The organism is Paraplanobispora siamensis (assembly GCF_016863175.1).
GTDB lineage: Bacteria > Actinomycetota > Actinomycetes > Streptosporangiales > Streptosporangiaceae > Planobispora > Planobispora siamensis.
Window position 1 is genome coordinate 1 of sequence record NZ_BOOJ01000082.1, and the last position, 41,361, is coordinate 41,361.

The following is a 41,361-nucleotide window of genomic DNA, read 5'->3' on the forward strand; positions in this document are numbered from 1 at the left end:
AGCGCTTCACCGTCTGAGCGGGTGCTTCACCGTCTGAGCGGGCGCTTCACCGTCTGAGCGGGCGCTTCACCGTCTGAGCGGGCGCTTCACCGTCTGAGCGGGCGCTTCACCGTCTGAGTGAGCGCTTCACCCTCCGGGCCGGCGACCGTCCGGACGAGGAGAGGAAGGCGGCGGGCCCGCACCCCGGGAAGGGGCGCGGGCCCGCCGTCATCTCATATGTCCTCCGGATCCGGGCCGGGCGTCCTGCCGTCCGGATCGGGGTGTACGGGATCAGCCTCCCGCCGCGCGCGGCCGTCCCGGGACGGGCCGTGCGGGTCTTTCGCCTATCTCCTGTCGGCGGGCTCGGCGAAGGGGTCTTCGGTCTCGTCGACCGGCGCCGGGTTGTCGCCGGCGCCGAGCTCCCTGCGCAGCCGCTCGAGATCCATGTCGTGGGTGCCGTACTTCAGCTGGCGTGCGACCTTCGTCTGCTTCGCCTTGGCTCGACCCCGTCCCATTGGCTGCACTCCCTTGTATAGGCCGCACTGGGCCTCTCGTCGCTATCGCATCGCCCGCATCTTACCCAAGACGCTTACGAGTTGAAGAACTCTGCAATTTGCTAGTTTGTAAGCGGGTCGCGCCCGCGGCCCGACGGGACCGGAGAACGGACGGGACGCACGGAAGGCGGGGATCATGAGCGGGCCTGCGGCGGATTCATCGGCGACCACCGGCGGGACCGGCGCGCTCCCCGGCGGAACGATCTGACCATGACCGTGCCGCTGTACCAGGCCAAGGCGGAGTTCTTCCGCACGCTCGGTCACCCGGTCCGCATCCAGGTGCTGGAGCTGCTGCAGAACGGTCCCCTGCCGGTCCGCGACCTGCTGGCCGAGATCGACATCGAGGCCTCCAGCCTGTCCCAGCAGCTGGCGGTGCTGCGCAAGGCCGGGATCGTGACCGCCACCCGCGAGAGCGGCAGCGTCGTCTACGCCCTGTCGGCCCCCGACGTGGCCGGCCTGCTGGCCTCGGCGCGCTGGATCCTGACCGAGGTGCTGGCCGGTCAGGGCGAGCTGCTGGCCGAGCTGCGCGCCGAGGCCGGCCGGGAGTCAGGCACCCCGGCGCGCCGCGGAGGTGCGAAGGTCCGCCAGGAGCTCCGCGCGCTCTGACAGCACGTCGGCGAGGATCGAGCGCGTCACGGTGAGAAGCTTGGCGATGTCCGGGCTGGTCAGCGAGTAGTGGACGGTCGATCCTTCCTTGCGGGAGAGCACGAGGTTCGCGCGTCGCAGGACGGCCAGCTGCTGTGACAGGTGCGAGGGCTCGATCCCCACCTCGGGGAGCAGCTCGGCGACCGAATGATCCCGCTCGCTGAGCAGTTCCAGCACCCGGATGCGTGAGGGATGCCCGAGCGTTTTGAAGAACTCCGCCTTCAGCTGGTACAGCGGCATGCTCATCGCGCCACTCTACCCACCGCGCGCGCCGGTGCCGGAGGCGTTCGGGCCGCCACCCGGACCTCCTGTCACCCGTAGATGGGATCATGGCGGAATGTCCCAGGCTGAGCATCGGCGGCGTGCACCGTCCGGCGGGCGCCGTACAGGCAAAATTGGGGCGTGGGCAGGATCGGGACGGTAGAGATGGACGATTGCGGGCGTGGGCGGCTGTCGCCGGTGCTGGGCCAGTTGTTCACCGACGGCGGTGAGGGGCGGACGCTCGGGGTCGAGCTGCCGGCCGGAGACGTGGTCTGGCCGGACCCCGGCTACGCGCGGCTCCTGACCTACGGCCGGCCCGCGTTCTGGCTCAGCGACACGACGGTCTCCGGCGAGCTGTGGGCCGCCCTGCGGGCCGAGCATCCGCGTTCGGGGCTGTGGCCCGTCCTGCTGGAGGACTCCGTCCAGCCCTGGTCGGCGGGGCAGGTCGCGCCCGACGCCGCGACCGAGATCGACAACTACCACACCGCCGCGTTCATGGCCGAGGTGTGGGCGGACTGGATCGAGAAGGCCCACCCCGACCAGGTGGAGATCCTCGACCCCTTCGGGCCCCGGTGCCCCGGCCCGGCCGCGCCCGGGCAGCCGGGCGCCGACCCCGACGCGGTCGCCGACTGGTACGCCGGGATCGTGGCCGAGCGGCGGACCCCGCTCGGGCTGGTGGCCGTGGACCGGGGGGCCGACGCCCTGGCGGTGATGGGCTGGCAGGGGGCGCTGAACCACAACGAGTGGATGGTCCCGCTGGCGGCCGTGGTGCGCAGCTGGGAGGACCGGTTCGGCGCCCGCCTGGTCGGCATGGGGTTCAACACGCTCGACCTGAGCGTCGCGGCGCCTCCCCTCACCATGGAGCACGCCCTGCACGTGGCCGCCGAGCACTGGACCTTCTGCCCCGACAGCGTGGTGTACGGGGCCGGATCGCTGATCGACTACGCCGAGCAGATCGTGGGCAGGAACGCCTGGTCGTTCTGGTGGGACTGAGCCGTCGGCCGGGCGGGCCCCGCTGACCACCAGCTCCCGCCGGTCACCGCCCGCTCCCGCCGCTCCCACCGGTCACGGCGTGGCCGGTGCGCGGCGCCTTACCAGGTGATCGTCACCGCGCGGGCTCTTGTCGCGCCGGTCCCCGAATGAGATTCTGTTTTCCCCAGAACGAGATTCTGTTCCGGTGGACCCCGGCGGACGGACCAGCACGGTAGGAGTGCCATGACCTCGCGCGCCTCGGCGAACGGCATCGAGATCGCCTACGACACCTTCGGCTCGCCCTCGGGCCGCCCCCTCCTCCTGGTCATGGGGCTCGCCTCCCAGATGATCCACTGGGACGAGGAGTTCTGCGGGCTGCTCGCCGACCACGGCCACCATGTCGTCCGCTTCGACAACCGGGACGTGGGGGAGTCCACCCACCTGCACGACGCCGGAGCCCCGGCCCCCGGTACGGACGCGCCGTACCTGATCGGGGACATGGCCGACGACGCGGCCGGGCTGCTCGACGCGCTCGGGCTGGAGGCGGCCCACGTGGTCGGCGTCTCGATGGGCGGCATGATCGCCCAGTCGATGGCCATCCGTCACCCGGGCCGGGTGCTCAGCCTCACCTCGATCATGTCCACGCCGAGCCCTCAGGCGGCCCCGCCCACCGACGCGGCCATGGCGGCGCTGATGTCGCCGCCCTCGCCGGACCGGGAGACGGCGATCGCGCGGGCGCTGGAGACCTGGAAGGTCATCGGATCGCCGGGCTATCCCCTCGACGAGGAGCGGATCGCCAGGATCGCCGGGCTGAGCTACGACCGCGCCTACGACCCGGCCGGGGTGGCCCGGCAGTTCACCGCGATCATCTCCTCGGGCGACCGCGCGCCCCAGCTCAAGGAACTGTCGGTGCCGGCTCTGGTGCTGCACGGGGAGCAGGACCAGCTGGTGCCGCTGCCCGGCGGGATCGCCACGGCGGACGCGATCCCGGGAGCCAGACTGGTCACCTATCCCGGGATGGGCCACGACCTGCCGCGTGCCCTGTGGGGTGATTTCGTCGCGGAGATCAGCGCTCTGACCTCCGCGGTTCGCTGACCGTTCCGCGGGGCGGCACGGCCCCGCGGCCCGGTACGGCCCACGCAGGGGCGCGGGCCGTACCGGTGAATCAGACCTCGAGCTTCTCCTCGATGCCGCGTAGAGTGTGCCGCGCCATAGCCAGGTTGGCCCGGGCGCGGTCGAGCGCGAGATAGAGGAAGAGTCCCTTGCCGCTGCGGCCGGTCACCGGCCGGATCACGTGGTAGGCACCGCTGAGTGTGATGAGGATGTCCTCGATGGAGTCCTTGAGTCCCAAGGAATCCATCGTGCGGAGCTTGGCCTTGACCACCTCGGTGTTGCCCGCCGCCGCTACCTGGAGATCCAGATCCTTGGAGCCACCGAGCGAGCCCAGCGCCATCCCGCTGTTGTAGTCCACGACCACCGCGCCGACGGCGCCGTCGATCGCCATCATCTCCTTGAGAGAGATGTCCATGTTCGCCATTACTTTTCTCCGATCACTGAGTAAGTGACATTCGGGTGGTGATGGCGGCCAGATTCGCCGCCGTTCTGCGGCCCTCCAGTCGCAGCAGCCCGAGGTTGGCCCCCGGGCGGGCGAGGACTGTGAGGACGATCTTGGGGCCGGCGGCGTAGAAGGCCGCGTAGCCGTTGGAACCGGAGATCAAGGTCTCTTCGAAAGTGCCCTTGTCGACCATGCCCGCCATCCGGCGGCTGAGGGCCAGCAGCGCGGAGGAGAGGGCACCGGCCTGCTCGATGTCCCCGGCCATGTCACTGGCTATCGGCAGGCCGTCCACGCTGCACGCGATGCTCCCGTTCACCTCGGGCATGCGCTGTCGCAGCAGGATCATCTCCTGGTGCACCTCGTCCCTCAGTTCCACTGGCATCCTCCTTCCGATCCACTTCAGGGCCCGCAGCCTCAGCGGCATGAGGACTGCCTCACGCGAGTGCCTCCAATGCGTTCCTGAGCCGGATGAGCAGGTTCACGTCACCCGGGTCCGCCGTCGCCGCCGGAAGACCCGCGGGGAACGGGGAGGCGGGGGAGGCACCGGGCTCGCGGTCCCGGGTCTCCCGGCCACCGCCCCGCCGGGGCAGCACCGGGCTCCCCTCCGAGACATCACCTCGCCGGGGCAGCACCGGGCTCTTCTCCGGGTCCGAGACGTCACCTCGCCGGGGCAGCACCGGACTCTTCTCCGGGGACTCGCCCCGCCGATCCGGGACCGGGGCCTTGTCCGGGGGGTCGCCCCGCCGGGGCGGCGCCGGGCTCTTCTCCGACGAGGCGCTCCGCAGGGCCGGGGCCGCCCGTGCCTGCGCCGCGTCTCCGGCCGCGGCCTCGGGCTTGCACAGCAGTCCCGCCGCGGCGAGCTGCCGTACCGCCAGCAGCACCGAGTAGGCGGGCCGTCCCAGTTTGCGGGCCAGGTCGGCGGGGGTCGCCGTGCAGTCCGCGCCGACCAGGACCTCCCACTGGAGCGAGGTCAGCACGATCCTCTGGGCGGGGATGCGCGCCACCGGGACGACGGGCAGCGTGTCCAGATCCGTGGACGGCCAGGCCTGGTCCAACTGCACTCTCCTTCGGTTGCACTCCCTGACCAGTCCGGTCGCGTCGAAATACCACTGGGGCCCGAGCCAGTGCCGCTCTCCCGGACGGAAGCGCGACCGGGACCCGGTCACCTGGAGCAGGAAGAACACGGCGTCCATCACCGCCCCCAGCACACAGAACTCCAGCTCGCCCCGGGTGAGCACACCCCGGTCGACCAGCCGGTCGCCGCCCCACCGCTCCTCGCCCGCCGCCTGCCTGGCCTGCCGTACCGCGTAGGCGGAGACCCGGCCGCTGGCGGTCAGCAGGTCCTCCACCCGGGGGCAGGAAGGGGTCTCCGCGTAGGTGACCCGGCCACCGGTGAGGTACAGCACCCCGGCCTTGCCCAGACGCAGGGCGCCGGTCGCCCGGTCTCCGGCGAGGCCGGTGAGGATGCTCTCGACGGTCGGCATGGCGCTCAGGTGGTGATGAGCCGGTCGGAGAGCGCCTGAAGCCGATGTCGGGCGAGGGCCAGATTCGACCGCTCCAGATCGAGCCGTACGTATATCGCCAGCGGCCCGTCGAAAACCGTCTCTAACGATCTCAATAAGTGATATCCGCTGTCCGTGCTTATGATCATGTCGCTGACCCGGACCGCTCCGGTGGGCGACATCATGGCGAGCCCGTCCAGCGCCGCCCGGAGCGTCTCGCTGATCCCCGCGGCCGATTTCTCCACATCACCGTTGAGACTGCCGCCGCCGGCGGCCACAGCCATCCCGCTGGTCTGGTCGATCACGATCGCGTCCAGCGCACCGGGGATCGCCATCACCTCGGTGAGGCATTCTTCGATTCCGAGCACTCGATCTCCCTTGCGATGCGTCTTGCGGAAAACGTCGCGGAGAACAGAGTAGGGATATACCGAAGAGTGCTAAGTGACCTGATTAACGGATAGATGGAAGGAGAGGCAGGATTTAACCACCGAGTAGAAGGATGTGCACTCCGAGTGGAATGCCGTTTACAGGGAGTCCGGAATCAGAGCCTGCTCATCGGGCCGAAAAACAAGAATATTCTTCACATATGAATCCACGGCGGTCGGCAGCCCGACGTCGTTTCCCGCCGCCTCGGACAGGTACCACCGGTGGTCGAGGACCTCGTGGAAGAGCTGGGCCGGTTCCAGCTTGTGCCGCAGCTCCTGCGGGACCGCCTCGATCGTCGGCTGGAACACCTCGGCCAGCCAGCGGTGCGCCACGATCGCCTCGTCCTCGTGGCGCAGGCCGTAGGAGACCCTGAAGGAGTCGAGGTCGTTGAGCAGCCGCCTGGCCTGGTTCTCCTCCACGTCCAAGCCGGTCAGGCGCAGCAGCCTGCGCTGGTGGTGACCGGCGTCCACGACCTTGGGACGGACGATCAGCCGGCCGGTGCCGGCCTTGCGGCGCACCATCATCTCGGCGACGTCGAAGCCGAGCCGGTTCAGCCGCCGGATCCGCTGGTCGATCATGTGCCAGTCGACCTCCTCGATGATCTCGTCGGAGGTGAGCTCGCCCCACAGCCGGTGGTAGCGCGAGCAGACCGAGTCGGCGACCTCCTCGGGGTCGATGGAGGAGTGGAGCAGGCCGCCGGCCTCCAGGTCGAGCATCTCGCCGTAGATGTTGGTGTGCGCGACGTCGATGTCGTGCAGCCGCTGGCCCTCGCTGATCATCGGATGCAGCTCGCCGGTCTCGGCGTCGACCAGGTAGGCGGCGAAGGAGCCGGCGTCCCGGCGGAAGAGCACGTTCGACAGCGAGCAGTCGCCCCAGTAGAAACCGCTCAGGTGCAGCCGGACGAGCAGTACGGCCAGCGCGTCGAGGAGCCGGTTGAGCGTCTCGGGGCGCACGGTCCCCGACATCACCGCCCGGTAGGGGAGCGAGAACTGCAGGTGCTGGGTGATCAGCGCCGAGTCCAGCGGCTCACCGGCCGGGGTGGTGCGGCCGGTGACCACGGCCACCGGCTCCACCGAGGGGGTGTCCATCCGGCTCAGGTCCCACAGCAGGCGGTACTCCCGCTTGGCGAAGTGCTCGCTGATCTCCTTGATCGCGTACACCTTGCCGGACAGGCGCGTGAAACGCACCACGTGCCGGGAGATGCCGCGGGGCAGGGAGACGATGCGGTGCTCCGGCCACTCCTCCAGCGGGATGTCCCAGGGAAGGCGGATCAGGTCCGGGTCACTCGGGGCGCCGGTGAGTTGCAGAGGCATGGGTCAACCCTCTCGGACCGGGAAGACGGGCGGGTGGAAGGCGCGCTCGACGACGGCCGCGAGCTGCTGGTCGGTGAGCACCCGGGGTTCGCCCACGGACTTGGCGCGCACGTAGACCTCGCACAGCCACTCCAGCAGGCGGGTCGCCTCGAAGGCCTTGTCGAGGTCCGCGCCGACGGTGACCCCGCCGTGGTTGGCCAGCAGCGCGGCCTGCCTGTCCTTCAGCGCGGCCCGTACGGAGGCCGCCAGCTCGGGGGTCCCGTAGGTGGCGTAGTCGGCGACCCTGACGGTGCCGCCGAGCAGCAGCGCGTTGTAGTGGACCGGCGGCAGCTCGTCCATGGTGGTGGCGACCACGGTGGCGAAGACGGAGTGGGTGTGCACGACGGCCTGGGCGCCGGTGGTCGTGTAGATCGCCAGGTGCATCGGCGTCTCGGAGGAGGGCTGCAGCTCGCCCTCCACGAGATGGCCCTCGACGTCGACGACCGGGCAGGCCTCGGGCTCCAGCCGGTCGAGGGGGACCCCGCTGGGGGTCACCGCGACCAGGTCGCCCGAGCGGATGCTCAGGTTCCCCGCGGTCCCGACGACCAGGCCCGTCTCGGCGGCCCTGCGGCCGTAGGCGCACAGCAGCCGACGCTGCTCGACCAGCAACATGCCCCAAACGTAGGGCGTTGGGATAATTCGTGGCAAATGCCGAGAGTCACCCCGGATCGGTCCGGGCGCGGCGCGGTTTGTCGCCCGGGTGCCGGCGTGATCTGCTGGGGGGATGGACCTGCTTGATGACTCCGAGGTACGGCGGCGGCTGGACGAGGCGCCCGAGTGGCGGCGCGAGGGTGACGAGATCCGCCGGACCGTCAAGGCCCCCGACTTCCCGACCGCGATCCGCATCGTCGACGAGATCGCGGTCGAGGCCGAGAAGCTCAACCACCACCCCGACATCGACATCCGGTGGCGCACCCTGCACCTGGCGCTGACCACGCACGACAAGGGCGGCCTGACCGGCCTGGACTTCACCCTGGCCGCCCGCATCGACGAGATCGCCGCCGCCAACGGGGCGTGAGGGGACCGGCCGGGCGGCGCCGGCCGGGGAGGCGCGAATCTTTTCTGAAACACTGAGTGTAGCCGTGTGACTACTGGTTAGAGTGGGGCGTCCTCGCTTCACTGACCTAGGAGATGCGATGCGCCTCCCCGTGGTTCTCTCCGCTCTCGCCCTGCTCGCGGCGGCCTGTGGCGGTGGCCAGGAGGCGGCGCCCCCCGCCGCGCACGCCGTCCCCGAGGCGCCGCCCGGGGTCAAGCTCGTCGGAGGCGGTCAGCTCGGAGCGCCCGCGGCGGGGGGCGCCGCGATCGCCTACGACAGGAAACTGGTCCCGTCCGGCGCGTCGGCGCACGTGACGGCCGAGTCGGGGGCGGTCCTGGCCACCTCGACGGTCACGGTCGAGGGCTTCCTTCCCCGCCGGACGTACGGCGTGCACCTGCACACGAAACCGTGCGGTCCCAAGCCCGACGACTCCGGGCCGCACTACCAGCACGCGCACGACCACGCCAGCGCCGACAACGAGGTGTGGCTCGACTTCACCACCGACGCCCAGGGCGCGGCCACCGCGACGGCCAGGCAGGACTGGGCGTTCCCGCCCGACAGGGCGCCGCGTTCCATGGTGATCCACGCCGAGCGCACGAAGGCGGCCGGGGCCAAGGCGGGCTCGGCCGGCCGCCGGATCGCCTGCGTCACCCTCACCGGGGGCTGACCCCTCGCCGCCCCGGCGGCCACCCGCTCCGGCGCCGGCTCGTGCCCTCCTCGGGGGAGGGCATGATCCGGCGCCGTGTTCTTCTCCTGCCCGGCCGCGGGTGCCCCCGGGGCAGCCGGCCTCAGTGCCTGAAGAGTTCGTACAGGACGCCCATCTTGTCGGGCCGTGCCACCAGCAGGATCAGGGCGAGCGTGACAATGGGATCGAGCGCGGCATCGCCGGCCGTTCGCAGGGTGCGGACGGTGGAGCCGGGGTCGGAGTGCTCCCGGGCCTGCAGAACGTCGTACTCGCCGACGGTCACCGCGAAACGCAGCCTCGTCCGGAGTCGCGGGCGGTGAACGCGGTATTCCTGTTCCCACAGCCGCACGGTGTTCCCGCGGCGCTCACCCACCTGCTGCCCGCGTGCGGACAGCAGCGGTTGTCCCCTGTTGAAGTCGACCAGCAGGCGCGGTTCGTCACCGGCCCGGTCGGCGCCGCCCAGTACGGCCTGGCGGCCACGGCCACCCGGTACGGAGAACGCCTTCGCCGTCCCGTCGTCGGTGCCGAACGTCGAGCCGAGCAGCGAGATCATGGCCCTGCCCGGCCGTAACCCGTCAGTCGTGGTCATCGCCGGATCATCCTGTCATCTCCGGTGTCCCGGCGCCGGGCCGACCGTGACCCCGTGCACCGATCCCGGCCACGACGCCCTGCTCCGTCGGCGGGTCACCGCGGCTGTGAACGGCCTCCGTCGAGGTTCCCGCAGGCACGTCGCGCGGAGAAGAACGCGACGGCGCCGTCACGGTCGACGTCGACGTCGTCGAGGCCGGCCGCGGAGAGCCAGGACGACAGCTCCCCGGCCGTCCCCACGGTCGCGAACGGCCCGGCCCGGCGGAACAGAGAGATGATCGCGTCCTGCCGCCGGCCGCCCCCGCGCACCACCGAGGTGCCCCGCAGCCGCCCGCCCGGCCGCAGGACACGGGCCATCTCCGCCAGGGCCGCCGGCGGATCGGGGAAGCAGTGCAGGCCGAAGTAGCTGAGGCACAGGTCGAAGGAGCCGGCGGGGTGGGGCAGCGCGGTCACGTCCCCCCGCAGGAAGACGATGTCCCGCAGCCCGTGCCGCGCCGCGTTGGCCCGTGCCCGCCCCATCATCACGGGGGACAGATCGAGCGCCACGTAACGGTAGGAGCCCTCCTGCGGCAATCCCCGGAAGGCGATGCCTCCCCCGCAGGGGACATCGAGCACGCGCCCGCCGTCCACGAGCGTCCGCAGTTCCTCGATGCCGCGGTAGAACGGCCGCAGATCCGCGCCCCACAGCAGCCTGCCGCCGGCCATGCCGATCCGCTCGCGCTCGGCCCCGGCGTCGTAGGCCACAGCCGTCAACCAGGCACGTCGCCAATGAGTCATAGCCCGACTTCTCCCGCCTCACCGCCAACGTCAACGTCAACGTCAACGTCAACGAGATGCCCCCTCTCCCGGCGTCGTACGCCGCAGCCGTCGGCCGGGCACGGGCCGGTCGTATGACCCGGGACAGAGGCGGGCGTCCTACCGTGGGCAGATGCCGGATGATCTATGAGGCGATACCTTCCCATCATGAAATGGGCTGGACGGCGGCTCGACGGACAGACCATCACCGATGCGGTGGTGGCGGTCATCGTGGCGCTTCTCATCAGATACGCCATCGTCGATCCACCGGGACCGTCCTCCACATGGCCCGCCTGGTCGGCGTGGCCGACAGCGGCGGTGCTGAGCCTGCCGATCGCGCTGCGGCGGCACCGGCCGCGGGCCGTGCTCGCTCTCGCGTGCGCCGCGGCCGTGTCGGCGACCGTGACCGGCGCCGTTGCGGCGGGCGCGATCTGGCTGTCGTTCGTCCCCACCGCGCTCGTGCTGTACGTGGTGGCCTCCACCGCCTCGGTCGCGTGGTCGGCGGCGGCCCTGGCGGCCTGCCTGTCCGCCGCGGTGACCGCGATCCTGGTCTTCTACGCGCAGGTGTTCCCCGGCCTCGCACCCGCGGCCACGCCCAGCGAGATACCGCCGGCCTGGCCGATCGAGATCGGCGTGACCGGTGTGCTGCTGAGCGCGGCGTGGGCCGTCGGGGCGGTCGTGCGCTGGAAGCGGGAGACCACCTCCCGCCTCGTCCGCCACCGCGCCGAGTCCGCGGTGACCGACGAACGGCGGCGCATCGCCCGGGAACTGCACGACATCATCGGCCACAGCATGAGCCTGATCACGGTCAAGGCCACCGTCGCCAACCACGTCGCCGACACCCGCCCGGAGGAGGCGCGCGCGGCGCTGGCCGTCATCGAGCAGACCAGCCGGAGCACGCTCACCGAGATCCACCGGGTGCTCGGCCTCCTGCGCGCCGAGGGCGAGCCCCAGCAGGACCACATGCCGGTGCCCGGCGTGGCGGACCTGCCCGAGCTGGCCGGCCACGCCCGCTCGGCCGGGGTCGAGGTGGACCTGACCGTCCGCGAAGAGGCCGTGCTGTCTCCCGCGGTCGCGATGTCGGTGTACCGGATCGTGCAGCAGGCCCTGACCAACGTCGTCACCCACGCGGGCCCCACCCGCTGCTCGGTCACCGTGGACATCGGCGGCGGGGAGGCCGTGATCGAGGTCGTCGACGACGGCCCCCGCCACGGCCGCCCGCCGCGGACGGTCCCCGGCGGACACGGGCTGATCGGCATGCGCGAGCGGGCCAGGATGTACGGGGGCACGTTCAGCGCCGGGCCCCGGCCCGAAGGGGGCTTCCGCGTCTCGGCCAGCCTGCCGTACGGCCCGAACGGCACCGTGACAGGAGCACTGTGACCTGGGCACCGTGACCTGAGCATCGTGAGGTTGGGCATCGACGAAGTGAGAAGTGACGACGTGAGCAGCGACATGAACACCGGCACCGCGCAGCAGGACCCGAACGACCCCTCATCGCCCGTCCGGGTCCTGCTCGCCGAGGACCAGGTCCTGGTCCGCGACAGCTTCAAGGTCCTCATCGGCGCCACACCGGGGATGACCGTCGTGGGCGAGGCGGGCACCGGCGCCGAAGCGGTGCTCCTGGCCGGTCGGCACCGGCCCGACGTCGTCCTCATGGACGTGCGCATGCCCGACATGGATGGCATCGAGGCGACCAGACGCATCTGCGCCGACCCTGCCACCGCCGGCACGCGCGTGCTGATCCTCACCACGTTCGATCTGGACGACTACGTGTACGCGGCGCTGCAGGCCGGCGCCAGCGGCTTCCTCCTCAAGAGCGCCACCGCGAGCGAACTGCTGGCCGCCATCCGCATCGTCGCCTCCGGCGAGGCGCTGCTGGCGCCCACCGTCACCCGCCGGCTCATCTCCGAGTTCCTGAACGGCCCCCGCCCCGCCCAGGTCGTGCGCGACCTCGGCGAGGTCACCCAGCGCGAGCGCGAGGTGCTCGCCCTCATCGGCAGGGGCATGTCCAACTCCGAGATCGCCGAGCACCTGCACCTCACCGTCGGCACGGTCAAGACCCACATCGGCCGCCTCCTGGCCAAACTGCAGGCCCGCGACCGGGCCCAGCTGGTCATCGCCGCCTACGAGGGCGGGCTCGTCACCGGCCAGTCATCGCGGTGACCACTCGCCGGTCGGCCGTCCCGGTAGCCGGTCAGTCGTCGCGGTGACCGGCCACCGGACGCGGACGGCCGCGACGCGGGGAGCGTCGCGGCCGCGGAGCCGGTCCGGCCGCCTTTGAAAGGGAGGCCGGGTCACCTTCCGGAGGGGCCGGTCACCTCTTCTTCGAGGCGAGGGCGAACGCCCCCCGGTCGAGGGCGAGCAGTTCGGGGGCGGCGACGGCCTCGTCGATCAGCTTGGTGGAGTCGTTGGTCAGCGAGGTGACGACGTAGGTCCTGCCGTCGGCGGAGCGGGCGAGGAAGGCCATGCTCAGAACGCCCGCCTCCGAGCCGCCCTTGGCCCACACGAGCGGCCACTTCTTGCCGTCGAGCCCGAGGCCGAGGTCGTTGGCGGACATGACCTCGTGCAGCGTCCTGCTCTTCATCGACAGCAGCCCGGCGAAGGCCTGGCAGACGTCACGCGGCGAGCCGAACCACTCGATCGTGTGGATCTCCCGGGGCGTGGTCCACGGCTCGAGGCCCTCGAAGGACTGCTTGGCCACGGTGTTCCTCAGGTAGGCGCGCTTGCCGGCGGTGCCGAGGAAGAGGTACTTGCGGGCCTGCTCCGGATAGTTCACCGCCTTGAGCAGGGCCCACTCGCGCGTGGTGAGGAAGGGGGTGTTCCGCTCGACGTCGCCCGACCACTGGCGGACCTTGGCCTCGACGGCCCTGCGGCCCACCGTGTGGATCAGGATGTCGGTGGCGGTGTTGTCGCTGATGGCGATCATCAGCTTGGCGGCCTCGCGGACCGTCACGGTGCTGTTGTCCGGGCGCTCGTGCAGCCCGCCGTCACCCGGAGTGCCCGGGACCTTCCACTCGGGCTTGACCGTGAGCTCGGTGTCCCAGCGCAGCCTCCCGTCGCGGATCTTCTCGGCCACCGCGCCCAGCACGTAGACCTTGAAGATGGAACCCAGCGGTTGCGACTTGTCGGCGGCCACGCCGTGGACGGTCTTGCACCGGCCCCGGGAGCCGACCTCCGCGGCGAGGAAGCCGGTCTCGGGGGCGACCTTGCCCAGCCGGGCGTCGAGCTCGGCCCAGCTTCCCGGGGCGGGCCGCTCGGGCGGGAGCACCCCGAGCTGGTTGATCCTCCCGTTCCCGTCCACGGCGACGCGGATCACGAACTCCTGCCCGCCGAGCCTTCCCGTACCGGCCAGGGCGGTGGGCGTGACCTGGGTCAGCTTCTCCAGGGTCAGGCCCTTCACCTGGGCCAGGAACTGGTTGAAGCCGGCGACGGTCAGCTGCTTGAGATAGTCGGCGTTGACGTGCTCGGCCAGCTCGCTCTCCGCGAGCGGCGCCCGGTTCGGCGCGTCGAGGAACCAGCGCAGCTGCCTGCCCGCCGGGCTGTCGGGGATCTCCGGGGCGGTGACGACGGCCGGAGCGGGAGACGCGGCCGCCGCGTGCCCCGCGGCGGCGAGAGTCGTCACGGGGAGGGTCGCGGTGAGGAGGGCCAGGGCCAGAAGGCGGGTCGGCCGGGACGGCAGTCGCATATGAAGCTCCTTGTCGATCTCGATGTCGTGGTCTCGCGGCGCCGCCGGCCCCCGGGCCGGTCCTCGCGGGCTCCGGGTTCCGGATGGCTCCCGTCATCCGGAGGGGGATCGGAGCCCGCGAGGACCGGTCGGCTCCCGGGGACGCGGCGGGCCGGCGGGCTCTGCGAGCCGCGGGGCGGGCGGTTCGCCGATGTCCGCTGCCCCTTCTCCGAACCTAGGAACCACCGGAACGGCGCGGTACCCGGCGAACCCCCGTCCTTCGGGGTGCGGCAAACTGCACCGGGTGTGCGGACAACCTCATAGACGGCGCGGCCCGCGGCAGGTCACGCTGCCGTCCATGGCATCCACGGCTCTGCTCCGCCCGCTCCCCGCCGTCATGGCCGCGGTGGCCGTCGCGGGGATCGTGGCCGGAGCGGTCATGGAGACGGGCTTCCCGGTCCCGGTGAGTCAGTGGTTGTTCGTCCTGGCGTGCGCGACCCTGCCGGCGCTCGGCCTGCTCGTCGCGCTCAGGCGCCCCGACAACGTCTACGGCTGGCTGCTGCTGGCCACCGCCGACTGCCTGGGGCTGGGAGCGCTCGGCGTCGGGATCCTGCTGAGGGTCTCCGCCGATCAGCAGGTGATGACGGTCGCCGGGGTCCTCCTGGCCTCGCTGTTCGTCGTCTTCTACGGTCTGAGCTGGGTCTTCGTCCCGCTGTTCTTCCCCGATGGGCGGTTGCCCTCGCGGGGGTGGCGGGTGGGGGCCTGGATCGCCGCGGCGGCGATCGCCGTCCACTGGACGGGCATCGTGCTGGGCCACGAGGAGCTCTACTCGATCTTCCCCACCCGCAACCCGCTGGGGCTGGCGGGAGAGGCGGGGCTGTACACCCTGCTGATGGCCGCGGGAGGACAGGCGGTGGTCCTGCTGATGGCCCTGGCGGTGCTGGTCTCCCTCATCCGGCGGTGGCTGCGGGGCAAGCCTGAGGAGCGGCGCCTGCTGCGCTGGATGATCGCCGGGCTGGTGGCGACCCTGGGCGGGTTCGTACTGATAGGGATGTTCGGCGGCGGCGGGCAGGAGTCGGTCCGCAGCATCAGCATCTTGCTGGTCATGGCCGCGATGCCCGCGGCGATCGCGGCGGCGGTCCTCCGGCACAACCTCCTCGACGTCCGGGTGGGGATCAGGGGCTCGCGTTTCTTCCTGATGTTCGACCTGCGGCCGACCGTCGGCGAGCTGCTGACGGAGCTGGGACCCGAGCTGGAGGAGGCCGGGCCCGCCGAGCAGCTCGGGCGGCTGGCGCAGGCCGTACGGGCCGGGCTGGAGATCCGGTGGGCGGCGGTCGTGCTCCCCGACGGCACGCGGCTGGTCGCGGGCGAGGAGAGCGGGGAGGCGGTGCTCACCGTGCCGGCCGGGCTGGGGCACATCGCCTGCGGGCCCAAGACCGCCGGGTGGTTCACCGCCGAGGACCGGCGCCAGCTCGCCGCGCTGGCCGTACCGGTCGGGCTGGCGATCCAGAGCGCGGCGCTGGCGGCCCGGCTGGTCGACGCGGGGGAGGCCGAGCGGCGGCGGATCGAGCGCAACATCCACGACGGGGCGCAGCAGCAGCTCGTCGCGCTCATCGCGGGCCTGGAGCTGGCCAGGGCGACCGGGAGCACGCCGGAGACCCTGGCGCTGCTGCGGGAGCAGGCCCGCCAGACCCTCGCCGACCTCCGCGAGCTGGCGGCGGGCATCCACCCGTCCGTGCTGAGCCAGGGCGGGCTGGCCGAGGCGATCGAGGAGCGCTGCTCGCGGCTGCCGGTGACGACCACGGTGACGGCCGACCCGGGGCTGCGCGCGCGGCGCTTCCCCGACCAGGTCGAGGGCGCCCTGTACTTCACGGTGAGCGAGGCGCTGGCCAACGCGCTCAAGCACGCCTCGGCCTCCCGGATCGAGGTACGGCTGACGCACGCCGCCGGGCGGCTGCAGACCACGGTGACGGACGACGGGAAGGGCTTCGACCCGGCGGCGACCGGCCGCCGGGGGCTGGGCCCGCTGGCCGACCGGCTCAGCGCCCTCGGCGGCGGCCTCGACCTGTCGAGCGCGCCGGGGGAGGGCACCCGGGTGCGCGCCTGGGTACCCGCTCCGGGCTGAGCGCCCGGGGACCCGCTCCAGGCCGGCGTTCAGGTGCCCGCCCCGGCCGGGTACCCGGGTGCCCGTGGCCGCTTCCGGCCGGGGAGCCGGCTGCCGCAGGGATGACGGTCAGCCGAACACGGCGGGCGGCGGGACGGGGACGATGACCGGGTCGCCGTCGTTCAGTGGCGGGGCCCCGGCGACGAACCTGCTCAGGTCGTCGCCGTGCAGGCAGCGGGCCTGGGTGAGGCCTCCGGCGGCCTTGCGGGTCAGCCCGGCCAGGGGCAGTTCGGCGCGGGAGGCGGCGACGATGAGGTTGCCGAACCGGCGGCCGCGCAGCACGCCGGGCTCGGCGAGCAGCGCCAGGTGGCGGAAGGTGCCGCCGATCGTGGCCAGGACCCGGCGGGCGAAGACGAGTCCCTTGCCGTCGGCGATGTTGACCAGCAGGGTCCCCGCCGGGCGCAGGACGCGGGCCACGTCGCCCATGTACTCGCTGGTGGCCAGGTCGATCGGCATGGTGGCGCCGCTGAAGGCGTCCAGCACGAACAGGTCCGCGGAGGAGTCGTGGAGCCCGGTGGTGGCGCTGCGGCCGTCGGCGATCCGCACCTTGAGGCGGGGCACCGACTTCAGCCGGAGCTGGTCGCGCACGAGCTGGACCAGGTCGCCGTCCGGCTCGGCGACGAGCTGCCGGGAGCCGGGACGGGTCGCCGCCACGTAGCGGGGCAGGGTGCAGGCGCAGCCCCCGATGTGCACGGCGTCCAGCGGACCCTCGCGCATCAGGTCGATCACGTCGGCCATCAGCCGGACGTACTCGAAGTCGAGGTAGGTGGGATCCTCCAGGTCGACGTAGGACTGGGGCACGCCGTCCTTCGAGATCACCCAGCCGGAGGGCCGGTCGAGGTCCCGCAGCAGATCTACCTCGCCGAAGGTCACCGGGTAACAGCCCGGCATCGGCTCTCGCGGTTCCCGCCTGACCATCCCTTTGGTCCTCTTTCCTTTGATATACACCGGGTGGACACCCCTGGGAGAAACCGTATGCGCCGTCGGCCCCTCCTCGTGCTCGTCATCGTCTTTCTGACGATCGTCGGGGGGAGCGTCTACGCGCTGACCAGGTCCACGCCGTCCAGGAGCGAGCCGGCCGCCGGGGCCGAGGAGACGGCCAGGACCTACCTGACGGCCTGGGAGGAGAGCGACCTGGCCACGATGAACAGGCTGGTGTCCGGCGCCCCGGCCGACTTCATCGAGAGGCACCGCACCTTCAGCCAGGACCTGGGGATCGAGTCGCTGACCATCACCCCGGGGCGGATCAGCTTCCGGGGCGGGCAGGCGGCCGAGATGCCCTTCGACGGGGTCAGGGAGGTGGAGGGTCTCGGCGAGTGGCCGTTCTCCTCGACGCTGAAGCTGGCCGTCAAGGACGGCCGGTGGAAGGTGCTGTGGAGTCCGGAGACGCTCCACCCCGCCCTCAAGGACGGGGGACGGCTCCGGATCAGCGAGATCTCCGGGGAGGAGGCCAGCCTGGTCACCCGGTCGGGCGAGCCGTTCCCGCACGACAACGGGGCCGAGGCGTACCTGCAGGCGCTCGGGGCGGAGCTGGAGGGCCGGACCTCGGAGGGGGGCTACGCCCTGGAGGCCGTCACGCCCGCCGGGGACGTCAAGCAGCTCCTGGTGGACGAGCCGGAGAAGGGGGAGGAGATACGCACCACCTTCTCCCGCTCGGTCCAGGCGGCGGCGGCCCGGGCGCTGGACGGGGTGGAGGGCCCCGCCGCGATCGTCGCGGTCGAGTCGGGCACCGGGGAGGTCCTCGCGATCGCCGACCGGCTGGGCGGGCAGAACGCGTTCCGCGGCCTGTACCCGCCGGGCTCGACGTTCAAGGTGGTCACCGCCGAGGCGCTGCTCTCCGCCGGGCTGACCCCGGACTCCCAGGTCGCCTGCCCCGCGACCTACTCGCCTCCCGAGGGGAGGCCGTTCCGCAACGCCGGGGACTACGCCGCGCCCGGCCCCGTGACGCTGACCGAGGCCTTCGCGGTCTCCTGCAACACCGCCTTCGTCGAGCAGACCGTCCAGCTGCTGGCGGACGGCGGCCTGGTGCGGGCCGCCGAGCTGTTCGGCTTCAACCAGTCGCTCAAGGTCCCCGCGGTGAACTGCCAGATCAAGGCGCACGCCACGAACGACGAGCTGGCCTCCGACGCCATCGGCCAGCACTCGGTACTGGCCAGCCCGCTGTGCATGGCGCTGGTCGCCGCCGCGGTGGAGAGCGGCACCTGGCACCAGCCCCTCATGATGGAGCGCGCGGCAGAGGAGGGGGACGCCGTCGAGTTGCCCCGCGACGTGGCGGAGGGGCTGCGTGTCATGATGCGGGCGGTGGTGACGGACGGCACCGCCTCGGAGATCCCCCTGCCGGAGGGTACGGCGGGCAAGACGGGCACCGCCGAGGCCGGCGGCGGCCGGGAGCACGCCTGGTTCATCGGCTACCGCGAGAGCGTCGCCTTCGCCGTGCTCGTGGAGAACGGCGGCGGCGGCGCACAGTCCGCCCTGCCGGTGGCCGCGCGTTTCCTGCGCGCCCTGTAGGGCAGACGGGTCTCCCGGCCGGTCCCAGGTCGTGGCGGAAAACCACGGCGGGGGAAGAGCCGGATGCTGTAGGGAAAATCACAACTTACGGTTACGTAAGTTACGGTACCGTAGGTTCATGGCCCCGATCGTTGCTGAGAAGACGTCGCTGCCGGAGTCGATCAAGCCGCGTCTGCGCGGCTGGCTGCACGCCGGAGCGCTGCCTGTCACGCTCATCGCCGGATTCGTCCTGGTCGCCCTGGGACCCACCCTGCAGGCGCGGCTCGCATCAGTGATCTACGCGATCACATCCGGCCTGCTCTTCGGCATCTCGGCCACCTACCATCGCGGCACGCTCTCGCCGCGGCTGGAGGAGGCGCTGCGCCGGCTCGACCACGCCAACATCTACCTGATCATCGCGGGCACCTACACGCCCTTCGCGCTGCTGGCGCTGGACGGCGCGGCCCGTGTGGTGGTCCTGTCCGTGATCTGGGTGGGGGCGATCGCCGGAGTGCTGTTCCGGGTGCTGTGGACCCGTGCGCCCCGCTGGCTGTCCACCGCCCTCTACATCGCCCTGGGCTGGACGGCCGTGTTCGTGCTGCCCCAGCTGATGGAGGGCGCGGGGGTGGCCGCGGTGGTCCTGGTCATCGTCGGCGGCGTGCTGTACACCGCGGGCGGGATCGTCTACGGCCTGCGCCGCCCGGATCCCTCGCCCCGCTGGTTCGGCTTCCACGAGGTCTTCCACGCCTTCACCCTCGCCGCCTATCTGGTGCAGTACGTCGCGGTGTCCCTGGTGGTCTACGGGGCGGCGTAGGGTGCCCACCATGACGAGCATCGCTGACCTGGCGGCCGAGCAGTACGTGTCGGTGACCACCTTCCGCAAGAACGGCACCGGCGTCCCCACCCCGGTCTGGGCGGCGCCCGACGGCGCGGGACTGGTGATCTGGACCCCCGCCTCCGCCGGGAAGGTCAAGCGGATCAGGAACAACCCCGAGGTCACCCTCAAGGCCTGCGACCTGCGCGGGAACACGCGGGGCGAGGAGGTCAAGGGGCGGGCGGAGATCCTGTCCGCCGAGGAGACCGAGCGGGCGCGCGGCCTGCTGCGCAGGAAGTACGGCCTGCAGGGCCGGCTGGTCATCCTCGGCAGCAAGATCCGCCGGGGGAGCGCCGGCACCGTCGGCATCCGCATCACCCCCGCCGGCTGAACGCCCACCCGGGCCGGGACCGCGTGAACGCCCGGCCCGGTGGTCGGGTCAGCTCGCGGCGAGGCCGAGGCGGCGGGCGGCGAGCTCGGCGTAGAGGGCGGCGCCGTCCGGGAGCACGGCGTCGTCGAAGCGCGCCTCCGGGGCGTGGTTGTAGGCGGCCTTGCCCGGGTCGAGGTCCGACGGGCACGCGCCGAGCGCCACGAACGCCGAGGGGACCTCGTTGCACACGAGGGAGAAGTCCTCCGCCCCGGTGAACGGCTGCGGCGCGGTGACGAACCGCTCACCGCCGTAGACCTCCCGGACGGTCGCCCCGACGAAGTCGGCCTCGGCCCCGTTGTTGACGGTGACCGGGTAGCTCATCGGGAAGGAGGTCTCCACCTCGAGCCCGTGGGCCGCCGCGACGCCCTCGACCACGGTGACCGCCCGCTCCCGGACGCGCTCGTGGGAGGCGGCGGAGAACGACCGGATGGTGACCTCGAAGCGGGCCTCCTCCGGGATCACGTTGTCGGTCGTCCCGGCGTGGAAGCTGCCGACGGTGACGACCACCGGGTCGAACACGTCGAAGCCGCGCGTCACCATGGTCTGCAGCGCCAGGACCATCTCGCACGCCGCCGGGATCGGGTCCTTGGCGCGGTGCGGGGCCGAGCCGTGCCCTCCCGCGCCGCGCACGGTGACGATGAGGGTGTCGGCGGCGGCCATCATCGGCCCGCCCCTGGTGATGAACATGCCCTGCGGGAGCACCGAGCTGATCACGTGCAGGGCGTAGGCCGCGACCGGGCGCTCACCCGCCGCGTCCAGCACGCCCTCCTCGATCATGAACTTCGCGCCGAGGTGGCCCTCCTCGCCGGGCTGGAACATGAAGATCACGTTCCCGGCGAGCCGGTCACGCCGGGCGGCCAGCAGGTGAGCCGCCCCGGCGAGCATGGTGGTGTGCAGGTCGTGCCCGCAGGCGTGCATCCGGCCGTCCAGCAGGGAGGTGACCTCCGCGTCGCCGCGCTCGGAGACGGGCAGCGCGTCCATGTCGCCGCGGAGCAGCACGGTCGGGCCGGGCAGCGCGCCCCGCAGCACCGCGGTGACCGAGCTCAGCTGTTCGCCGAGCCGTACCTCCAGTGGCAGTCCCGACAGCGCGGCCAGCACCTTCTCCTGGGTCCTGGGCAGATCGAGGCCGAGCTCGGGTTCCCGGTGCAGGGCGTGACGCAGACGGGTCAGCTCGTCGCGCATGTCGGCGGCGGATTCGCGGAAGGACACCGGGCACTCCTCTGACGTTCCGTACGTGGACGCTCTGACCGCACCCTAGCCGCGTTCGGGCGATTTGTGTCCTTCGCCGGGACCCTCAACGGAAGATCGTAAGGAGATCGTCCGGCGGCGGGAGTTCCGGACCATTGAAATGCGAAGAATCTCCGCGCAGAATGCCGTTCGAGCGTAATGTCTTCAGGTAGACGCGCCCAAGACGGGGAATCATCTTTCCAGCTCACAGTGGAGGGGATATGGACGTTCACGGCCGCCTCGCCCGTCACCTGCTGGTCGACGGCTACAGACTCGTTCTGGACCTGGAACGCAGCCGGGGTTCCCGGCTCGTCGACGCCCGCACCGGCCGTGAATACCTGGACTTCTACACCTTCTTCGCCTCGGCGCCGCTCGGCGTGAACCCGTTCGACGACGATCCGGAGTTCCTGGCCCTGCTCGGCAGGATCGCCGCGAACAAGCCCGCCAACTCCGACCTCTACACCGGGCACCTGGCCGACTTCGTCGAGACCTTCACCCGCGTGCTCGGCGACCCGGAGCTGCCCCACCTGTTCTTCGTCGAGGGCGGCGCCCTCGCCGTGGAGAACGCGCTGAAGTGCGCCTTCGACTGGAAGAGCCGGCACAACGAGGCCAACGGGCGCTCTCCGGAGCTGGGCACGAAGGTGCTCCACCTGACCCGGGCCTTCCACGGCCGCAGCGGCTACACCCTCTCGCTGACGAACACCGACCCGGTCAAGACCGATCGCTTCCCGAAGTTCGACTGGCCCCGCATCGAGGTGCCCGCCGTCCACTTCGGGGACGTCGAGGCCGCCGAGGAGCGCGCCCTGGCGCAGGCGCGGGCCGCCTTCGCGCGCCACCCGCACGACATCGCCTGCTTCATCGCCGAGCCGATCCAGGGGGAGGGCGGCGACAACCACATGCGCGCCGAGTTCCTGCAGGCCATGCAGGACCTCTGCCACGAGCACGACGCGCTGTTCGTGCTGGACGAGGTCCAGACCGGCGGCGGGGCCACCGGCACCCCGTGGGCCTACCAGCAGCTCGGCCTCCGGCCCGACGTGGTCGCCTTCGCCAAGAAGGTCCAGGTCGGCGGGGTGATGGCGGGCCGCAGGGTGGACCTGGTGCCCGACAACGTCTTCCGGATCAGCGGCCGGATCAACTCGACCTGGGGCGGCGGGCTGGTCGACATGGTCCGCTCCCGCCGGATGCTGGAGATCATCGAGCGGGACGGCCTGATCCCGCGCGCGGCCGAGCTGGGGGAGGAGCTGCTCACCGAGCTGCGGAAGATGCAGGCGAGCCTGCCCGAGACGGTGGACAACGTCCGGGGCCGCGGCCTGATGTGCGCCTTCGACCTCCCGTCGCCGGCCGACCGCGACGAGCTGGTGGCCAGGCTCAGGGAGGACGAGGGCGTGCTGGTGCTGGCGTGCGGTGAAAGGTCGGTACGGCTGCGCCCGGCGCTCTCGGTGACGCCGGAGGAGATCGGGGAGGGCGTCTCCGCCATCGCCAGGACTCTGACCGGGTGGGATCTGCGGATGTCGGCGTAGGCCCCCGGACATCGGCGCGGGCCCGTGGACGTCAGGGCGGGCCCGCCGTCCGCCGGCGCGCCCCCGGTGCCGCCGGCCGGTGGCGCGCCGCGGAATTCAGAGGGGGTCGTCGCGGGTGGCCCGCAGCCACAGGCCGATGGCGGTCACCCGCGAGTCCACGCCCAGCTTGGCGTAGATCCGGTTCACATGGTTCTTGACGGTCTTCTCACTGAGGAACAGGTGCTGGGCGATCTGCCCGTTGGAGTGACCGTTCGCGATCAGCTCCATGACTTCGGTCTCGCGCCTGCTCAAGCCCGTCACGACTTTGGGTTCGGCGTTGAACCCGGCATCGTCGACTCTCATCCGGCCTCCGTGGCAGCAACACGGTCAGGTCGCCGAGGCCCCCGCTCTTACGGCGTAGCGATAGCAGCGAGCATAACCCGCAATATCCATTTTTGGTGGACAAGTCGAAAGTAGGGAGAAAACCCGACGGTCGGCCACGAACATCCGGACAAATCCGATCTCCATGGAGATCTGGGTGATCTACGGTGATCCCGGGCCGGACGGTATAACGCTTACCTGTGATGCGCGTTGCGATTTATGCCCCTCATATCCTGTTTGTGGAACGCTCCGACCAGGGCGAACGCCAACGATCAGGTGAGGGGTCAGATGCTATCGGGCAGCGGTGGATCGGCGTGGCGGCGCTCCGGTCGGACGGTCGTGTCAGCCGCGGGAGGCGTCGCGATGGCACTGGCCCTGGCGAGCTGCTCGTCCGGCGGTTCCGCGGACCGGGCGGTCCCCGCCGGGCAGCCGTCCACCGCGTCGTCGTCGCCGTCGGCGAGCGCGGCCACGGACATCGGCGAGCCGCCGGCGGTGGAGGCCGGGTGGCCCCGGTGGGGGTTCACCCACACGGGGGTCAGCGCCAACAACATCACCCCGCGGTTCGAGCGGACCGTCGCCGAGCGGCTCTCCCGGACCCCGATGCTGCAGAACCAGCACATCATGGGGTTCGGGGCGCTCAACCCCCAGCCCTATCCCCGGGAGTTCTACTGGGAGGACCTCGACAGCCGGACCAACCTCATGAAGGAGTCCGGCGGCAAGCAGATCATCACGCTCTGCTGCGCCCCCGACTGGATGAAGGGCGGTCCCGAGGGCCCGACCTCGGACTCGGCCTGGGACGAGCACCTGGAGGACGCCCCCTACCCCGAGCACTTCGACGACTTCGCCAAGCTGTCGGCGACCGTCGCCGAGAAGTACCGCGACGTCGAGTACTTCATGGTCTGGAACGAGTTCAAGGGCTTCTGGAAGGACCACTCCAAGCCCGCGGACTACAAGGGCTACACCGAGATGTACAACAAGGTCTACGACGCGGTGAAGGCCGTGCGGCCCGACGCCAAGATCGGCGGTCCCTACCTCGGCTTCGACAGCAACAGGACCGGCAAGTCCGAGCTGCGGGGCCCGTGGGGCGTGGTCAACCAGAACGCCCTGGACGCCTTCGAGTACTGGTACGCCAACAAGAAGGGCGCCGACTTCATCGTGGTCGACGGCGCCTCGCTGACCGACGCCCACGAGATGCTGCCCGACGAGTTCGGCGCGCTGGGCAAGTTCGGCGCGGTCACCGCCTGGCTGCGCGAGCGGACCGGTGACATGCCGATCTGGTGGTCGGAGTGGTACTTCGTGCCCGAGGACGGTACCACCTGGCCCGAGCCCAAGCGGCTGGCCGTCCAGGCCGTCTCGATGATGGAGTTCGCCAGGAGCGGCGCCGCCACGGCGCTGTACTGGAACCCGCAGGCCAAGGAGGGCGCCTGCCAGGGCTGCATGTGGGACCCGGAGACCGGCGCCGAGCTCCCGACCGGCCGGCTGGTGAGCGACTTCGCCACGTGGTTCCCCGCCGACGTCCGGCTGGAGGAGGTCGCCTCCGCCGACCCCGCCGTCCGGGTGCTGGCCCAGCCCGAGCGGATGGTGATGGTCAACACGACCGACAGGGAGGTCACCACGACCGTGGACGGCCGGGAGGTCTCCCTCGACCCCTACGAGATCGAGTGGAGCGACCGCTAGCTCCTTCCTGCTCCCGAGGCGGCGCTCCAGGCCGCCGGGGTCCCGGCCGGATGAGCCCCGGCCCTGCGCGCCGGGCCCCGGGAACGGCCTCTAGTGGCCGCCGCCGGCCAGGTTGAGGCCGACGACGCCGGCGAGGATGAGGAGGACCGAGGCGATCTTGACGGGGGACGCGTCCTCCCCGAGCGCGATCATGCCCAGCGTGGCGGTGCCGACGGCGCCGATGCCGGTCCAGACGGCGTAGGCCGTACCGACGTCGAGGCTCCTGAGGGCCAGGGCCAGGAGACCGAAGCTGAGCAGGGAACTGACGACGAAGGCCAGGCTCGGCAGCGGCGCGGAGAACCCGTTGCTGAGCTTGAGCGAGTAGGCCATGGCGACCTCGAACAGACCCGCGGTGATGAGCATGAGCCAGGCCATGACGGCTCCCTTCCTTCAAGGAGCGTCGTCTTTGCAGGCCGGGTACGGCGCGTCTCGTCCGGGCGGGTCCCGGATCGGGCCCGCATCGGCGACAACGGAGGCGGAGGCGTGCGCATTCCCGGGCGCGGTCCTCGCCGCGGTGACACGGCTCACGAGCGGAGGGCCCGGTATGAGGGCTCAGCAACGCGGAGGGCCCGATCACCGGAGTGATCGGGCCCTCTGACGTGGTGCTCCACCTAGGGTGAGCGAGGGGACTTGAACCCCCGACATCCAGGACCACAACCTGGCGCTCTGCCAACTGAGCTACGCCCACCATGTTCGCCGCAACGCTGTCCGCCGCAGCAGCACATGAAAAGTGTAGCGGTGTTTGGGAGTCCTCACGCACTCCATTTATCCGGTCAACCCTGGCTGGCGGAGACGCTCTCGGCGAGCTCGCGCGCGGTGGCGGAGTCGGGGCCCGGCTGGGGCACGAAGACCGCCGCGCGGTAGTAACGCAGCTCGCGGATGCTCTCGACGATGTCGGCCAGCGCGCGGTGCCCGCCCTGCTTCTCCGGGGAGGCGAAGTAGACCCGGGGGTACCACCGCCGGGCCAGCTCCTTCACCGAGGAGACATCGATCATCCGGTAGTGCAGGAAGGCGTCGACCAGAGGCATGTCGCGAGAGATGAACGACCTGTCGGTGGCGATGGAGTTCCCGCAGAGCGGGGCCTTCTTGGGCTCCGGCACGTGGCTCTTGATGTAGTCGAGGACGAGGGCCTCGGCCTCGGCCAGGGTGACGCCGCCGCCCAGCGCGCTCAGCAGGCCGGAGGCGGTGTGCATCTCCCGCACCACCTCCGACATCTGCTCCAGTGCCTCCGGCGGGGGCTTGATGACCACGTCCACCCCCTCGTCCAGCCGGTTGAGCTCACCGTCGGTCACCACGCAGGCCACCTCGATGAGGGCGTCACGTCCGAGGTCGAGCCCCGTCATCTCACAGTCGATCCAGACCAGGAGGTCACTCATAGCTTTCAGAGTAATGCCCCCCGTCACGAGAGCTTCAGCGACTTGAGCACGCGGCTGGTCACCGAGAAGTCGAGATTGTCGGGGATGGACATGTAGAGCACGGCCGGCGGCCTTCCCGCACCCCGGTCGACCAGGACGAAGGTGACCCGCTCCTTCTTCCACTTCCACCCGTAGGCCTCACTCGACCGGGAGAAGTCGAAGTCGAGCGTGAACTGCCAGGCGGGCTTGCCGCTGACCTCGATGGCCTTGTTCTCGACGACGTCGCGCAGGTGCTGCGGCTTGTAGAAGACCGGATCGAAGGCGTGCAGCAGCGTCGCAGCCGTGGCCTTCATGCTCTCGACGCCGTCGTAGTTGTAGGCGTCCGGCAGTTCCCCGGTGTAGACGTTGCCGAGCCAGTCGCTGCCCTTGCCGTCGTAGTTCGCGTGGGAGGTCATCACGATCCCGCTGGTCCAGGTGAACCCGAGTTGGTCGGGCCCGCTGAGCGGCGGGACTTTCCACCTGTCGTCGGGGTACTCGTAGGACAGCCCGGTGACGGGGTCGGAGACGCGCCCGGACTCCGGCTGGGGCAGCTCGGTGGCCGGCGGAGACTGGGCCGGCTCGCTCGGCGCCGGCGTGGAACTCGGCGTGGAGCTCGGCGTCGGGTCCGGGCTGGGCTGCTGCTGCGAGGCCGTGGGCGCGGACGAGGGGCTGCTCGCGTTCCGCGTGCGGTCCGGGTTGAACACGAACATGGCGGCGACCACGATCCCGACGACCAGGACGACCGCTCCGGTGCCGCCCAGGATCCACGGCAGCGAGCTCTTCTTTGCCGGCTGCGGCGGGCCCGGCGGGCCGGGGAAGGCCCCCTGGGGACCGGGGGGGAAGGCTCCCTGCGGGCCGTACCCGGGAGAGGGCATCTGCGCCGTGTCACCGGGGGCGCCGCCCCACGGGGGCTGCTGCAGCTGGGCCGTGCCGCCGCCCTGCGGGGGCACCGGGGGATACTGCGGACCGGTTCCCTGCGGAGGCACCGGGGAGTACTGCGGGCCCGTGCCCTGCGGGGGCAGGGGGGCGTGCTGCGGGCCGGTTCCCTGTGGAGGCACCGGAGGGTGCTGGGGACCCGTGCCCTGCGGGCCCGCGGGAGGGAACGACGGGCCGGTCTGCGCGGCGGGCGCGGCGGCCTGTCCGGCCGGTGCGTCCGTCTGGTGGGTGGCGTCGGTCCACTGGCCGCCGTCCCACCATCGCAAATGGGGAGAACCGTAGGGATCGGGATACCACCCTGCGGGGGTCTGCGTGGTCATGGGCGCCAGAGTAGTAAGAACCGGAATGTGCTGCATTCCGGACCTTCGATGACGTTCATGAACATTTATAAGTGAAGGTCGCCTTGTCCTCGATCGACGCGCCCTCGGGAAGCGGTGAGAGCAGCCGCAGCGTGGCCGTTCCCTTGAAGCTCCCCTCGCCCTTGACGGTCCAGGAGAGGCTCACCTCATGGGAGGTCTTCCCCGCCTCCACCGTGTCGGTCTGGTTGATCGGCGCCTTCCGGTCGCTGCGCCTCCACTGGTAGCGGATCTCGCCCGCTTCACCGTTGGTGGTGAGCACGCCCCGGATCCTGACCGTCGAGTTGCAGCCCTGCGTCTTCTTCGGTGTGATCACGTCCACCTTCGCCACCTCCAGAGGCTGCGACACCCCCCGCAGCAGCCAGGCGACCAGGGCCGCCACGACCAGCAGGGCCACCGCCACCGCGGACAGGGCGGTACGGCGGCGCCGCGCGGCCGCCGCCCGGGGCGCCCGGACCGCCTGCAGCCGTTCGGCGGGCAACATGGTCTCCTGCTGGTGGCGGCCCGCGCGCCAGATCTGCTCGGCCGTGGTCTCCAGCGGCACCCCCGGGCCGAACCGCACGACGACGTCGTCGGCGCGGCCCCCGCCGGTAGCGGTGCCGGCGTTCCCGGCGCCGGTGAAGCCCTCGCCGTTCCTGGAGACGTGCAGCAGGGTGACGATGTCCCCCTCGTCGGGGACGGCCGGGACCGGGTGCCCGGCCTGGGTGGGAACCTCGCGGGCGGCCCACCAGTGCAGGGTCTCCACCAGCCTGTCGCGGGTGGGGAATCCCTGCGGCAGCAGGTCGCGCCCGGCCAGCAAGACGTCGCGGGCCGCGGCGAGACCGCGGGTGGAGGCCGTGGCCGCCGCCCGCTCGAACAGCTCGGCGGAGCGGGGGGTGTCCGCGGCCCAGGTGGCGGCCAGGCCGAGGGCGAGGGAGGCCCAGGCCGTGACGTCGCGCTCCGGCGCCGGAAGACGCCCGTTCAGGGCGTCGGCCAGCCCGCGTTCGGAGAGCAGGGCCGTCCCGCTGGGAGCGATCACCACGGTGCCGGGATGCAGCGCCCCGTGGGCGAGCCCGGCGGCGTGCACGGCCAGCAGGGTCTGCGCGGTCTCGGCCAGGATGACGGCCGCGCTGCCCGCGTCGGGCCGGGGCGCGCCGGGCGTCTCGGCGAGCAGGTCGGTCAGGGTCGGGCTGACCGGCTCGGCGGTGAGCAGCCAGACCTCGTGCTGTGCGGCGATCAGGTCGGCGACCGGGACCAGCCCGGTCAGCCCCGCCTGGGCCAGCCTGCGGTCGGCGACCACGGCCGCGACCAGTTCCTCACGCGTCGCCGGATGGGCCACCATCCGCGGATCGAACTTCAGCACGCTGGCGGGCCTGCCGTCGGCCGAGACCGCCGCCGCCCACGTGCCCAGTTCGCCGATCCATGTCCGGCCGGTCAGCCGGAAGCCGCCGATCTCCCCCCGATCGGTGTTCATCGCCCTGCTCGCCCCGTCATTCAGATCGTCCTGTCATCTGCCACCGCCCGCGGCGCCGTACCGCCGTCCAGCGGCTCACCGTCAGTGTGAACGGAACCGCGCCGCCCGTCACCCGCCCGGCGGCGACCGGAACCGAGGGAACGGCCCGGAGGCCGATCCCGTTCTCTCACCGCGGCGTCTCCTCGGGAGGGGTGCTGCTCGGAGTGCTGCTCGCGGTGGCCGTCGCGGTGGGAGTCGCCGTGGTGGGCCTGGCGGTGGGCCGGGTGGGCCTGACGGTGGGCGCGGCCGTCGTCCGCGTGGGCGTCGCGGTGGGCGTGGGAGCGGTCGTCCTGGTGGGGGGCGCGTCCGGCTGACCCAAGTCGGAGTTCTCCTCGGAGGTGGGCGAGGGGGACGGCTTCCTCGTCGGAGCCCTCGTGGGCGCCTTGGTCGTCGGCTTCCTGGTGGGCTTGGCCGTCGGGGTGGCCCTGGGGGCGGTCGTCGCGGGCGGAGGGGCGGCCGTGCCGGTCGGTGCGGTGGTCGGCGCCGCGGTGGGCTCCGGGGTCTCCTCCGCCGGATCCTCCGTGGGCTCCTCGGTCTCCTCGACCGGGACGACCGACTCCTCGGGCTCGGTGGGCTCCGGGGTCGGGGAACTGGCCGCGCTCTGCGTCTGGATCGCGGGGGTGTCGTCGGAGCCGACCAGCACGACGGTCACCCCGGCGATCACCGCGACGCACGCGGCGCCGACCAGGAGCTTGGTGCTCAGCTTGCTGAGCAGGGACCTGGAACCGCCCTCACCGAGGTCGGTCTCCGCGAGCGAGGTGTCGGTCTCCGGCGCCTTCTCCTCCAGCGGGAACAGCGCCGCCAGCAGTCCGGCGAGCGCGGCCAGCCGGCGGCGGCCGCGTTCCTGCCAGTCCGGGCCGTAGGCCTCGGCGGCCACCGCCTCCAGCTCGGCAAGGAACGCGGCGGCGGTCGGCGGCCGGTCGGCCGGGTGCTTGGCCAGTCCCCGCTCCACCAGCCCCTGCAGCGCCGGCGGGACCTCCTCGACGGGCGGCGGCATGACCTGGTGCTGGCGGGCCAGCGCGGGCACGCTCTGCGCGCGGAAGGGACGGGTGCCCGTCAGGCACTCGAAGAACACGACGGTGGCGGCGTAGACGTCGGTGGACGGCCCGGCGGGGGAGCCCGTCCACTGCTCGGGCGCCATGTACGGCGGCGTGCCGGCCGGGGCGTCCCCGTCTCCGGCGCGCACCGCGATGCCGAAGTCGACCAGCCTGCTCGTGCCGTCGGCCTCGACCATCACGTTCTCGGGCTTGAAGTCGCGGTGCACGACTCCGGCCTTGTGCGCGGCGGCCAGGCCCATGAGCGAGCCCCTGAGCACCAGCAGCGCGGCCTCGGGGCCGGTCGGGCCCTCGGAGCGCAGGAGGGCGCGCAGGGCGACGCCGTCGACCAGCTCCATGACGATGGCGGCGCCCTCGCCGGTCTCCACATAGTCGTACAGCCGTACGGCGTGCCGGTCGTTCAGGCTGTGCAGGACCCTGGCCTCGTGCCGGAACCGGGCCACGAAGCTGACGTCGCTCCGGAGCTCCTCGGACAGATACTTGATCGCGACCAGGATGCCATTGGCATCGTGCCGCGCCATCACCACGCGGCCGGCGGCGCCGGCGCCCAGCTCGCGAATCTCCGTGTAACCGGGGACCCGCCAGGCTGATGGCATGCCGTGCATAACGGTCTCCTCTGTAGCCTGGGCCCCCACCCGTAACAGACGGACCGTATTTTAGCCATAAGATCACAAAGTCCGCTGATAAATCATGAATCGGTCTCAGCGGGTGGATGGTCGGTGATCACCCTGTCTGTTCAGACCCGGGAGCCTCGCCTGACGGCCGGCCCGTCTTGTCGGACGGCTTCTTCTCCTTCACCGGCGCGTCCGGTGTCTTCTGCGGAGCCTTGCTCGGCGTCTTGTCCGGTGTCTTCTCCGGCGTCTTCTGAGGTGTCTTCTGGGGCTTCTTGCCGGGCGAGTCCGCGGTGGGCGTCGCGGACGGCTTCGGGCAGGCGGGGATCCTGCCGCTGACCCGGTCCGCCCTGCCGGGGGGAAGCCCGGTCGCGGTCACGCTCCACATGGAGCCGCAGGCGGCCTTCGGGACGGAGAAGCGGACCGTCCGGAGATAGGAGGTCGCCCCGGTCAGGGGCACGACCCGCTGCCGGATCGCCTGGCCCACCCGGAAGACGACGCGCAGGCGCACCGCCCGGGTGTCGGCGGAGTTCACCGTGACCGAGACGACGGCCGCGCCCCCGGCGGTGACGTTGGCCCGCACCACGTTCACCCGCCGCACCTCCGGCCGCGGCGTGGGAGTCGGCGTGCGCGTCCGGGTGGGTCTCACCGTCGGGGTGACCGTCGGTGTGGCCGTCCGCGTGCGGGTCGGCGCGGACGTGGCCGTCTGCGTGGCCGTCTGCGTGGCCGTCTGAGTGGCCGTCTGAGTGGCCGTCTGGGTGGCCGTCTGGGTGGCCGTCTGCGTTCGGGTGGGGGTCACCGTGCGCGTGGGCGTCGCGGTGGACGGCTGCGACGACGCGCTCGCCGTGGCGGTGGAGGACGCGGTGGAGGACGCGGTGGAGGACGCGGTGGAGGACGCCGTGGACGTGGCCGTCCCCGCCGGGGATGTCCCGCTCGCGGTGGCGGTCGGCTCGGTGAGCCCGCCGGCCCCGGGCGGGTTCCCGACCGGCCCCGGCGGCTCCGCGGAAGGCGGCTCCGCGCCGGAGGAGGTCTCCGGGGACTCCGGGGAGGAGGAGCGGACCGGCGGGGTGGGGAACGCCGGGATCGGGGTGGAGGGCGGCGCGGCCGCGGCGATGTCGATCCGCTGCGGCTCCGGCGGCCGGTCTGCGGCCAGCGCGTAGTAACTCGCGCCGACGGCGAGGACCGCCAGGCCGGTGGCGCCGGCCACCACGCCGGTGGCCTTGTTGCGCGCCGCGTCGAGCACGGTGCGGAACAGGGTGCTGCCACCCTTCGGCTGCGGCGGACCGCCGCGGAACAGCAGCGGCAGCAGCAGGGCCAGCGCGGCCAGCCGGCGCCGCCCCCTCTCCTCCCAGTCCTCGCCGTACCCCGCCGCCGCCGCGGCCTCCAGCTCGGCCACGAAACGGGCGGCGCCGTACGGGCGGTCGCGGGGGTCCTTGGCCAGCCCGCGGGCGACCAGCTCCCGGACCGGCTCGGGGACCTCGTCGATGGGGATGGGGGCGGTGCGGTGCTGGTGCATCAGCACCACCCGCTCGGTCGCCCGATACGGCCGGTAGCCGGTCAGGCACTCGAAGAAGACCGTCGTGGCGGCGTACACGTCGGTGGCGGGGGAGGCCGGGGCTCCCGCCCACTGCTCGGGCGCCATGTACGGCGGCGTGCCCGCGGGCCGGTCGGCGTCGCCGACGCGGACGGCGATGCCGAAGTCGACCAGCTTGCTCGTGCCGTCCGCCTGGACGAGCACGTTCTCGGGCTTGTAGTCGCGGTGCACCACGCCGATCCGGTGGGCGGCGTCCAGGCCGGTGAGCGAGCCCTTGAGCACGACGAGGGCGGCCTCCGGCCCGGTGGCGCCGTGCTCGCGCAGCAGCCCGCGCAGGGAGATCGCGTGGACGGCCTCCATCACGATGGCGGCGTTGCCCGACTGCTCGACGTACTCGTACAGCCGCGCCACGTTCGGGTCGACGAGCTCCACCAGGAGCCTGGCCTCGGCCCTGAACCTGGTCAGGAAGTCCGGCTCGTCCCTGAGGGACTCGGCCAGGTACTTGATGGCCACCTGCACGCCCGACGCGTCGTGGCGGGCGAGCACCACCCGGCCGCCGCCGCCCACGCCGAGCTCATGTAACTCGGTGTATCCCGGCGCGATCCATCCGCTGGCCGTCATCGCGCCCTCCACTGCTCGGGTGCGCGTTCTCCTACGAGGGTCCTCCTATGAGACGTGTGTTTCCGCTGACCGGTTTGCGCGAGCCGCCTTACCTAATGGTTATGGTTCGCGACGCGATGTGCGGGGGAACCTCCACATCCGCGGTCATCGCGGGGTCCGGCTCGGGATCGCCCCACGTCGTGCGCAGCGGCAGCACCCCGGCCCAGACCGGCAGCGCGTAGTCCTCCTCGTCGTCGACCGGCGGGCCCTGCCGCACCTTCACCGAGGCCTCCTCCAGGGAGAGGGCGAGCACGGCCGTGGCGGCGAGCTCCTTCCTGGTCGGCGGGCGGGTGGCGGCCCACTGCCCGGGGGCGAGCTGCTCGGTGATCGCGCGCAGCCCGGCGAGGTGCTCCTCGGGGTCGTCCACGATGCGGGGAACACCGTAGATCATGGCGGAGCGGTAGTTGACCGAGTGGTGGAAGACCGAGCGGGCCAGCACGATGCCGTCCAGATGGGTGACGGTGACGCAGACCTCGCCGCCGGAGCGGCCGGCGCGCAGGGAGGCGGCCCCGGTGGAGCCGTGGATGTAGAGGGTGTCGCCGATGCGGCCGTATCCGGTGGGCACGACCATCGGGGAGCCGCCGACCACGACGCCCAGATGGCAGATCAGGCCGGCGTCCAGCACGGCGTACAGGTCGTCGCGATCGGTCCGGGCCCGCTGCCTGCCGCGGTTGAGGGTGGTACGGGGAGTCGTGGAGAGCATGCCCCTAACCTAGGAAGAAGTGGATACGGGAAACACGTCCACTTCATGGAGCTTCCGGGAGACCACTTTGCCGCGCCCGCTCGTCGACCTGCCCGTCTCGGTGGACCGGAGCCGCGCCGTCCCGCTGTCGGCCCAGCTCTGCGACGAGCTGCGCGCCGCCATGCGCGACGGCGCACTCAAACCCGGCGAGCGCCTGCCCTCCACCCGGGCCCTGGCCGCCCAGCTCGCCGTCAGCCGGACCGTCGTCACCGAGGCCTACCAGCAGCTCTACGCCGAGGGCTGGCTGGAGGGCCGGCACGGCTCCGGCACCTACGTGGCCGACCTGCTGGCCCCGGTACGGCCCGGCGCAGAACCGCCCTCCGCCGGCCGGTGCGGCGCGGCGTCCGCGGCGACCGGGGAGCCCGCCATCCGCCTGCCGCCGCCCGTCCTGACCGCCTCCGGCAGGTTCCGGCACGGCGTGTCGGGCGGACCAGGTGGGCGGCGCGCGCCGTACGACGGGGAGCACGGCGGGGAGGTCGTCGACCTGCGGCCGGGGCGGCCGTGGGTGCGCGACTACGACCGCGCCGCCTGGCGCAGGGCGTGGCGCGGCGCGGCGGACCTGCCGCCGGGGGACGATCCCGACTCCCACGGCCTTCCCCGGCTGCGGGAGGCGCTGGCCGGGCACCTGCGCAGGACCAGGGGAATCCTGGTCGGCCCGGAGAACATCATGGTCACGCGCGGGACCGGCAACGGCCTCGACCTCGTCGCGGCCACCCTGCTGCGCCCCGGCGACCGGGCCGGGGTGGAGGAGCCGGGCTACCGGGTGGCCAGGAACGTCTTCGCGGCCCGGGGCGCCGAGATCGCGCCCTGCCCGGTGGACGCCGACGGCGTCGTCGTGGACGGGCTCCCCGGCGATCTGCGCGTTCTGTACACCACCCCCGCCCACCAGTACCCCCTCGGCGGGCGCCTGCCGATGCCCCGTCGCGAGCGCCTGCTGGCCTGGGCCCGCCGTACCGGGGCGCTCGTCGTGGAGGACGACTACGACGCCGAGTTCCGTTACGACGTCGCCCCGCTGCCCGCGCTGTACGGCCTGGACCCGCGGCGGGTGGTGCTGCTCGGCACGCTGTCCAAGACCCTGTCCCCGGACGTCGGCGTGGGCTGGATCGTGGCCGCCCCCGAACTGCTCGACGCCGTGGCCCTGACCCGCGACGCGCTGGCCGACCGGACCGCCGGCCCGGTCCAGCAGGCGGTGGCCGCGCTCCTGGAGAGGGGTGACCTGGAGCGGCACCTGCGCCGCATGCGGCTGGAGTACGCCCGGCGGCGGGCCGCGATCGTGGAGATCCTCGGCCCCCGCGTGATGGGCGACACCGCGGGCCTGCACGTCATGGTGGAGCTGCCCGAACACGCGGTCGCGCCCCTGGTCGAGGCCGCCCGCGAGCGCGGCGTGCTGCTGGAGACCCTCGAACGCCACCACCACGGGCCGCCGCGCAGGCACGGCCTGGTGATCGGGTACGGCTCCGCCTCGCAGGCTCAGATCAGACGGGCGGCCGCGGTCATCGCGGAGCTGACGGAACGGGCGGAGGCGGGGCCGGGGCGAGGGACCTGACCACGGGCAGCGCGCGCCGGGCGTACAGCGGGTCGACCGGGAGCACGTGCCGTCCCCACCAGCGCGCCACCTCCGGCGAGGGGGAGGCCTCGGTGTACTCCGGCAGATAGTCGTCGTAGGGCGGGTCGTAGAGATAGCCGGTCGCCACGCCGTGGCGCTCCAGCGCGGCGACGGCCTCGTCCCGCTCGGCCACCAGCAGCGGGACCCGGAAGAGCGGCTGGTCCAGGTGCCGGCGCACGCCCGCCGCCACGGTCGGCAGCTCCGCCAGCGTCCGCACCCCGGCGATCCGCCGCTCCCGCTGACCGGGCAGGACGCTCAGGCGCCTGGACTGGTACCACCGCGCCAGGGGTCCCCGCCGGGTGCGGTAGTCGTGCAGGTCGGCCCGGACCCAGGAGTCGAAGGCCGGCAGGTCGGGGGCGTGCTTGAGGGCCAGCTTCACATCGGCCGGCCGCGCGGCGATCCGGTAGCCGTCCCTGGCCTCCTCGATGCCCAGCGTCCGCGCCGTCCGCAGCGCGGGCCTGACCATGTTGAGGCGCAGCGCCATGTGCCTGACCGTCGAGGTGAACACCGAGTAGACCTCGTGGGCGAACGTCCCGGGCAGCAGCAGCCGGTCGCGCTCACGCTCCAGCACCCGCAGGTCCGACTCACGCTCGACCGCCAGCACCCCGCCGGAGCCGGCCCCCGGGTGCTTGGAGAGGCTGTAGACGCCGGCGGCGCCGAAGGTGCCCAGGGGACGGCCGTCGACCGTGGTCTCGATCCCGTGCGCGACGTCCTCGATCAGGGTCTTGCCCGCGAACGCGGCCAGCCTGTCGGGCAGGCCGTACAGGTTCGTGGTCAGGACCGCGTCCACCGCGGACAGGTCGACCGCGGCGGTGTCGATGTTGCCGTCCTCGGGGCTGAGCGGGGCCATCACCGGGCGCAGGCCCGCGGCGAGCACCAGGAACAGGATCTCGTCGGCGGAGATCGGCGACATCAGCAACCGCTCGCCGGGCGCGCACCAGTGGCGCAAGGCCAGGTAGAGGCCCAGGCGGTTGGACGGAAGGAGGAGACAGCGGCGGCCGGTCAAGCCGGCCACCTGTTCTTCGGGGCTCACCCTGTCGAGCCGGAGATGGTCATCACCTCTCGATGATGACCTACGAAGATTGCAGCGAGGTGCGGATGCGGCCGAAGGTTTTCAAAGCCTTGTCCGCAGTGTTGCGAAGAGCCGGGTTGGCCAGGACGGTTCCCCGCGCCTTGCGGACCGGCACCCGGAGCATCCAGTGGACCCCCGCGCCGGGGGAGGTCCGGGCGATCCGGCCCTCCACGACCTCGTACTCGCCGTTCTTGAGCTTCTCCTTGTACTCCTTCTCACCGCGGCCCATGTCGATGACCTGGATCCCGGACCCGGCGGCCTTCTCGGCCATGGCCAGGTGGTGGATCAGCCCGGGGGAGTACTTGGCGAAGGCGGTGTCGTAGGCGGGGAACCAGCCCGCCAGGGTGGTCGCGGTGCGCAGCCCGAAGTGGCCGGCCATCGGGCGGCCGTCCACGTAGACCATGTCCAGCGTCCCGGCGAAGTGCTCGGTGTCGGTGGCCAGCAGGCGCTCGACGAGCTCGACGATCCACGGCTTGGAGAACCGGTCGGTGCGGCCGGTCCGGCGGTACTGGTCGGTCTTCCAGCCGAGCAGCGTGCGCAGCGCGACGGGGTCGGTGGTGGCGTAGTCGTGCCGGAGCGGCCCGACGTCCCGCTGGAGCTTGCGGCTCTTGTAGGCGGTCGTGCGGTAGGTCTTGCCCGAGGTGACCTTGATCGTCTCGATGTAGGACTCGTAGCCGTCGCGCATGTCGATGATCGGCGACGGGTGGCGGGTGTGCCGGGCGGGCAGCAGCGGCTGCGTCGAGACCAGGTGGTCGAACTCGAGCACGGCCAGGCCGCAGTCCTTGAGCAGCTGCTGCGGGTCGAACTCCACGTCCTTGGCGTACACCATCCCCTGTGCGTCGGTCAGCCCGGCTGCCACCGGCTGGCCGATGCCCAGCGGATGCCGCTCGAACGGCAGGAAGCCGACGATGTCGGGCCCGTCCTGCATGATCGCGACCCGGACATGGTCTCTCAGACTTCCCACCGTGACGGTGAACTCCGGGGACAGGAAGGGGCTGTCGAAGGCCGGCGTGGCGGTCTGGAGCTCTCTCCAGCGGCCGATCTCGGCTGCTCCGAGGTCACGGGGGTGAACTATAGAGACGCGCATGGGCTCCTACTGGGACTTGGGGTGTGCGGATTCCCCTACGCACTCCAGCATGACTATCAGGGGTATCGATCTACTGACCATCTTGCCGGGTGGCGCGTAATGTAACGGTAAAGGATGGGAATGCCCGACAGGGCATCGGACATGCATGTTTTCTTGATTGACAGGGACTTATCAGGGGGTGGGGGCGTGGGGTGGCGCTCCCTCTAGAATAGGTTTCTAATTGCAGGCTATGAACACTCCTGGCATCGACCGGGCCCGGCTGGCCACCTGGATGTCCGCCAACCTCCCCGAGGCGGGAGAGCCCGCCGCCGTCTCCCTCATCTCCGGTGGACGCTCCAATCTGACCTATGTCGTCGAGACCCCGCAGCGCCGCCTGGTGCTGCGCCGCCCCCCGCTGGGTCATGTCCTGCCCACCGCCCACGATATGCGGCGCGAGTGGCGGGTGATCTCCGCCCTGGCCCCGACCCCGGTGCCCGTCCCCGAACCGGTCGCCTTCTGCGGCGACGAGGACGTCATCGGGGCGCCCTTCTATCTCATGGGACACGTGGACGGCGCCTCCGTACGGAGCCAGGAGGACGCCGCGAGCCTGACCCCCGGGCAGACCCGCCGGCTGTCGGAGCGGCTGGCCGAGGTGCTCGCGGCGATCCACGCGGTCGACTACCGGGAGGTGGGCCTGGGCGACTTCGGCCGTCCCGAGGGATACATGGCCCGCCAGCTGGAGCGCTGGGGCCAGCAGTGGGAGCGCTCGAAGACCGCCGACCTGCCCGAGCACGACCGCCTGGCGGCCCGCCTGCGCGAGCGCCTGCCCGCCCGCTCCGCCTCAGCCCTGGTGCACGGCGACTACCGGCTCGACAACACGCTCGTACGGCTCGCGCCCGAGCCCGACATCCTCGCCGTCGTCGACTGGGAGATGTCCACCCTCGGCGACCCCCTGGCCGACCTCGGCCTCACCCTGACCTACTGGCAGGACCCCGGCGACGACGAGCGCGCGTCGATCCCGGTGGCCGCCGGGGTGACCGTCGCCCCCGGCTTCCTGACCGCCCGGGAGTTCGCCGCCCACTACGCCAAGGTCTCCGGGGCCGATCTCACCGACCTGGACTTCTACGTGGCCTTCGGGAACTACAAGCTGGCGGTCATCGTCGAGGGCATCCACGCCCGCTTCCTGCAGGGCAAGACCGTGGGGGAGGGATTCGAGCACATCGGCGCGGGCGTCCCGACGCTCATCGAGCGCGCCCACCGGGTGCTGGACGGGCTGTAGACCCTCAGAACCCCTCCAGACTCACCGGTACGGCGCCGGCCTCAGGTTCAAGTGGCCTGCAAGCGCTCCCGATACGGTAGGAATGCAGCACAACCCCTTGTCCACACGCGGCCGTAACGCTTCCCTGTGAACACGTGCGCGCGCACGGTCATGCCGCCGGCCGCCGTGGAACGCTGTAATCCGCCGAAACGAGGATCGAGGACGCACCGGTGATACCGACGAAGGGAAGGCACCAGAGGAGGCGCCCGAGCTGGCCGGTCGCGCTGGGGGCGGGGGTCGTCACATTGGCGCTCATCGCCGCGATCGTCGTGTACTCCTCGGGCTCCGACAGGCCGCGCGGGCAGGTCATGACGATCCCCCCGTCCGAGGCGGCGCCGTCGCTCGCCCAGCCGCCCGTGACGGAGTCCTGGCCGCGCTGGGGGGTCACGCACACCGAGTACAGCGCGACCAACGAGACGGCCCGGGTCAGAGACGAGGCCTCCCACGTGCTGAGCCGGGTGCCCCTCGTCCAGAACCAGCACATCATGGGCTGGGGCGCGGGCAACCCCGAGCCCGCACCCGGCAAGTACGACTTCCGCGACCTCGACCGTCGCGTCAAGTTCATGTCCGACTCCCAGGCCGTCCCGGTGATCACGCTCTGCTGCGCGCCCGACTGGATGAAGGGCGGCAGCGAGGGCCGCACCGACTGGAGCCAGAGCTCGCTGGAGACCGCGCCCCGGCGTGAGCACTTCGACGACTTCGCCAAGCTGGTCACGACCGTGGCCAAGCGCTATCCCACGGTCAAGCACTACATGGTCTGGAACGAGTTCAAGGGCTTCTGGAACAACGCGCAGAACCGCTGGGACGCCGAGGCCTACACCGAGATGTACAACAAGGTCTACGACGCTCTGAAGGCCGTGGACGAGGACATCAAGGTCGGCGGGCCGTACGTGCCGATCCTGAGCAACAAGAACGGCCGCGGCTCGGAGCTGCAGGGGCCGTGGGGCGTCGCCGACCAGCGTGACCTGGACGCCGTCGAGTACTGGATCAAGAACAAGAAGGGCGCCGACTTCATCGTGATCGACGCCGCCTCGGTGACCAGGGACGCCGGCATCCACCCCGACGAGTTCACCGCGCTCGGCAAGTTCAGCGCCATCACCACGTGGCTGCGCCAGAAGAGCGGCAACATGCCCGTCTGGTGGGCGGAGTGGTACGTCGCCCCCGACAACGTCGACTGGACCGAGGAGCGCCGCACCGCCGTCCAGGCGGTGGCCATGATGGAGTTCGCCGCCAGCGGCGCCACCACGGCCCTGTACTGGAACCCGCAGCGCAAGGCAGGCCAGCGGGACTGCCCCGGCTGCCTGTGGATCCCGGGAGAGGGGCAGGAGATGCCGATGGCGGGCCTCCTGAGCGGGTTCACCAAGTGGTTCCCCGGCGGCGTGACGCTGGAGAACCTCACGTCCTCCGATCCCAAGGTGCGGGTGCTGGCCCAGCAGCGCATGCTGGTCATGGTCAACACCAGCGACGCGCCCGTCACCACCACCGTGGACGGCAAGCAGTTCGAGCTGAAGCCCTACGAGATCAAGTGGAGCGAGCGCGGCGGCGCCTGACCCGGCTCAGGCGCCCGCCTGCTCACGGAGTCTCACGGAGTCTCACGGAGTCTTCGGGGTCTTCAGGGTCTTCGGGGTCTTCAGGGTCTTCGGGGTCTTCGGGGTCTTCGGGGTCTTCGGGGTCTTCGGGGTCTTCGGGGTCGGGACGTACCGGTTGTACGGGTCGTACCGGTCATGCCGGGAAGTCCGGGCCGCGGTGGGCTCCGCCTCGATCCTGACGATCTCGCCCGTCCTGTCGGGCACGCACGGCGCCGCCTGTCTCGTCGGGGTGATCGAGGAGGCCGCCGCTCTCGGCGGCCGCGGCCGGCAGGACGGTTCGGACATGACGATGGTGAAGCAGGCGGGCACCAGCGCCACGGTCAGGGTGGCCAGGACGACGTAGACGATCTCCCGCCGGCTCACCGGGCAACTGAAGCACCGGCCGGCGCGCGCGGGCCGGGCGGCGTTCAGAGCGTCGATTCGGCGGGCGAAGGCGCGGTCCCCCTCCCGCAGCATCCGTTCGATCTGCATCAGGATCCGGTCCTCCCCGCTCGGCGGGTTCATGGGACACGGCTCCCGACGCAGATCATGCCGGGCATGCGAGATCAGCTCTTCCGCGCGGGACCGGCCGGTTCACGCGGCGGCGGCTGCATGTCCAGCCGGGGATGGTGCAGATCGAACGCGGGCCGTTCGGAGCGGATGCGCGGCAGCGAGGTGAAGTTGTGCCGCGGCGGCGGGCACGAGGTGGCCCACTCCAGCGAGTTGCTGTAGCCCCACGGGTCGTCCACGGTCACCCGCGGCGCGTGACGTGCGGTGTGCCAGACGTTGTAGACGAACGGCAGCGTGGAGATGCCCAGGATGAGGGCGCCGACCGAGGAGACCACGTTCAGGTCGGTGAAGCCGTCGATGTGGTGATAGTCGGCGTAGCGGCGCGGGAAGCCCTCGGCGCCCAGCCAGTGCTGCACCAGGAAGGTGGTGTGGAAGCCGATGAACAGCAGCCAGAAGTGCACCTTGCCCAGGGTCTCGTTGAGCATCCTGCCGGTGAACTTCGGCCACCAGAAGTAGAAGCCCGCGAACATCGCGAACACCACGGTGCCGAAGACGACGTAGTGGAAGTGGGCCACCACGAAGTAGGAGTCCGTCACGTGGAAGTCCATCGGCGGTGAGGCCAGGATGACGCCGGTCAGGCCGCCGAACAGGAAGGTGACCAAGAACCCGACCGCCCAGAGCATCGGTGTGTGCATCGCGATGTAGCCGC

At 71.6% G+C, this 41,361-nt stretch carries 41 protein-coding genes, 1 tRNA gene and 1 riboswitch; of the genes, 16 read left to right on the top strand and 26 right to left on the bottom strand.

Features of this window, described 5'->3' with window-relative positions; genetic code table 11:
- Positions 1-323 precede the first annotated feature (323 nt).
- Positions 324-494: a DUF3073 domain-containing protein gene (locus Psi01_RS39650; RefSeq protein WP_204069349.1), complete on the bottom strand. Its 171-nt coding sequence runs from the start codon at positions 492-494 to the stop codon at positions 324-326.
- A 249-nt stretch (positions 495-743) separates the two neighbouring features.
- On the opposite strand from Psi01_RS39650, the gene Psi01_RS39655 reads away from it, so the two are divergent.
- A complete protein-coding gene (locus Psi01_RS39655) occupies positions 744-1,139 on the top strand; it encodes an ArsR/SmtB family transcription factor (RefSeq protein ID WP_204069350.1) in 396 nt (131 codons plus the stop codon).
- Here Psi01_RS39655 and Psi01_RS39660 read toward each other — a convergent pair.
- Positions 1,080-1,424, bottom strand: coding sequence for an ArsR/SmtB family transcription factor (locus Psi01_RS39660; RefSeq protein ID WP_204069351.1), 345 nt, complete (start codon positions 1,422-1,424; stop codon positions 1,080-1,082). The two genes, Psi01_RS39655 and Psi01_RS39660, sit on opposite strands and share 60 nt — an antisense overlap.
- A gap of 156 nt (positions 1,425-1,580) precedes the next feature.
- Here Psi01_RS39660 and Psi01_RS39665 point away from each other — a divergent pair, with 156 nt between their 5' ends.
- Complete coding sequence (locus Psi01_RS39665) at positions 1,581-2,432, top strand: DUF4253 domain-containing protein (RefSeq protein ID WP_239128390.1); 852 nt, start codon at positions 1,581-1,583, stop codon at positions 2,430-2,432.
- 222 nt (positions 2,433-2,654) lie between these two features.
- Positions 2,655-3,506 carry an alpha/beta fold hydrolase gene (locus Psi01_RS39670; protein WP_204069352.1) on the top strand — a complete coding sequence of 284 codons (852 nt, stop codon included), beginning with the start codon at positions 2,655-2,657 and terminating at the stop codon, positions 3,504-3,506.
- A gap of 70 nt (positions 3,507-3,576) precedes the next feature.
- Here Psi01_RS39670 and Psi01_RS39675 read toward each other — a convergent pair whose 3' ends face one another.
- The 6 genes from Psi01_RS39675 to Psi01_RS39700 all read right to left on the bottom strand — a co-directional run bounded on the left by Psi01_RS39675 (position 3,577) and on the right by Psi01_RS39700 (position 7,858).
- The gene (locus tag Psi01_RS39675; protein ID WP_204069353.1) at positions 3,577-3,948 is read right to left on the bottom strand and encodes a hypothetical protein; all 372 of its coding nucleotides are present in this window, start codon (positions 3,946-3,948) and stop codon (positions 3,577-3,579) included.
- A 13-nt stretch (positions 3,949-3,961) separates the two neighbouring features.
- Positions 3,962-4,342, bottom strand: a complete 381-nt coding sequence (locus Psi01_RS39680) for a roadblock/LC7 domain-containing protein (RefSeq protein ID WP_204069354.1) — start codon at positions 4,340-4,342, stop codon at positions 3,962-3,964.
- Positions 4,343-4,400: 58 nt separating this feature from the next.
- Positions 4,401-5,450, bottom strand: a complete 1,050-nt coding sequence (locus Psi01_RS39685; protein WP_204069355.1) for a DUF4388 domain-containing protein — start codon at positions 5,448-5,450, stop codon at positions 4,401-4,403.
- 5 nt (positions 5,451-5,455) lie between these two features.
- Positions 5,456-5,836 carry a roadblock/LC7 domain-containing protein gene (locus Psi01_RS39690; RefSeq protein ID WP_204069356.1) on the bottom strand — a complete coding sequence of 127 codons (381 nt, stop codon included), beginning with the start codon at positions 5,834-5,836 and terminating at the stop codon, positions 5,456-5,458.
- A 156-nt stretch (positions 5,837-5,992) separates the two neighbouring features.
- Complete coding sequence (locus tag Psi01_RS39695; RefSeq protein ID WP_204069357.1) at positions 5,993-7,207, bottom strand: DUF4032 domain-containing protein; 1,215 nt, start codon at positions 7,205-7,207, stop codon at positions 5,993-5,995.
- Positions 7,208-7,210: 3 nt separating this feature from the next.
- Positions 7,211-7,858, bottom strand: coding sequence for a class II aldolase/adducin family protein (locus tag Psi01_RS39700; protein ID WP_204069358.1), 648 nt, complete (start codon positions 7,856-7,858; stop codon positions 7,211-7,213).
- A 112-nt stretch (positions 7,859-7,970) separates the two neighbouring features.
- Here Psi01_RS39700 and Psi01_RS39705 point away from each other — a divergent pair, with 112 nt between their 5' ends.
- Both Psi01_RS39705 and Psi01_RS39710 read left to right on the top strand, forming a co-directional pair.
- Entirely contained in the window at positions 7,971-8,264 is a 294-nt protein-coding gene (locus Psi01_RS39705) for a 4a-hydroxytetrahydrobiopterin dehydratase (protein ID WP_204069359.1), read from the top strand.
- A gap of 118 nt (positions 8,265-8,382) precedes the next feature.
- Positions 8,383-8,949, top strand: coding sequence for a superoxide dismutase family protein (locus Psi01_RS39710; RefSeq protein WP_204069360.1), 567 nt, complete (start codon positions 8,383-8,385; stop codon positions 8,947-8,949).
- A gap of 121 nt (positions 8,950-9,070) precedes the next feature.
- Here the strand turns inward: Psi01_RS39710 and Psi01_RS39715 are convergent, their stop codons facing one another.
- Together Psi01_RS39715 and Psi01_RS39720 are read right to left on the bottom strand one after the other, a co-directional pair.
- Positions 9,071-9,556, bottom strand: a complete 486-nt coding sequence (locus Psi01_RS39715) for a hypothetical protein (protein ID WP_204069361.1) — start codon at positions 9,554-9,556, stop codon at positions 9,071-9,073.
- Positions 9,557-9,651: 95 nt separating this feature from the next.
- Positions 9,652-10,299 (bottom strand): class I SAM-dependent methyltransferase, encoded by a 648-nt coding sequence (locus Psi01_RS39720; protein WP_239128394.1) that lies wholly within the window; start codon positions 10,297-10,299, stop codon positions 9,652-9,654.
- Positions 10,300-10,518: 219 nt separating this feature from the next.
- On the opposite strand from Psi01_RS39720, the gene Psi01_RS39725 reads away from it, so the two are divergent.
- Positions 10,519-11,730, top strand: a complete 1,212-nt coding sequence (locus Psi01_RS39725) for a sensor histidine kinase (RefSeq protein WP_204069363.1) — start codon at positions 10,519-10,521, stop codon at positions 11,728-11,730.
- A 72-nt stretch (positions 11,731-11,802) separates the two neighbouring features.
- Positions 11,803-12,513, top strand: coding sequence for a response regulator (locus Psi01_RS39730; RefSeq protein ID WP_204069386.1), 711 nt, complete (start codon positions 11,803-11,805; stop codon positions 12,511-12,513).
- Between the two features lie 151 nt (positions 12,514-12,664).
- Here Psi01_RS39730 and Psi01_RS39735 read toward each other — a convergent pair whose 3' ends face one another.
- Complete coding sequence (locus Psi01_RS39735; protein ID WP_204069364.1) at positions 12,665-14,035, bottom strand: serine hydrolase; 1,371 nt, start codon at positions 14,033-14,035, stop codon at positions 12,665-12,667.
- A 337-nt stretch (positions 14,036-14,372) separates the two neighbouring features.
- On the opposite strand from Psi01_RS39735, the gene Psi01_RS39740 reads away from it, so the two are divergent.
- Positions 14,373-16,139: a sensor histidine kinase gene (locus Psi01_RS39740; RefSeq protein ID WP_204069365.1), complete on the top strand. Its 1,767-nt coding sequence runs from the start codon at positions 14,373-14,375 to the stop codon at positions 16,137-16,139.
- 108 nt (positions 16,140-16,247) lie between these two features.
- On the opposite strand, the gene Psi01_RS39745 is transcribed toward Psi01_RS39740, so the two are convergent.
- Positions 16,248-17,069: a spermidine synthase gene (locus tag Psi01_RS39745; RefSeq protein ID WP_204069366.1), complete on the bottom strand. Its 822-nt coding sequence runs from the start codon at positions 17,067-17,069 to the stop codon at positions 16,248-16,250.
- A gap of 84 nt (positions 17,070-17,153) precedes the next feature.
- Here Psi01_RS39745 and Psi01_RS39750 point away from each other — a divergent pair, with 84 nt between their 5' ends.
- From Psi01_RS39750 to Psi01_RS39760, 3 genes are all read left to right on the top strand, one after another.
- On the top strand, positions 17,154-18,686 hold the full coding sequence (locus Psi01_RS39750; protein WP_204069367.1) for a penicillin-binding transpeptidase domain-containing protein: 1,533 nt from the start codon (positions 17,154-17,156) through the stop codon (positions 18,684-18,686).
- 118 nt (positions 18,687-18,804) lie between these two features.
- Positions 18,805-19,479, top strand: coding sequence for a PAQR family membrane homeostasis protein TrhA (gene trhA / locus Psi01_RS39755; protein ID WP_204069368.1), 675 nt, complete (start codon positions 18,805-18,807; stop codon positions 19,477-19,479).
- A 10-nt stretch (positions 19,480-19,489) separates the two neighbouring features.
- The gene (locus Psi01_RS39760) at positions 19,490-19,870 is read left to right on the top strand and encodes a PPOX class F420-dependent oxidoreductase (RefSeq protein ID WP_204069369.1); all 381 of its coding nucleotides are present in this window, start codon (positions 19,490-19,492) and stop codon (positions 19,868-19,870) included.
- Between the two features lie 48 nt (positions 19,871-19,918).
- Here Psi01_RS39760 and Psi01_RS39765 read toward each other — a convergent pair whose 3' ends face one another.
- Positions 19,919-21,118, bottom strand: a complete 1,200-nt coding sequence (locus tag Psi01_RS39765; protein WP_204069370.1) for a M20 metallopeptidase family protein — start codon at positions 21,116-21,118, stop codon at positions 19,919-19,921.
- A gap of 239 nt (positions 21,119-21,357) precedes the next feature.
- Here Psi01_RS39765 and lat point away from each other — a divergent pair, with 239 nt between their 5' ends.
- On the top strand, positions 21,358-22,656 hold the full coding sequence (gene lat / locus Psi01_RS39770) for an L-lysine 6-transaminase (RefSeq protein WP_204069371.1): 1,299 nt from the start codon (positions 21,358-21,360) through the stop codon (positions 22,654-22,656).
- A gap of 96 nt (positions 22,657-22,752) precedes the next feature.
- On the opposite strand, the gene Psi01_RS39775 is transcribed toward lat, so the two are convergent.
- On the bottom strand, positions 22,753-22,998 hold the full coding sequence (locus tag Psi01_RS39775; RefSeq protein ID WP_204069372.1) for a helix-turn-helix domain-containing protein: 246 nt from the start codon (positions 22,996-22,998) through the stop codon (positions 22,753-22,755).
- 381 nt (positions 22,999-23,379) lie between these two features.
- Between Psi01_RS39775 and Psi01_RS39780 the strand changes: the two genes are divergently transcribed.
- Complete coding sequence (locus Psi01_RS39780) at positions 23,380-24,693, top strand: xylan 1,4-beta-xylosidase (RefSeq protein ID WP_204069373.1); 1,314 nt, start codon at positions 23,380-23,382, stop codon at positions 24,691-24,693.
- Between the two features lie 90 nt (positions 24,694-24,783).
- Here the strand turns inward: Psi01_RS39780 and Psi01_RS39785 are convergent, their stop codons facing one another.
- The 8 genes from Psi01_RS39785 to Psi01_RS39820 form a co-directional block, all read right to left on the bottom strand.
- A complete protein-coding gene (locus tag Psi01_RS39785) occupies positions 24,784-25,107 on the bottom strand; it encodes a DMT family transporter (RefSeq protein ID WP_204069374.1) in 324 nt (107 codons plus the stop codon).
- Positions 25,108-25,126: 19 nt separating this feature from the next.
- Positions 25,127-25,193: riboswitch (guanidine-III (ykkC-III) riboswitch) on the bottom strand.
- A 154-nt stretch (positions 25,194-25,347) separates the two neighbouring features.
- Positions 25,348-25,420: transfer RNA gene (locus Psi01_RS39790), tRNA-His, on the bottom strand.
- Positions 25,421-25,505: 85 nt separating this feature from the next.
- On the bottom strand, positions 25,506-26,108 hold the full coding sequence (gene orn, locus Psi01_RS39795; RefSeq protein ID WP_204069375.1) for an oligoribonuclease: 603 nt from the start codon (positions 26,106-26,108) through the stop codon (positions 25,506-25,508).
- A gap of 23 nt (positions 26,109-26,131) precedes the next feature.
- Positions 26,132-27,382 carry a DUF2510 domain-containing protein gene (locus Psi01_RS39800; RefSeq protein WP_204069376.1) on the bottom strand — a complete coding sequence of 417 codons (1,251 nt, stop codon included), beginning with the start codon at positions 27,380-27,382 and terminating at the stop codon, positions 26,132-26,134.
- Between the two features lie 55 nt (positions 27,383-27,437).
- Entirely contained in the window at positions 27,438-28,871 is a 1,434-nt protein-coding gene (locus Psi01_RS39805; protein WP_204069377.1) for a protein kinase family protein, read from the bottom strand.
- A 166-nt stretch (positions 28,872-29,037) separates the two neighbouring features.
- On the bottom strand, positions 29,038-30,561 hold the full coding sequence (locus Psi01_RS39810; RefSeq protein WP_239128391.1) for a serine/threonine-protein kinase: 1,524 nt from the start codon (positions 30,559-30,561) through the stop codon (positions 29,038-29,040).
- A 127-nt stretch (positions 30,562-30,688) separates the two neighbouring features.
- The gene (locus tag Psi01_RS39815; RefSeq protein ID WP_204069378.1) at positions 30,689-32,731 is read right to left on the bottom strand and encodes a serine/threonine-protein kinase; all 2,043 of its coding nucleotides are present in this window, start codon (positions 32,729-32,731) and stop codon (positions 30,689-30,691) included.
- A gap of 88 nt (positions 32,732-32,819) precedes the next feature.
- On the bottom strand, positions 32,820-33,473 hold the full coding sequence (locus Psi01_RS39820) for a pyridoxamine 5'-phosphate oxidase family protein (RefSeq protein ID WP_204069379.1): 654 nt from the start codon (positions 33,471-33,473) through the stop codon (positions 32,820-32,822).
- 67 nt (positions 33,474-33,540) lie between these two features.
- On the opposite strand from Psi01_RS39820, the gene pdxR reads away from it, so the two are divergent.
- Complete coding sequence (gene pdxR, locus Psi01_RS39825; protein ID WP_204069380.1) at positions 33,541-35,058, top strand: MocR-like pyridoxine biosynthesis transcription factor PdxR; 1,518 nt, start codon at positions 33,541-33,543, stop codon at positions 35,056-35,058.
- Here the strand turns inward: pdxR and Psi01_RS39830 are convergent.
- Positions 35,006-36,151 carry a DegT/DnrJ/EryC1/StrS family aminotransferase gene (locus Psi01_RS39830; protein WP_204069381.1) on the bottom strand — a complete coding sequence of 382 codons (1,146 nt, stop codon included), beginning with the start codon at positions 36,149-36,151 and terminating at the stop codon, positions 35,006-35,008. The genes pdxR and Psi01_RS39830 overlap by 53 nt on opposite strands.
- A gap of 40 nt (positions 36,152-36,191) precedes the next feature.
- Positions 36,192-37,277: a GNAT family N-acetyltransferase gene (locus Psi01_RS39835; RefSeq protein ID WP_239128392.1), complete on the bottom strand. Its 1,086-nt coding sequence runs from the start codon at positions 37,275-37,277 to the stop codon at positions 36,192-36,194.
- A 229-nt stretch (positions 37,278-37,506) separates the two neighbouring features.
- Here Psi01_RS39835 and Psi01_RS39840 point away from each other — a divergent pair, with 229 nt between their 5' ends.
- Both Psi01_RS39840 and Psi01_RS39845 read left to right on the top strand, forming a co-directional pair.
- On the top strand, positions 37,507-38,535 hold the full coding sequence (locus tag Psi01_RS39840) for a phosphotransferase family protein (protein ID WP_204069382.1): 1,029 nt from the start codon (positions 37,507-37,509) through the stop codon (positions 38,533-38,535).
- 209 nt (positions 38,536-38,744) lie between these two features.
- The gene (locus tag Psi01_RS39845; RefSeq protein ID WP_239128393.1) at positions 38,745-40,124 is read left to right on the top strand and encodes a GH39 family glycosyl hydrolase; all 1,380 of its coding nucleotides are present in this window, start codon (positions 38,745-38,747) and stop codon (positions 40,122-40,124) included.
- 42 nt (positions 40,125-40,166) lie between these two features.
- On the opposite strand, the gene Psi01_RS39850 is transcribed toward Psi01_RS39845, so the two are convergent.
- Both Psi01_RS39850 and Psi01_RS39855 read right to left on the bottom strand, forming a co-directional pair.
- The gene (locus Psi01_RS39850; RefSeq protein ID WP_204069383.1) at positions 40,167-40,667 is read right to left on the bottom strand and encodes a hypothetical protein; all 501 of its coding nucleotides are present in this window, start codon (positions 40,665-40,667) and stop codon (positions 40,167-40,169) included.
- Between the two features lie 41 nt (positions 40,668-40,708).
- A partial coding sequence (locus Psi01_RS39855) for a cytochrome c oxidase subunit I (protein ID WP_204069384.1) occupies positions 40,709-41,361 on the bottom strand: 653 nt, incomplete at its 5' end.

Coding starts and splice junctions, on each gene's coding strand:
- Psi01_RS39650 (WP_204069349.1), bottom strand. CDS start 494: ATGGGACGGGGTCGAGCCAAGGCGAAGCAGACGAAGGTCGCACGCCAG.
- Psi01_RS39655 (WP_204069350.1), top strand. CDS start 744: ATGACCGTGCCGCTGTACCAGGCCAAGGCGGAGTTCTTCCGCACGCTC.
- Psi01_RS39660 (WP_204069351.1), bottom strand. CDS start 1,424: ATGAGCATGCCGCTGTACCAGCTGAAGGCGGAGTTCTTCAAAACGCTC.
- Psi01_RS39670 (WP_204069352.1), top strand. CDS start 2,655: ATGACCTCGCGCGCCTCGGCGAACGGCATCGAGATCGCCTACGACACC.
- Psi01_RS39675 (WP_204069353.1), bottom strand. CDS start 3,948: ATGGCGAACATGGACATCTCTCTCAAGGAGATGATGGCGATCGACGGC.
- Psi01_RS39685 (WP_204069355.1), bottom strand. CDS start 5,450: ATGCCGACCGTCGAGAGCATCCTCACCGGCCTCGCCGGAGACCGGGCG.
- Psi01_RS39695 (WP_204069357.1), bottom strand. CDS start 7,207: ATGCCTCTGCAACTCACCGGCGCCCCGAGTGACCCGGACCTGATCCGC.
- Psi01_RS39700 (WP_204069358.1), bottom strand. CDS start 7,858: ATGTTGCTGGTCGAGCAGCGTCGGCTGCTGTGCGCCTACGGCCGCAGG.
- Psi01_RS39705 (WP_204069359.1), top strand. CDS start 7,971: ATGGACCTGCTTGATGACTCCGAGGTACGGCGGCGGCTGGACGAGGCG.
- Psi01_RS39710 (WP_204069360.1), top strand. CDS start 8,383: ATGCGCCTCCCCGTGGTTCTCTCCGCTCTCGCCCTGCTCGCGGCGGCC.
- Psi01_RS39715 (WP_204069361.1), bottom strand. CDS start 9,556: ATGACCACGACTGACGGGTTACGGCCGGGCAGGGCCATGATCTCGCTG.
- Psi01_RS39725 (WP_204069363.1), top strand. CDS start 10,519: ATGAAATGGGCTGGACGGCGGCTCGACGGACAGACCATCACCGATGCG.
- Psi01_RS39730 (WP_204069386.1), top strand. CDS start 11,803: ATGAACACCGGCACCGCGCAGCAGGACCCGAACGACCCCTCATCGCCC.
- Psi01_RS39735 (WP_204069364.1), bottom strand. CDS start 14,035: ATGCGACTGCCGTCCCGGCCGACCCGCCTTCTGGCCCTGGCCCTCCTC.
- Psi01_RS39740 (WP_204069365.1), top strand. CDS start 14,373: ATGGCATCCACGGCTCTGCTCCGCCCGCTCCCCGCCGTCATGGCCGCG.
- Psi01_RS39745 (WP_204069366.1), bottom strand. CDS start 17,069: ATGCCGGGCTGTTACCCGGTGACCTTCGGCGAGGTAGATCTGCTGCGG.
- Psi01_RS39750 (WP_204069367.1), top strand. CDS start 17,154: ATGCGCCGTCGGCCCCTCCTCGTGCTCGTCATCGTCTTTCTGACGATC.
- trhA (WP_204069368.1), top strand. CDS start 18,805: ATGGCCCCGATCGTTGCTGAGAAGACGTCGCTGCCGGAGTCGATCAAG.
- Psi01_RS39760 (WP_204069369.1), top strand. CDS start 19,490: ATGACGAGCATCGCTGACCTGGCGGCCGAGCAGTACGTGTCGGTGACC.
- lat (WP_204069371.1), top strand. CDS start 21,358: ATGGACGTTCACGGCCGCCTCGCCCGTCACCTGCTGGTCGACGGCTAC.
- Psi01_RS39775 (WP_204069372.1), bottom strand. CDS start 22,998: ATGAGAGTCGACGATGCCGGGTTCAACGCCGAACCCAAAGTCGTGACG.
- Psi01_RS39780 (WP_204069373.1), top strand. CDS start 23,380: ATGGCACTGGCCCTGGCGAGCTGCTCGTCCGGCGGTTCCGCGGACCGG.
- Psi01_RS39785 (WP_204069374.1), bottom strand. CDS start 25,107: ATGGCCTGGCTCATGCTCATCACCGCGGGTCTGTTCGAGGTCGCCATG.
- orn (WP_204069375.1), bottom strand. CDS start 26,108: ATGAGTGACCTCCTGGTCTGGATCGACTGTGAGATGACGGGGCTCGAC.
- Psi01_RS39800 (WP_204069376.1), bottom strand. CDS start 27,382: ATGACCACGCAGACCCCCGCAGGGTGGTATCCCGATCCCTACGGTTCT.
- Psi01_RS39805 (WP_204069377.1), bottom strand. CDS start 28,871: ATGAACACCGATCGGGGGGAGATCGGCGGCTTCCGGCTGACCGGCCGG.
- Psi01_RS39810 (WP_239128391.1), bottom strand. CDS start 30,561: ATGCCATCAGCCTGGCGGGTCCCCGGTTACACGGAGATTCGCGAGCTG.
- Psi01_RS39815 (WP_204069378.1), bottom strand. CDS start 32,731: ATGACGGCCAGCGGATGGATCGCGCCGGGATACACCGAGTTACATGAG.
- Psi01_RS39820 (WP_204069379.1), bottom strand. CDS start 33,473: ATGCTCTCCACGACTCCCCGTACCACCCTCAACCGCGGCAGGCAGCGG.
- Psi01_RS39835 (WP_239128392.1), bottom strand. CDS start 37,277: ATGCGCGTCTCTATAGTTCACCCCCGTGACCTCGGAGCAGCCGAGATC.
- Psi01_RS39840 (WP_204069382.1), top strand. CDS start 37,507: ATGAACACTCCTGGCATCGACCGGGCCCGGCTGGCCACCTGGATGTCC.
- Psi01_RS39850 (WP_204069383.1), bottom strand. CDS start 40,667: ATGAACCCGCCGAGCGGGGAGGACCGGATCCTGATGCAGATCGAACGG.